The sequence below is a fragment of the Lacrimispora sphenoides genome (assembly GCF_900105215.1).
Classification (GTDB): domain Bacteria; phylum Bacillota; class Clostridia; order Lachnospirales; family Lachnospiraceae; genus Lacrimispora; species Lacrimispora sphenoides_A.
Genome location: NZ_FOIP01000002.1, coordinates 1326446 through 1384116, shown reverse-complemented (window position 1 = coordinate 1384116; position 57671 = coordinate 1326446). Strand labels below are relative to the sequence as shown.

The 57671-nt window shown below is 42.7% G+C and carries 51 protein-coding genes (2 of these 51 running past the window's edge); 8 read left to right on the top strand and 43 right to left on the bottom strand.

The features are described 5' to 3' along the window. The 4 genes from rimO to BMW45_RS23125 all read right to left on the bottom strand — a co-directional run. Positions 1-884 carry the 5' portion of a 30S ribosomal protein S12 methylthiotransferase RimO gene (gene rimO, locus BMW45_RS23140; protein WP_092249514.1) on the bottom strand. It extends 457 nt beyond the left edge of the window, so 884 of the gene's 1341 nt are visible here — the first part of the coding sequence; it begins with the start codon at positions 882-884; the stop codon falls past the left edge of the window. Positions 885-951: 67 nt separating this feature from the next. Then, a complete protein-coding gene (rpoZ, locus tag BMW45_RS23135) occupies positions 952-1206 on the bottom strand; it encodes a DNA-directed RNA polymerase subunit omega (protein WP_025232993.1) in 255 nt (84 codons plus the stop codon). Between the two features lie 26 nt (positions 1207-1232). Next, positions 1233-1853 carry a guanylate kinase gene (gene gmk, locus BMW45_RS23130; RefSeq protein WP_092249511.1) on the bottom strand — a complete coding sequence of 207 codons (621 nt, stop codon included), beginning with the start codon at positions 1851-1853 and terminating at the stop codon, positions 1233-1235. Between the two features lie 16 nt (positions 1854-1869). Continuing rightward, positions 1870-2748: a YicC/YloC family endoribonuclease gene (locus tag BMW45_RS23125; RefSeq protein ID WP_092251164.1), complete on the bottom strand. Its 879-nt coding sequence runs from the start codon at positions 2746-2748 to the stop codon at positions 1870-1872. Positions 2749-2890: 142 nt separating this feature from the next. On the opposite strand from BMW45_RS23125, the gene BMW45_RS23120 reads away from it, so the two are divergent. Next, positions 2891-4633 carry an Rqc2 family fibronectin-binding protein gene (locus tag BMW45_RS23120; protein ID WP_092249508.1) on the top strand — a complete coding sequence of 581 codons (1743 nt, stop codon included), beginning with the start codon at positions 2891-2893 and terminating at the stop codon, positions 4631-4633. A gap of 158 nt (positions 4634-4791) precedes the next feature. Here BMW45_RS23120 and BMW45_RS23115 read toward each other — a convergent pair whose 3' ends face one another. The 3 genes from BMW45_RS23115 to BMW45_RS23105 form a co-directional block, all read right to left on the bottom strand. After that, positions 4792-4977, bottom strand: a complete 186-nt coding sequence (locus tag BMW45_RS23115) for a hypothetical protein (protein WP_025232989.1) — start codon at positions 4975-4977, stop codon at positions 4792-4794. 422 nt (positions 4978-5399) lie between these two features. Beyond that, positions 5400-5546, bottom strand: coding sequence for an exodeoxyribonuclease V subunit alpha (locus BMW45_RS23110; protein ID WP_092249505.1), 147 nt, complete (start codon positions 5544-5546; stop codon positions 5400-5402). A 19-nt stretch (positions 5547-5565) separates the two neighbouring features. Next, entirely contained in the window at positions 5566-6111 is a 546-nt protein-coding gene (locus BMW45_RS23105; protein WP_092249502.1) for an accessory gene regulator B family protein, read from the bottom strand. Between the two features lie 180 nt (positions 6112-6291). Here BMW45_RS23105 and BMW45_RS23100 point away from each other — a divergent pair, with 180 nt between their 5' ends. Then, entirely contained in the window at positions 6292-7602 is a 1311-nt protein-coding gene (locus BMW45_RS23100; protein ID WP_092249499.1) for a sensor histidine kinase, read from the top strand. 92 nt (positions 7603-7694) lie between these two features. Beyond that, positions 7695-8363, top strand: coding sequence for a LytR/AlgR family response regulator transcription factor (locus BMW45_RS23095; protein WP_092249496.1), 669 nt, complete (start codon positions 7695-7697; stop codon positions 8361-8363). 107 nt (positions 8364-8470) lie between these two features. Here BMW45_RS23095 and BMW45_RS23090 read toward each other — a convergent pair whose 3' ends face one another. The 14 genes from BMW45_RS23090 to BMW45_RS23025 all read right to left on the bottom strand — a co-directional run bounded on the left by BMW45_RS23090 (position 8471) and on the right by BMW45_RS23025 (position 25531). Beyond that, positions 8471-9220 (bottom strand): ABC transporter ATP-binding protein, encoded by a 750-nt coding sequence (locus BMW45_RS23090; RefSeq protein ID WP_025232984.1) that lies wholly within the window; start codon positions 9218-9220, stop codon positions 8471-8473. A gap of 11 nt (positions 9221-9231) precedes the next feature. Next, complete coding sequence (locus tag BMW45_RS23085; RefSeq protein ID WP_025232983.1) at positions 9232-10011, bottom strand: ABC transporter ATP-binding protein; 780 nt, start codon at positions 10009-10011, stop codon at positions 9232-9234. Next, positions 9987-10775: an ABC transporter permease gene (locus BMW45_RS23080; protein ID WP_092249494.1), complete on the bottom strand. Its 789-nt coding sequence runs from the start codon at positions 10773-10775 to the stop codon at positions 9987-9989. The genes BMW45_RS23085 and BMW45_RS23080 overlap by 25 nt, the downstream gene beginning before the upstream one ends. A 2-nt stretch (positions 10776-10777) precedes the next feature. Next, positions 10778-11563: an ABC transporter permease gene (locus BMW45_RS23075; protein WP_025232981.1), complete on the bottom strand. Its 786-nt coding sequence runs from the start codon at positions 11561-11563 to the stop codon at positions 10778-10780. 11 nt (positions 11564-11574) lie between these two features. Beyond that, positions 11575-12657, bottom strand: a complete 1083-nt coding sequence (locus BMW45_RS23070; RefSeq protein ID WP_092249491.1) for an ABC transporter substrate-binding protein — start codon at positions 12655-12657, stop codon at positions 11575-11577. 373 nt (positions 12658-13030) lie between these two features. Further along, entirely contained in the window at positions 13031-14524 is a 1494-nt protein-coding gene (locus BMW45_RS23065) for a sulfatase (RefSeq protein ID WP_092249488.1), read from the bottom strand. 8 nt (positions 14525-14532) lie between these two features. After that, a complete protein-coding gene (locus BMW45_RS23060; protein ID WP_092249485.1) occupies positions 14533-16047 on the bottom strand; it encodes a response regulator in 1515 nt (504 codons plus the stop codon). After that, positions 16044-17903 (bottom strand): sensor histidine kinase, encoded by a 1860-nt coding sequence (locus BMW45_RS23055; protein WP_242883311.1) that lies wholly within the window; start codon positions 17901-17903, stop codon positions 16044-16046. The genes BMW45_RS23060 and BMW45_RS23055 overlap by 4 nt, the downstream gene beginning before the upstream one ends. Next, a complete protein-coding gene (locus BMW45_RS23050) occupies positions 17842-19296 on the bottom strand; it encodes a sulfatase-like hydrolase/transferase (RefSeq protein ID WP_092249482.1) in 1455 nt (484 codons plus the stop codon). The genes BMW45_RS23055 and BMW45_RS23050 overlap by 62 nt, the downstream gene beginning before the upstream one ends. 330 nt (positions 19297-19626) lie before the next feature. Continuing rightward, the gene (locus tag BMW45_RS23045) at positions 19627-21015 is read right to left on the bottom strand and encodes a sulfatase family protein (RefSeq protein WP_092249480.1); all 1389 of its coding nucleotides are present in this window, start codon (positions 21013-21015) and stop codon (positions 19627-19629) included. 27 nt (positions 21016-21042) lie between these two features. After that, on the bottom strand, positions 21043-22221 hold the full coding sequence (locus BMW45_RS23040) for a glycoside hydrolase family 88 protein (RefSeq protein ID WP_092249478.1): 1179 nt from the start codon (positions 22219-22221) through the stop codon (positions 21043-21045). A 117-nt stretch (positions 22222-22338) separates the two neighbouring features. Next, complete coding sequence (locus BMW45_RS23035) at positions 22339-23166, bottom strand: carbohydrate ABC transporter permease (RefSeq protein ID WP_092249476.1); 828 nt, start codon at positions 23164-23166, stop codon at positions 22339-22341. Between the two features lie 12 nt (positions 23167-23178). After that, positions 23179-24075: a carbohydrate ABC transporter permease gene (locus BMW45_RS23030; protein ID WP_025232972.1), complete on the bottom strand. Its 897-nt coding sequence runs from the start codon at positions 24073-24075 to the stop codon at positions 23179-23181. Between the two features lie 112 nt (positions 24076-24187). Next, a complete protein-coding gene (locus BMW45_RS23025) occupies positions 24188-25531 on the bottom strand; it encodes an ABC transporter substrate-binding protein (protein WP_092249469.1) in 1344 nt (447 codons plus the stop codon). A gap of 318 nt (positions 25532-25849) precedes the next feature. Here BMW45_RS23025 and BMW45_RS23020 point away from each other — a divergent pair, with 318 nt between their 5' ends. The 5 genes from BMW45_RS23020 (at position 25850) to BMW45_RS23000 (ending at position 32486) form a co-directional block, all read left to right on the top strand. Beyond that, positions 25850-27610: a sensor histidine kinase gene (locus BMW45_RS23020; protein WP_092249466.1), complete on the top strand. Its 1761-nt coding sequence runs from the start codon at positions 25850-25852 to the stop codon at positions 27608-27610. 30 nt (positions 27611-27640) lie between these two features. Further along, the gene (locus BMW45_RS23015; protein ID WP_092249463.1) at positions 27641-29263 is read left to right on the top strand and encodes a response regulator transcription factor; all 1623 of its coding nucleotides are present in this window, start codon (positions 27641-27643) and stop codon (positions 29261-29263) included. A 4-nt stretch (positions 29264-29267) separates the two neighbouring features. Further along, a complete protein-coding gene (locus tag BMW45_RS23010) occupies positions 29268-30383 on the top strand; it encodes an anaerobic sulfatase maturase (RefSeq protein WP_092249460.1) in 1116 nt (371 codons plus the stop codon). A gap of 251 nt (positions 30384-30634) precedes the next feature. After that, complete coding sequence (locus tag BMW45_RS23005) at positions 30635-30967, top strand: PadR family transcriptional regulator (protein ID WP_092249457.1); 333 nt, start codon at positions 30635-30637, stop codon at positions 30965-30967. Next, positions 30960-32486: a permease prefix domain 1-containing protein gene (locus tag BMW45_RS23000; RefSeq protein WP_092249454.1), complete on the top strand. Its 1527-nt coding sequence runs from the start codon at positions 30960-30962 to the stop codon at positions 32484-32486. Before BMW45_RS23005 ends, BMW45_RS23000 begins: the two co-directional genes overlap by 8 nt. Before the next feature lie 154 nt (positions 32487-32640). Here BMW45_RS23000 and BMW45_RS22995 read toward each other — a convergent pair whose 3' ends face one another. From BMW45_RS22995 to BMW45_RS22890, 22 genes are all read right to left on the bottom strand, one after another. Beyond that, entirely contained in the window at positions 32641-33315 is a 675-nt protein-coding gene (locus BMW45_RS22995) for an HAD family hydrolase (RefSeq protein ID WP_092249451.1), read from the bottom strand. A gap of 149 nt (positions 33316-33464) precedes the next feature. Further along, positions 33465-33932, bottom strand: coding sequence for a cupin domain-containing protein (locus BMW45_RS22990; protein WP_092249448.1), 468 nt, complete (start codon positions 33930-33932; stop codon positions 33465-33467). Between the two features lie 202 nt (positions 33933-34134). Then, entirely contained in the window at positions 34135-35358 is a 1224-nt protein-coding gene (gene ilvA, locus BMW45_RS22985) for a threonine ammonia-lyase (protein ID WP_092249445.1), read from the bottom strand. Between the two features lie 3 nt (positions 35359-35361). Next, a complete protein-coding gene (gene ftsY / locus BMW45_RS22980; protein ID WP_092249442.1) occupies positions 35362-36303 on the bottom strand; it encodes a signal recognition particle-docking protein FtsY in 942 nt (313 codons plus the stop codon). Positions 36304-36314: 11 nt separating this feature from the next. After that, on the bottom strand, positions 36315-39875 hold the full coding sequence (gene smc, locus BMW45_RS22975) for a chromosome segregation protein SMC (RefSeq protein ID WP_092249439.1): 3561 nt from the start codon (positions 39873-39875) through the stop codon (positions 36315-36317). A 98-nt stretch (positions 39876-39973) separates the two neighbouring features. Continuing rightward, positions 39974-40705 (bottom strand): ribonuclease III, encoded by a 732-nt coding sequence (gene rnc, locus BMW45_RS22970; protein WP_092249436.1) that lies wholly within the window; start codon positions 40703-40705, stop codon positions 39974-39976. A 72-nt stretch (positions 40706-40777) separates the two neighbouring features. Next, positions 40778-41008 (bottom strand): acyl carrier protein, encoded by a 231-nt coding sequence (acpP, locus tag BMW45_RS22965; protein WP_025232960.1) that lies wholly within the window; start codon positions 41006-41008, stop codon positions 40778-40780. A 19-nt stretch (positions 41009-41027) separates the two neighbouring features. Next, complete coding sequence (plsX, locus tag BMW45_RS22960; RefSeq protein WP_092249433.1) at positions 41028-42041, bottom strand: phosphate acyltransferase PlsX; 1014 nt, start codon at positions 42039-42041, stop codon at positions 41028-41030. Positions 42042-42137: 96 nt separating this feature from the next. Then, positions 42138-43496, bottom strand: coding sequence for an MATE family efflux transporter (locus tag BMW45_RS22955; RefSeq protein ID WP_092249431.1), 1359 nt, complete (start codon positions 43494-43496; stop codon positions 42138-42140). Positions 43497-43601: 105 nt separating this feature from the next. Next, positions 43602-44558, bottom strand: a complete 957-nt coding sequence (locus tag BMW45_RS22950; RefSeq protein ID WP_092249428.1) for an ROK family protein — start codon at positions 44556-44558, stop codon at positions 43602-43604. Positions 44559-44720: 162 nt separating this feature from the next. After that, entirely contained in the window at positions 44721-45728 is a 1008-nt protein-coding gene (locus BMW45_RS22945) for an ABC transporter substrate-binding protein (RefSeq protein ID WP_092249425.1), read from the bottom strand. A 72-nt stretch (positions 45729-45800) separates the two neighbouring features. Then, the gene (locus BMW45_RS22940) at positions 45801-46808 is read right to left on the bottom strand and encodes an ABC transporter permease (RefSeq protein ID WP_025232955.1); all 1008 of its coding nucleotides are present in this window, start codon (positions 46806-46808) and stop codon (positions 45801-45803) included. 22 nt (positions 46809-46830) lie between these two features. Continuing rightward, positions 46831-48333, bottom strand: coding sequence for a sugar ABC transporter ATP-binding protein (locus BMW45_RS22935; RefSeq protein WP_092249422.1), 1503 nt, complete (start codon positions 48331-48333; stop codon positions 46831-46833). A 169-nt stretch (positions 48334-48502) separates the two neighbouring features. Further along, complete coding sequence (locus BMW45_RS22930) at positions 48503-49948, bottom strand: ATP-binding cassette domain-containing protein (protein WP_025232953.1); 1446 nt, start codon at positions 49946-49948, stop codon at positions 48503-48505. Positions 49949-49968: 20 nt separating this feature from the next. After that, positions 49969-50988, bottom strand: a complete 1020-nt coding sequence (locus BMW45_RS22925; protein ID WP_092249419.1) for a sensor histidine kinase — start codon at positions 50986-50988, stop codon at positions 49969-49971. 13 nt (positions 50989-51001) lie between these two features. Further along, on the bottom strand, positions 51002-52609 hold the full coding sequence (locus BMW45_RS22920) for a response regulator transcription factor (protein WP_092249416.1): 1608 nt from the start codon (positions 52607-52609) through the stop codon (positions 51002-51004). A gap of 136 nt (positions 52610-52745) precedes the next feature. Further along, positions 52746-53489 carry an ABC transporter permease gene (locus BMW45_RS22915; protein ID WP_092249413.1) on the bottom strand — a complete coding sequence of 248 codons (744 nt, stop codon included), beginning with the start codon at positions 53487-53489 and terminating at the stop codon, positions 52746-52748. Then, entirely contained in the window at positions 53476-54207 is a 732-nt protein-coding gene (locus tag BMW45_RS22910) for an ABC transporter ATP-binding protein (RefSeq protein ID WP_092249410.1), read from the bottom strand. The genes BMW45_RS22915 and BMW45_RS22910 overlap by 14 nt, the downstream gene beginning before the upstream one ends. 60 nt (positions 54208-54267) lie before the next feature. Continuing rightward, positions 54268-55035: a MerR family transcriptional regulator gene (locus tag BMW45_RS22905; protein WP_092249407.1), complete on the bottom strand. Its 768-nt coding sequence runs from the start codon at positions 55033-55035 to the stop codon at positions 54268-54270. A 216-nt stretch (positions 55036-55251) separates the two neighbouring features. Further along, positions 55252-56139: an RsiV family protein gene (locus BMW45_RS22900; protein ID WP_092249404.1), complete on the bottom strand. Its 888-nt coding sequence runs from the start codon at positions 56137-56139 to the stop codon at positions 55252-55254. Further along, positions 56136-56627, bottom strand: coding sequence for an RNA polymerase sigma factor (locus BMW45_RS22895; RefSeq protein WP_092249401.1), 492 nt, complete (start codon positions 56625-56627; stop codon positions 56136-56138). Before BMW45_RS22895 ends, BMW45_RS22900 begins: the two co-directional genes overlap by 4 nt. A gap of 458 nt (positions 56628-57085) precedes the next feature. Continuing rightward, positions 57086-57671 carry the 3' portion of an AraC family transcriptional regulator gene (locus tag BMW45_RS22890; RefSeq protein ID WP_092249398.1) on the bottom strand. The gene runs 290 nt beyond the window's last position, so 586 of the gene's 876 nt are visible here — the last part of the coding sequence; its start codon lies off the right edge, out of view — the gene reads right to left on this strand; its stop codon occupies positions 57086-57088.

The following is a 57671-nucleotide window of genomic DNA, read 5'->3' as shown; positions in this document are numbered from 1 at the left end:
TCCGGAATTTCTCTCCGAAGTTTTTCTACGATTTCCCGAAGCTGGGCCTTTGTAGTCTTGCGGCCCATACGTTTTAAGATCCGGTCGCTGGCATGCTGAATGGGCAGATCAAGGTATTTACATATCTTCTCTTCTTCCTTTATGGTCTGGATCAGCTCATCCGTGATTTCTTCCGGATAACAGTACTGGATCCGGATCCACTGAATCCCGGATATGCGGCACAGGCTTTTAAGAAGCTTTGGAAGTGACTTCTCACCATATAGATCCACGCCATACAGAGTCGTCTCCTGAGCAACTAAAATAAGCTCTTTCACCCCCCTCTCAGCCAGCCTTTCAGCTTCCTTTACCAGACGTTCCATGGGAACACTGCGGTAATTTCCACGCAGAGACGGAATAATACAGTAAGTACAATGCTTGTCACAGCCTTCCGCAATCTTTAAAAAGGCATAATGACCCCCTGTTGTAAGAATCCGGTCTGTTTCCACTTCCGGAATCTCGTCCAGTTCGTGAAAACGCTGAACGTGTTCTTTTCCGCCCAAAGCTTCCGCCAGAACGTGAGAGATCTCGTCATAGGTGGAAGTACCTAAAATTCCATCCACTTCCGGAATCTCGTCTATGATCTCCTGTTTATACCGCTGGGCCAGGCAGCCGGTTACGATCAAAGCCTTGCATTTGCCGTCAATCTTTCTCTGGGCCAACTCCAGTATGGTATTCACGCTTTCCTCTTTTGCATCACCGATGAAGCAACAAGTATTGATCACAATCACATCCGCCTCATACTCATCATCCGTAAAGGTATATCCGTCTTTATTCAGAAGGCCCAGCATCATCTCTGTATCCACAAGATTCTTGTCACAGCCCAATGAAACACATAATAACTTCATGTTTTAACTCCTGTCTTTCTTTAAAATGGGAAAGGCCATCTCATCCAAAAGGGAGACGGCCTCTTTCCTAATTATCGTCTTCTTCTGTTGCATCCGCTTCGCTTAAAATCTTCACTTTGCCCTCATACAGTTCTTCTACGGCAACAGAAAGCGGTTTCTTACCAGCTCCCAAAACCTCCGGCTCGGAGCCGCCGATAATCTGCCTTGCTCTCTTGGCTGCGGCAATTACGATAGAATAACGGCTCTGTACAACAGGAGCCTCTCCTGGCTCTACCTCGCTGTTTACTACATTAATCAAATCTGAATAAGATGGATGTAACATCTTTCATTCCCCTTTCTCAATCGGCTCTATATATTCTTTAATTCTTCCCGGATATGGGATAAAAATGCCATATTATTGGAAGCACGGTTATGCTGTACCTGAATCATGCGGTGCATCTCTTCCACACAAGTGTCTATCTTATCGTTAATGAGGATATAATCATAGCCCTCCATGCCTTCTGCTTCCTCAGCCGCCCGGCGGAGTCTGGCATTGATCACATCCATGTTTTCCGTACCGCGGCCTATGAGACGGCGTTTTAATTCCTCTGCGTTGGGTGGCATGACAAAAATCAAAATCGCAGCAGGGAAATGTTTCTTTACCTTTAGCGCCCCCTGAATTTCAATTTCCAGGATTACATCCTTCCCCATTTTCATCTGGTTTAAAACGTATTCCTTGGGTGTACCATAGTAATGGTTGACGTACTGGGCATATTCGATCAATTCTTCCTTTTGTATCATATCCTTAAAACGTTCTTCCGTCACAAAGAAATATTCCCTGCCGTCTGCTTCTCCCTCTCTGGGATTTCTGGTGGTAGCGGATATGGACAACGCATAATTATCATACCGTTTCAGAAGCTCTTTCATCAAGGTACCTTTGCCTGCCCCTGAAAATCCGGATACGACTACCAATATGCCATTCTCATTCATGTTATTCGTTACACTCCTACTCAATATTCTGGATCTGTTCCCTAACCTTTTCAATCTCGGTCTTCAGAGCGATAGCCTTATCGGAAATTTCCAGGTCATTAGCTTTGGAAAGTATGGTATTCGCCTCCCGGTTCATCTCCTGAGCGATGAAATCCAGTTTTCTTCCCACACTTCCGCCTGCATTAAGCTCTGCACAAGTATTTTCAATGTGGCTTCTGAGCCGTACGGTTTCTTCATCCACACAGATTTTATCGGCAAATATCGTAACTTCCGCTGCAATTCTTCCCTCATCTACGGAAGCGCTTGCCAGCAATTCCTTCACCTTGTCCTCAAGTTTTGCCCTGTATTCTAATAGAATCCCAGGGGACCGTTCTTCTATAAATTCCACAAGCTCAGTCATAAACTTAAGCTTTCCAAGGAGATCGTTCTTTAGGTTTTCTCCCTCTGTCACTCTGGTTTCCACAAAATGTTTTGCAGCTTCCTCTATGGTTTCTGAAAGAAGCTTCCACATCTGATTCTCATCCTCCGGCACCTCTTCCATGATAAGGACCTCAGGGCACCTGGCCAGGGTCGATACCTTGATGTCGTTCTGAATTCCGAATTGTGCCTCCATCTTTGCGAAATAATCCATATATTCAGCAGCCAGCGCACTGTTATACTTCAAGCACAGTTTATTCTCTGTGTAATCCTCATAGGTGATAAAAACATCAACCTTTCCGCGCTGGATATAATTCTTTAATAGATTCCTGATCCCTGCTTCAAAGAAATTAAACTTTTTCGGCATCTTTATGCTTAAATCCAGATATCTGTGATTTACAGCTTTCATTTCTACGGAAATCTTATATTCATCCGTGACAGTTTCGCATCTGCCAAAACCTGTCATGCTTTTGATCATTCCATATGCCTCTCTTTCGCCATAGATATCATCCATTATAATTCATAATAAAATACAAGTCAATTGGTTTTAAATTTTACAGAAAGTTGATTCTGTGCTATACTATCCTTATTATATAGACCATTTACCGGAGGAACAGACGATGGCATTAGACGGAATTGTTATGGCAAATCTCGCAGCAGAGATGAAAGACCGGCTGGAAGGCGGAAAAATTGCAAAAATTGCCCAGCCGGAAAAGGATGAACTGCTGTTTACTATTAAAAACCAGAAAAACACATGGAGACTCCTGATTTCGGCCAGTGCCAGTCTCCCTCTGATCTATTTTACAGAGGCAAACAAGCAAAGCCCCATGACCGCCCCAAATTTTTGTATGCTTTTAAGAAAGCACATCGGAAACGGGCGAATCATACGGGTGAGCCAGCCGGGACTGGAACGGATCTTATGTATGGAAGTGGAGCACTTTGATGAATTAGGTGATAAAAGAACCAAAAAACTGATCATTGAAATCATGGGAAAGCACAGCAATATCATTTTTTGCAATGAAGAGGATCTGATTTTAGACAGCATAAAGCACATCTCCGCCCAGGTCAGCTCCGTACGAGAGGTTTTGCCGGGAAGAACCTATTTCATCCCACAGACCATGGAGAAAAAAGATCCTCTGACTATCACTGAAGAAGAATTCATTGATGTAATCGGCCAGACAGCCGCACCAATACAAAAAGCGCTGTATATGAAACTGACCGGTCTAAGCCCTATTATGGGCCATGAGCTTTGCAATCTGGCCTCCATTGACGGGGACCGCTCTGCCAATGGAATGACGGAGCTGGAACTGATCCATCTGTATCACATGTTTTCCTTTATCATGGATGATGTAAAACATGGACATTTCACTCCAAACATTATATATAAAAAGGAAGAACCTGTGGAATTCTCCGCCCTTCCCTTAACCTGTTATCAGGGGGAAGGCTATGTTTCCCAATGCTTTGATTCCATCAGCACGCTTTTGGAAAACTATTATGCCTCAAAAAATACCATCACCAGAATCCGGCAAAAATCCGTAGACTTACGAAAAATCGTTCAGATCGCTCTGGAACGAAATTATAAAAAATATGACCTTCAGGCCAAGCAGCTGAAGGATACGGACAAACGGGACAAGTATAAGGTTTACGGAGAGCTTATCAATACCTATGGATATGAATTAACCGGAGGTGAAAAGCAGCTGGTCTGCCTTAATTATTACACCAACGAGGAAATTACCATTCCTATGGATGATCAGTTATCTGCAAAGGAAAATGCTCAGAAATATTTCGATAAATATAATAAATTAAAACGCACCTTCGAAGCTGTAACAGATCAGATTGCGGAAACCAAACAGGAAATCGACCATCTGGAATCTGTTAGTACTGCTTTGGACATCGCCCTAATGGAGGAAGATCTTGTACAGATCAAAGAAGAATTGATGGAGTACGGATACATTAAGCACCGTCGCTCCGGCGATAAAAAGCCTAAGATAACAAGCAGGCCCTTCCACTACCTTTCTTCTGACGGATTCCATATTTATGTGGGGAAGAATAATTACCAGAATGAGGAACTGACTTTTAAAGGAGCGAGCGGCAATGACTGGTGGTTCCATGCTAAAGGAATCCCAGGCTCCCATGTAATCGTAAAATCCGAAGGAAAAGAGCTTCCCGACCGGGCATTTGAAGAAGCCGGAGCTTTAGCTGCCTACTATTCCAAGGGTCGTGAAAACGATAAGGTGGAAGTGGATTATGTGCAGAAAAAGCAGATTAAAAAAGTAGCCGGAGCGGCGCCTGGCTTTGTTATCTACCATACCAATTATTCCATGGTCGCTGAACCAAAGATACTTTTGGAAGAATGTAAGTAAATCCACCTTGGAAGGCTCGTAATCGTGTATTGAGCCGGTGAAGGGAAGGAAAAGATATTTAACAATATTGAATTAAAAATAAGCAGGTATCGCGGAAGAACATTACATTCTTTCACGTTACCTGCTTTTATTCACATTCCGCCAGTCACTTACTCTTGTCAAATATCAATACACTCCATCTCTACCATAACTCTTCTTTCCGGTACGGTCGTTATTACATCTATATAATATTCATCTGGAATAATCTTTCTCTTTCTATGCTTTGACTTGATGTTCTTTTGCACAGAAGCATCTGCTAAATTCTTTTCCAGTTTTAGAATTTTACGAAATAAGTTTTCTCTCATCTGCTTTTCTCCTATCTTTGTCATCCCTTTGCGGAGGAAAGGTCTGGTAATTCGGTTTAAAATAGTTTCCATCCAAATTCATATAATTGACTAACTGCCCTTTGAAATAATTTCAAAGGGCAGTAATTATTTTAGTTTATTCTACTGAGTATCCATAAAACTTCTGAATAAATTCCATATTTTTTATTTAAGCTATTTATAGGAATCTTAATTAATCCAGACAAAAGTTTCCCCCTTGTTACTACAGTAGTCATATACATTCCAACTAATTGGATTTGAAAATCTTACAATAAATTATATGTATTATTTTCATTGGTATAACGTCGCTTTTTCTTTTTATAATGAAAACATTATCATTATATAACTCATACCGGACTATCTGCACTTAAATTTATTAGTAGAATTCTTTTACTCATAAATTCCTACTTAGTATTCTCGTTGCGCATCTTTAAAACTGCTTCTGGAATTTTTCTTTCATAAATTCCAGCTGGAATACTCTTTCCCACAGAATTGAGGGATACCTTTACCAACATTTTCTGTAATTCCTCTACTGCCATCTTTCTCATCATATGTTCTCTCCTTTAACAATTATTTATTTTTAGGAAGTAGTGTTAAAACTTCCAAAGTAACCGGAAATACAAGTAAAGCCCTAAGTGGCGGATTAAAAAACGCAATCGCCATAATGAAGGTCAAAACAACAATGGAATATAATTTCTTTTTTAATTTATCTTGCGAACTAAAGTGCTCAATATTTATTGTCCGTGGAGCACAGCAAAGAATAATAAAAACTGAAATAGTATAAATATACGGTAAAAAAGAGGTTTTTATATCAAAGAAGATATCTCCTAAAATAGATATTGCCCAGACCAACAACATACTAAATCCGCAACCCAGACCAGTTTTAGCATGAATGCCTCCAGCCTGTAATCTTAAGCCACAAAATGTAGACAATACCACAAGGGTCTCAAGCCCCTTTCCTAAGACAATTCCAATAAGCAAAATGACTATAAGCTTAATAATATTGTCCAGCAACAATTCCATTCCATATTGAATTACTTTATTCTCTTCTTGACTTTTGGGACTTATTTTGTTCAGCAAGTCACAAAAACCAACAGCAATTCTAGAAATACTCATTTTATCACCACCGTTTGACCATATATTACCATATCCTTAAGCCAATAAAATATTTTTGCAATTTCCGCGGCATTTTTCTTCCTAAGCGTAAAATGCACCTGCTTTTCATACAATTTCCTTTACTTTCCATTTACAACAATGTAAAATATATACATACATCTACTTGCGAGGAGATACATCATGACTTATTTTATTTATACACTTACAGGAGCCTTATGTAATTACTTTTTTTGTGTACATTTGCTTCCTAATAAATTGACAATTCTAAAACGATTTATTATATTTTTATATGCCTTTAGTACCTTCTACTTTTTTAACCGAATCTATGGACAGGCCAGTACATTTATAACGTTTATGGGAATCATACTATTAATCTATTTTTTTACTAATAATCACTATTTGAGTCTATCCTGTTATTTATTTGGATATCTTTATACAATTACATTTAACTACCTGTTTATGTGGATAGCAGGATTTATTTTCAAGATGGATATGGAAGCCTTGATAACCCACCATTTACTGCTTATCGCTTTTTCTTGTATTTACTGCATATTCTGTGGAACTACAACAAAACTAATTGGCTATTATTTTCATAAAAAATTAGTTATTACTAAATATTTAATTAACGATCATCTGCTGAAAGCCATTTTTATTGATCTTTTTCTACTGGTGTTCTTTTACATTTTTAACTTTTCCTATGGGGAACGCCTAGGTTATAATTACGGTGTCATTGCATTAAACGGAATTATCTTCCTATTATTATTCGTAATCACGGTCTTTCTGATGTATTCCGTTTATAAAGTCACCATGGGAGAACAAGCTTATAAGCACCGCATGGCACAGTTTGAAAATCTTCGTATCTACACGGAGCGCTTGGAAAATTCTTATGGAATTATGCGTAAATTCAAGCATGACTACATGAACATACTTGTTACTATGTCAGGATATCTGAAAGAAGATGATATGGATGGACTAAAGGAATATTACGGAGAAAGAATCCTCCCCATCAGCCGTGCATTTACAGAATCGGATACCAAACTGGGAGCTCTATCAAATATTAAAAACACCGCAATTAAAAGCCTTCTCTCCTCCAAATTTGTCTATATGATGGAGATAGGCATCAAAGCGGAAATAGAACTGACAGAACCTATTAATGATCTAAATATGGATTGCCTGGATCTTTCCCGGGTCCTGGGTATATTTTTAGACAATGCCATGGAAGCTGCTATGGAAACAGAAGAAAAGGAAGTGCATTTTTGCATTTTTTATAAAGAAAAAAATCTCCATCTCATCATCCAAAACACCGCCCTTCCTCCGTCCCATGCCATATCAGAGCTTCGTAGCCACGAAATTTCAACAAAAGGTGAAAATAGAGGTATCGGACTTTTTAACGTAGATTTAATTTTAAAAAATTATGAAAATACTATCTGGAATACAACATATGAAGAACCTTATTTTACACAAGAACTAATCCTAATGCATAATGATTAATAAGGAGTACAAAAATGATCCACATATACCTTTGTGAAGATGATAACAGGCAATTAAGCCGCTGGTAACACATTATAGAAAAATATCTAATAATGAACCCAACAGAATCCAAGCTTTATTGTGCAACCTCAAACCCGGAAGAACTGCTTTCCATGCGAAGGCGCTCCAACATTACCGGACTTTATTTTCTGGACATTGATTTGCAGTCAAATAAAAATGGAATTGAACTGGCTCAGGAAATACGCAAATATGATCCAAGGGGATATGTTGTCTTTGTAACTACTCACAGTGAAATGGCTATTCTTACCTTCCGCTATAAGGTGGAAGCAATGGACTTCATTACAAAAGATGAAACAGAAACCTTACCAGATCAGATCTGCTCCTGCATACAAAATGCGGAAACAAATTATAAGACTCAGCTGGACTCCTCCAATCGTCTTTTATCCATAAAGCTGGATAAAGATTCGCTGGTTCTGGATCAAAATGACATTGTAGCAATTACGACCAGCGACGATTCCCACAAGATCATCGTTCATACAAAAACCGGAATACGTCAGGTTTCAGGCTCATTAAAAGAATTCCATTCAACCTTGAATTCCGGTTTCTGCCAGTGCAACCGTTCCACCATCATAAATATGAAACACGTATTAAAGTATTCCAGGGAAAATGCTTTACTACATATGAATAATAAAGAAACCTATTCCGTATCGATTCGTATGATGGGAAAAGTGCAGAAAGCTTTAAATAACATTCATATTTAATAGATGCACTGGATAATTGCAGCACAGTTAAAAACAGCAGCCCTTGTCATTCCTTTATGGAATGCTAATGGAGCTGCTGCTTTTAATGTATGATGGTTAAACAAATCCTACCACCATTTAATTAAATCCGTCACTTTATTTCGTAATTCCACAAAGTCCTTAGAAGCAATATCCCTAGGCCTTGGCAGATCATTTTTTATCTCTGTTTTTATCGTTGTAGGCTTATTGGTAAGAACAAGAATCCTTTCCCCTAAATAGACTGCCTCTTCGATATTGTGGGTAATAAAAATAACAGTTGTCCCGTTTCGTTTCCATAGGCTTAACAGCTCATCCTCCAGCTTAAACCGCAGTTCAATATCCAGCTGCCCATAGGGTTCATCCATTAACAATAACTCCGGCTCTGTAGCAAATGCTCTGGCGATGACTACCCGCTGGAGCATACTTGCCGAAAGCTGATCAGGATAGTATTTACGGTATTTCGTCAGTCCTACCACCTCTAAATACTCCTCCACCTTCTGATCCGCCAACTCTTTTGAAGTATGTTTAATATCCAGACCAAAACGGATATTTTCTTCTACCGTCAGCCATGGCATCGTTGAATATTCCTGAAAAATATATGCAATGCTGTGCTTTTTTAAATCCACTGGCTCATTGTTAATTAATATCTCCCCTTTTGTGGGCTGATAAAGCTTGGTAAGGCTGTTTAAAAATGTTGTCTTACCACAGCCTGTAGGCCCTACGATACAAAGGAATTCTCCTTTTTTCACATCAAAGGATATGTCATCCAGAACAAGAAGCTGGTCGAACTGTTTTGTCAGATTCATTACCTTTACTTTTGTTTCTCTTTTATCTTCCATAAACTCCTCCTTTACAGCGATTTGTCCATATTTTCAGTTATCTCCTGCCGTAAACGTAGGAATTCAGAGTCAACATAGCTTCTGGGATGTGGCAGATCGATCTTATATTCTTTTTTAATGGCAGAAGGACAGTTGGTCATCAGAATGATCCGGTCTGCAAGAAATAACGCTTCCTCAATGTTATTGGTTACGAAGATTACCGTTCTCTTTTCTTTCTGCCAGATTCTCTGAAGTTCTTCCTCCATCATATATCTTGTTTGAGCATCTAAATGGCCGAAAGGTTCATCCATCAGCATAATATCAGGATTATTGCTGTAAGCTCTGGCAATTCCGACTCTTTGTCTCATTCCGCCTGATAACTGGGAGGGATAACTTTTTTCAAACCCTTTTAAACCTACCAGTTCAATATAATGATCTGCAATCTTTTTTATCTCCTCTTTCTTAAATCCACGGACCTTCGGCCCAAATTCCACATTTCCCATGACTGTGAGCCATGGAAATAATGCTGTCTTCTGATAAACAACTCCTCGTTTTGGAGCAGGAGCAGTCACCTTTTTCCCATGATCCATCACTTCCCCGGAGGTGGCCGGCTCTAAACCTGCCAAAATGTTAAGCAAAGTGGTCTTTCCGCACTGTCCCGGTCCAAACAACACCAAAAATTCATTTTCCTTAACAGTAAAATCAATGTCCTTTAATACCAGGTTCTTGCCGGTTCCGTCAAAGCTGTCAAACTCCTTGGAGACGTGGCTGCACTGAAGTACTCCTGTTAAAGTCCCTGCTGTTGGTTCCATATGCATAACCTCCCTTCCAGCTTTGCCATGGCTGTAGCCAGAATATATCCAACAAGGCCGATTGCCAGCATTCCAACCATAATCTGAACGGTATTTCCATTGGTCATTCCCATAACGATTAGCCAGCCGACACCTTCATCGGACCGTACCATTTCAGCTCCAACCACCGCAGACCAGCCTGCTGTAATCGCAATCTGAAGGCCTGCGAAAATGTACGGAATCGAGGAAGGAAGAACAACTCGAAAGAACACCTGACGCTCTGATGCGCCTAACATTCTGGCAGCTCCCAGTAAAACAGGATCTACGTTTTTCGTACCATCGTATGTATTCACTGTAATAAAACAAAAGCACCCCAGAAAAATAATAAAGAACTTACTCTTATCTCCAAGCCCAAACCACAGAATCGACATAGGAATCCAGGCCAAAGGCGGTATCGGACGAATAAATTCAAATATGGGCTTTACAATTGCTTCTACAGTCTTGGAATACCCCATGGAAACTCCCAAAGTAATCCCGGTAAGAGTTGCGAAAAAGAAGGCAACACCCACTCTGTACAGACTGACACCAATGTGTACCATCATCGTATGCCTGCCAATAGGGACAGTAAAGCTTTCGAAGAATTTAATGATTATCTCTGAGGCAGGAGGGAGAAACATCCTGGCATTTGTAAACCTGGCTACCAGTTCCCACAAAAGCAGCAGAGATCCAAAGGCAATCACAGTCATAAAAACTGCAACGTTTTTTCTGAACAATCTGGCTGCCATGGCTATTTCCCTCCCTTTACGAACTTATTCTGCAATTTCTCCAGTATATAGGATAATAAAAAACCAATCACTCCTATTGTGATCATTCCTACTAAAATTACATCTGGCCGTCCCAGCATTCTTGCCACCTGAATCATATAACCCAGACCTCTTGTTGCTGCCAGAAGCTCTGCTGCCACCAGTGCAACCCAGGAGGACCCAAGCGCAAGTCTTAATCCTGTAAATATCATTGGAAGGGCAGTTGGAATCGCCACTTTAAATAACATCTGCTTATTAGAGGCACCAAAGGTACTTGCAACCCACAAGTGAACCCGGCTGGTTCTCTTGATCCCTGCATAGGCGTTGATGGTAGCACTGATAAAAGCTGCAAAAAATATAATTCCAACCTTTGACCAGTAACCAATTCCCAGCCACAGAATCATCAGAGGAATCCAGGCAAGTGCGGGAATCGGGCGTATTACGTCAAACAATGGCTTGGCAAACAGCTCAAATCTCCTGCTCCATGCCATAGCAATCCCCAGAGGCACCCCAATGACTACTCCAACGGTATAACCTCCCAGTGCAATCTTCATACTGGCTCCTATATGCTGGAGAAGGGTCGCTCCATCTGGATTGACCCCTCCTGTTAGTTTATATAGAAATGTATTCAGTACCTTTGCCGGACTGGGAAGCATCATGGGAGAGATCAGGTGCAAAATATCGGTTACCAGCTCCCAGATAAAGAGCACAGTAAGAACAGAGCATACTGACATCAGCCAGTATTTATATTTTGCTTTCTCCTTCTTCATTTCCATTCCTCCTAATTGTTTTTAACGAATTCCGGATCAATATTTTTGTCAAACTTATCTATGAGCTCAGGCTCCAGCTGGCCAAGGCTTATATAGAATTCGCCAAGCTCCCTGGCAAAACTTCCCAGTTCACGATTGCTCCAGTCTTCCGATGTGATAAACTGAACTCTGCCTAAATCACTGACACAGCTTTCTCTTGTAGTCTCTGCACCTGCTTCTTTTAAAAATTCTACCATCAGATCTGCAGCCATATCAGTATCTTCATTCAGAGCCTTACAGGCCTCCATAATACAGTTCATGTATTTCTGAACCAGTTCCGGTTTTCCTTCCACTGCTTTTCTGTTAGCAACTACCATATCTACATATCTGGTTCCAAGATCAGCCAGATTGCCTACCTGAACCATACCGTCATCCACTGCTTCAAAAAATGTGGGAACGTTAAGGGCTACCGCATCACACTGATTTGCCTGTAATGCCTGATAAGCCTGGGCGGTATCCATATTAACAATATTTACATCTGTAATTCCAAGCCCCAGCTTCTCCAGCCATTTTAATGTAGTAAAATGCTGTGCTGTTCCTATTGGCAGGAGAATTGTAGCTCCCTTTACAGTCTCAGGACTGCCAAGTACATTGGGGTAAGAAGGGTTGTAGCCTTTAGCACCTGCTATAGCAGAATCAGGCTTTACAAATACTCCCAAACCATCTGTAGACTCCAGAACTTCTCCTATAATCATCATGTCATAATTAGCGACACCTGTCACCGCTGCTGCGCCCATTGCTCCAACATCCCATAAATCTGCTGCCAATGCTTCATTCATCGGTGCACCTGTTGCAAACATAACTGTTTCCATTTTAAAACCAGCTTTTTCATCCAGTTTATTCTTCTTAATATACTCTGTGGGAAGACTGGTGATAAACGGCATCATGGCAACTCTTAAAACAGGCAAATCTCCTGCTGCCTCTGTATTGGAATTAGCTCCGCTTTCTTTTGACGGAACAGAAGCATTTCCGCCTCCCTTTCCACAAGCTGACAGTACCATGGTCAGAGCCATAACCGCTGCTGCGATCTTCATTACTTTTTTGCTTTTTCTCATATTACATCCTCCTCGTATAATAGTTTGTAGCTTTTCCCCTATCCTTTTTACAAATGGAAATACGAATTCATCCGACTTGCCGCATCCAACTCTTTTTTCTTTCGTATTTCCTTCTTGTATAATGATTATATAATAGTCATAGTACCTCTGTTTTTTTATTATTTTATTTTTCTTTTGCTTTTCGGATGGATTTTGTTAAAATGAATTTGTTGACTTTTCTAATTTTGACATTTGTTTTGTTATTATGACAGAATTCTGATGCTGCATATTCTCCTCCTGCGGTGGCTGCACCCCTTCATTCATTTTTTTAATTTCTATAAAAAGATGACCGCTCAGTTAACAGCTGGCGGTCATACAATATTATCCCCTTTTCTTAGAATCCGTATCGTTCCAGCATCTCCAAAGGACACTGGTTTTCTTTCATACGTTTTCTCATTAAATGGATCATTCTTTTTTCTGCTGCTTCATCCTCAATGGGCGACTCCTGATTCGGATCTTTTTCTAAATCAAATAACATCGTAGGATATATATTTTGCCCGGCTTCTCTGCCATAGGGAATCTGCATGACAGGCAGTTCCTTTGTAAATGAAAATCCCTCTGACAAAGTCATCTGCTTTAACTCTTCCTCTTTTATAAAAGCCCTGCGTCCTCCATGGCGAGTCGGCATCAGAGTATACTGATAAATCTTCGTTTCATAATTTACAGGACTTCTCATATAAACATAGCGTCCGTCTGTACAGTTTATCTGGCCTCCATAGATACCGAAAAGAGCAGCTTCCCGTATAGCTTTATCTTCCTGAAGCACAGACTGAAGGGGAATTCCCTCCATATCTTTTGGAAGTCCCACCCCAAATTGTTTCAATATGGTTGCAGGCAGATCAATGGTCTGCACCAGACTTTTTACCCTCTTTCCTCTTATTCCGGTTACCGGGTCCCATAGGAACAAAGGAATCCTGGCCACTTCATTATAAAACGGACAGTGGCATTTGGCCCATTGCCCATGTTCAGACAGAAGAAACCCATGATCAGTATTAACAATGAGCATAGTATCTTTCCACATATGATACTCATCCATCAGATCCAGGATCTCACCCAGCTTTTCATCACACATCGACAACAGGGCTCCATATTCTGACCTCAAATGAAGAATTTCCTCTGGTGTATCACACTCATTCAGTTTTCTGTAATCCGGCCAGTCATAAACAGCGCCATTGTAAGTATGGGGAAACAACTTTTTAAACTTATCATGAGTAAAAAACGGCTCATGGGGATCAAAGGTTTCTATCTGCAAAAACCACTGGTCTGTATTGTGGTTGGTCCTGATAAATTCTTTACCGGCTTCAAACGTTTTGCTCTGGGGCAGCTTCTCTTCTGTATCTAAATAGGATCTGTTAATAAAATCCTGGGGAACCCAGTTGTGCTCCCAGCTGTCAGCAATTCCATCACACCGGTTTTTATATTCCTTTGGAGATCTGTTCTCTCCTACAACACCTTTCCATGCATCTCCCTCCTGTCCACGGAATCCTTCCCATGTTCTGTATCTGGTATGATAGGTTGCCCCGCCATCTTCAAAATAATGGTAATGATCTGTAGCAATATGGGTATGAACGCCATTGTGATTTAACAGCTCAGGCATGGAATCATCAAAAGGCTCTAAAGGTCCCCAGCTTCGATGGAGAAAATTATATCTCCCAGTGTGCAGTTCCCGCCGCGCAGGCATACAGGGAAGGCTGCCGGCATAACAATTGTCAAAAGTTACCGAATGTTCTGCCAGTCTGTTAAAATTAGGAGTCTTTGCAAATCTTCCTCCATAGGACTCCAGCATATTTCTATTTAATGAATCAAACATGACCATCAATACTCTCATGATTTCTTTTACTCCCCTCTTCGGTATTCATAGGGATTGACCCCATAACGTTTTTTAAAGGTTGTGGAAAAATAACTTACATTAGGATATCCTACCGATTCCCCGATTTTCTGAACACGTTCCGTTGTGTGGGACAGCAAATAAGCAGCTTTCTTAAGCCTTATCTCAGAGACAAAGGCACTATAGGTACAGCCCACCTCTTCCTTAAAGATTCTGGATAAATACTCAGGGTTTAAATGGACCTTCTGGGAAAGCATTTCCAGGCTGATGGCTTCGCTGTAATGCTTTCTTACATAATCAACGGCTGCGGCTACTCCTTTGGACAATCGTCTTTCATCTACATCCTGATATGCCAACACATTTCTGATAAACTCCAAAACCCTGCACCTGGCTTCTGCATAGTCTGTGGTACTATAGACCCGGCTTTTTTCTTCTAAAAGCATATGGTGCATCAGCTGTGCATCCTCTTCTGCAAACCGCATATATGCCATTTCCATTGCATCGCAGCAAAAGGCAGTGAAACCACTGATAGGAACCCCTGTATCTTTCCTGGCTTCTTCCATGGTTTCTTCCGTTCTTCCATAAAATTTGTCACTTTGCACATCATATAATTCCCGTCTTTTCTTCCGGAAAACAGACTCCCACTTTAATTCCTTTTTTCTGATTTCACTTCCATTGCCCTGAGCCTGCCAAACCTTTATTTTTCCTTCATAATATCCCAGACCAAGACCATAAACCGCCTGAACAATGACATCGGGCACACTGCTTAAGCGTTCCGTTATGGTACTGACTCCTGCCATGCAGCCGTTATTTAATACAATTGCAGATGCGTACTCATACAAAATCTGATTCTTCTTAAGTTCTGTTAAATCCCTTGCCAGATTACCAATAATCACATAGGTATATCTGTCATACTCAAAGCTGGCCACATGATGGACACAGGTGTTCTGAGGCAGGACAAAATCTTTCATTAAATCCTGTTTCCAGACAGCAATGGAAAACAGTCCTCCATCCCTCCATCTGATATTACACTCTCTCAGCTGCCTGATATCATCCTCTTCCAATGGGCCGTCTTTTCTTAAAATGTCACTGATTATGGAGTGCTGTTGTCCTGTACTCTCCGTTTCTCCGCGAACTTCTTTCGTACCTGTTCTTTTTATTTGCAGTTCCAGCTTAGAAAGCATCTCCTGAAAGGACTGTTGATTCATCTCTGTTTTCAGCAGATAATCGTCACCCCCCTGGCGAATGGCTTCCCGAACCAAATCAAAATCTGCAAAAGCAGTCAGCAATATGACGATCGTTCTGGGATTCAGCTTTTTAATCTCCTTTAAAAGCTCTAAACCTCCCATGAGAGGCATTTTTATATCTGTAAATACGATATCAGCCTCATTCTCTTTAAAAATTGACAGAGCCTGCTCTCCGTTATGCGCACAGCCTGCCAGCTCACAGCCCGGATAGCTCTGAATACAAAACTGCAGCCATTCACAAATCATTCTTTCATCATCAACAATCAGTATTTTCATGCTAAATCCTCTTCATTGAAATGCTCTTTCCTTATAACCGGAAGCTTTAAAGTGACCGTTGTCCCGATTCCTGATTCGCTTTCTACAAGAAGCCCATAAGAATCTCCAAAATTGATTCTGATTCGATTTAACACATTTAAGATGCCAATGGAGCCTCCGGTATGATACTCTCTGTCCTCCAGCTGATTTCTCAGCTGCATAAGTTCCTCTTCACTTTGACCGACTCCATCGTCGGAAATAGTAATCAGAAGGCAATCACTGTATATGGCTGATTCGACCACAATCAGCCCCGGCTCCTCCTTTGCATTAAGTCCATGAAATATAGCATTTTCCACAATTGGCTGAATAATAAGAGAAGGTACAAGGCACCCCTTTGTCTTTTCTTCTATTTCACATTCAAAATGCACTTTATCGCCATAGCGGATCTGCTGAAGTACCAGGTATTTTTTCGTATTCTCAAACTCTTCTTCCAACAAAATGAAATCCGTATCTACTGACAAGGTCCTCTTTAGCAGGTCTATAAATGCTGACATCATTAAAACCGCCTGTTTGTTATTCCCCAGTTCAATCATGCACTGAATAGAAAACAGAGTATTATAAAGAAAATGGGGATTGATCTGGGCCCTGAGAAAATCCAGCTCTGATTTCCGCTTTTTTATTTCTTTTTGCTTTACACTTTCCATCAGTATTTTAATCTCTTTAGCCATCTCATTAAAGCTGTCTTTCAATTGATTGACTTCTTCATAGCCTTTAATGTCACTGATCACATCAAAATCACCCTGCCGTACTTGATCCATCAGACTGCACAGCTTCTGGATCGGCTTTGATATTCTGCCAGATAAGTAATAAGCAGCTCCTGCTCCGGCAAAAATACAGAAGCTTAAAAGCAGGAGCAGAATGGCAATTGCCTGATGGAGAGGCTTAAAAATCACAGAACAAGGCATCTCTTCTACAATTGTCCAGCCTGTCTCAGGATCATAGTAATTGGACAGCAGATAATCCTGCCCCAGTTTCCTGATCATATTGTACTGATTTACCCCATAAAACTGTCTGAAGTTTTTAACCCCAATGAAATTTTTACCAAGCAAATTTTTATCTCTGCTGGATACAATATTTCCTTTTTTATCAAAAATATAAAAATTGCTGTTTTCCTCTACAGAACTATATAAACCCTCCAGATACTTTTCATCGATATTAACCAGAATCGTACCAAGTATATTGCCCTCCTGATCCATGACCTGACGAAATGCACCGAATACATAAGGATTTTCTATGCCTGTGCTGTCAAACTTCTCCTGGAAACTGCTGATAAACACCATATCATCCTCAGAATCATAGCTTTGCCTGTACCATAACTGGCTTTCTAATCCTTGAAAGTCATAATCCCCTTTTCCCCTTGAGGAGTACTGAAAACCATTATTGCCCAAAATGACCACATCATAATTCAGACCTATATCATGAAAAACCTGGTCATAGGTCTCCTTTAACCCATCAAGATAATTGATGGCCTCCTGCCTGCTTTCCAGGAACTGATCCTTTTCTTCAGACAGATAGCTTCTCATATGCTCATCATAGCGGTAAAGATTGGATATAGTAATCGTATTGCTTTTTATGGTATTGGATCGTTCTGAGATCTGTTTTAATACATCCAGTCTGCTCTGTCCGATCTGATCCAGCATAAGGCTTTTGATCCCTAAGAATAAAAACATAACAAAAAGAAGGGAGATCAAGGCAAACGTAAGCCCATATCCCAGGCGCAGCTGCGCCTTAAGGGTTCTAAATCCCTTTTTCATTTTATTCCATTCCTTTTTCGTCTTTACAATGGGTTTTCTGCAGTTTTTCTTTAATATATTCATCACAGCTATGAGACTCTTTCCCCTTACTCCAAACTCCCGCCAGATTGATCTGCCCGGAACCGTATACAGCTTCTTTTGCACCATCAATCTCCGGATTTACATATTTTAAAAACCACTGCTCTAGTTCATAATTCAGTTCATTTTTTATTTTTGCAGCTTCCCCGTCTTCAGATATAAGAAGATTGTTCTTCTCTCCCGGGTCTTTCTCTAAATCATAAAGTTCATTGGGTCCGTAAGGGTAACGTTTGATAAACTTATATCTGGTTCCCCGTATCATTCGGTTCGGCCCGTATTCATCCAATACAACAATGGATTCTGACTGAACAAACGGCTGTCCCATCATAGCCGGAAGAAAGCTTCTGCCTGGAAGATGATCTGTGAAGCTGTCCTCTGCTCCGACATATTCCAGCAGAGTAGGCATTAAATCATAAGCAGAAACAAGAGAAGTGTTTACCTTTCCCTGAGGAATGCTGCCCGGCTTGCTGGCAATAAAAGGAACCTTAACTGAGGATTCATACATATTGATCGGAAAAGTACCATTGCCTTTTCCCCAGAAACCATGATGTCCGCAGCTGAATCCATTATCACTGGAAAACAGTATCAGCGTCTCTTCCCTGATACCCAGACGTTCAAGCTCATCAAGAATACGGCCGATATTCTGATCCATTGCAGTGACTGCCGCATAATATCCTATCTGATTAGCCTTTAAATCCTTCATTACCTCTTCTGTTAAATAAATATGATCCGGATGCTTTTCCTCCATAGGGCATGACAAGAAGGAACAGTCTTCGTAAATTTTTGTGTATTCTTTTGGATGGTTGTTAACCCATGGGGAATGAGGTGCCGTATAGCCCACATGAAGATAAAAAGATTGCTTGCCTGCATATTCTTTGATAAAAGATATGGCATCATCGGTTATTACATCAGTAACATAACCGGATTCATAGATTAGTTGTCCTTCTTTATAAAAAGGAGTATTATAATACGGGCCTCCGCCAGATTTGTGCGCAAACCAGTGTGTAAAACTCTTTTGAGAAACAGAACTCCTGCCAACGTGCCATTTACCGGACAGACCACATACATAACCTTCCCGAGCCAACACATCGGTATAAGCGGTCTGACCCGCCAGATATTCTATATCCTCCTGTTCTTTATTATCATCGCGAAGCCAGTCATGCACCCCATGCTGTGACGGAATTCTTCCGGTTAAAAGAGAAGCCCTTGCTGGGGAACAAACAGGGGAAGCACAGAAGAAGTTGTCAAAGCGGACACCCTCTGCTGCCAGCCTGTCCAAGTTGGGCGTAAGTATCTCTTTATTCCCGGCACAGCCCATAGCCCAGGCACCCTGATCATCCGATAATATAAAAATGATATTAGGTTTATTTTTACTCATTTTTGTTCTCCTTACTATTATGTTATAATAGCTGCGGCAAGTCGAACATTTATCTTTAGTATATATGATATATAATCAATTGTAAAGACGCATTTTATGTCGCATTTTATACAAAAGCATCTCCTGACCATAGTCAAGACCACCGGCTATGCCGCTTAGCGGGTTGCTTAGATATCTGCACTTTGCATGCTCTATTAGGTCAAGGCACATAAAAAGCGCCGGAAGAAGTCCGACGCTAATAGTATGTGCCTAATTGATTCTTTCTATTTCATGGTAAGTTAGGCAGGAATTTAACTTTTGGTTAAAGATCAATACCTGATTCATTTAATTTTACCTGTCCCACAAAAACGGATCTTCTGTCTTACACAGGTAATTTTTAAGTTTTTCCCGGTATGCCAAAATTTCTGCTCTCTGGCACTCCGGCTCCAACAGTTCCGGATTTATCTGGTAAGGATCTTCTATATTATCATAAAGGTATTCCTTTTGTTCCTCTCCAGGAGCATAGCCGTTAAAAATGACATAGGTATAACGTTTGTCCTTGATGCCTCTCCAGCCATAAGCCTTATGGGTAAGCCCCTTGTCGGAAAACGCCTTTACCGCATCCGCACCACCCGGATAGGAACAGATCAACATATCCTGCGGTTCGTTCTCATCTTCTCCGAACATACCTTTCACATGACTGTAACCCTCGCACGTTTCAGGTATGGACAGCTCCAGAAGATCCAAAATGGTCGGCATATGGTCCGGACTTGCAAAGATTCCGTCATTGTCTGCGGTCTTAATTCTTCCCTTCTGACGGATCATAAGAGGAATATGGATGGACTCCTCATACCAGACATTTTTGCTCATCAGTCCATGGGAACCAAGCATTTCCCCATGGTCAGCAGATAAGATGACAATGGTATTTTCCTCCATACTATGATCCTTTAAATATTGAAGGATTCTACCAAACTGTTCATCGATTCCATGGACTGCAGCATAATATTGCCTGGTCTGGGTTTCCAGAAGTCCGCCTTTTTCCCGCATCTCTTCCGGTACGTTTTCCCTGTAGTGAACTTCTAAATCATTAAATTTCTCATAATACCGGTCCGGTACCAGTTCATAGGGAAGATGGGGTGGATTATAGGATAAGTACAGCGCAAAAGGCTGCTCCTCTTCTTTCCTGGCTTCCATATACTCGATGGCCTTATCTGTCTCAAATTCCGCAGACCACTTTCCGGGTTTTATTTGCTTTTCATCATCCTGCCAGTAATGAGGATCCAAATGGTCATCCCAGGCTCCATAAGACAGCCAGTAGTCAAATCCATGTCTTCTCTCCCCTGGCGGCGTATAGGCATCCCAGTCTTTTGCGCCCGATTTAGGACTTAATGAAAAGTTAAGCTCTGAAGCATCCAGATGCCATTTGCCGATATATCCTGTGTGATAACCCTCGGTTTTCAGTACATCTCCGATGCAGAGCTCCTGAGGCCGTAGCATGACCTTTTCTTCCAGTCCTATCTTGCAATTGGTCCACATCCCCACACGGAATGGGTATTTCCCTGTCATCAGGGAAGCTCTGTGAGGAGAACATAAGGGGTACGTACTGTAAGCATTGGTAAACCTCATGCTCTCCTGTGCAAAGGAGTCAATATTAGGAGTCACCACCTGATCCATGTTCATAAATCCCATGGCGTGAGCCCGCCACTGGTCGGCAAAAACATACAGCAGATTCGTTTTCATTTTTTTCTCCTTATTCTTCCACAGTTCTTACCAGTACAGCTCCCAGTCCTTTGAAAGCCTGGTAAGAGCCTCCATGTAAAAATAGTCACCCCAGGTATTGCACTCGTCCACGCCCCGGTTCGTACAGGTATTTTCCTTAGAATCCCTGGCGTAGGTGCCATGAAGCAGCAGTCCGTTGGACTTTTTGTAATCCTTATTGGCGCACTGATCTGCCAACGCCCTAAGCATACGATCAGCCGCATCTAAATATACCATGGCTTTATCTTCATCCAAATATTTTGCCATTTCCAGGATTCCGCAGACAGCAATGGCAGAAGCGGAAGAATCTCTTGGCTCCGTGCTTCCTGTGTCAAAGTCAAAATCCCAGTAAGGAACAAGATCATCCGGCAGGTGTTCGATAAAATAATCCGTTACGCTGCAAAACAGATCCATGTATTCTGTATTTTTTAAATACCGGTAGCTTAAGGCGATTCCGTATATGCCCCAAGCCTGGCCTCTGGCCCATGCGGAGCCATTGCGGTTTCCCTGATGGGTCACGCCATAGGTCGGCTCCCCGGTCTCCACATCAAAGAAATGAGTGTGGTAAGTGGAATGATCCGGACGAAGAATGCATTTCATTGCAGTTCTTATATGATTTTCCGCTTTTTCTTCATAAGAAGGATCTCCCGTTACTTCTGTTGCCCAGTAAAGCAGGGGAAGGTTTAACAGACAGTCAATGATTAGCCTGTATTCCTTCGGTTCTCCTGGATTACCCCAGGCCTGAAGAAACCTTCCTTTATCCCGGTAACGTTCCGCCAGATGGTCCGCTGCCAATAAAGCAGCCTTTTTTGCGTGTTCATTGCCGGTCAGCTTATAGGCTGCCACACAGGATAAGCTGAATAAAAATCCCATATCATGATGGTTTACATCAATTTTATTTTCAATTCTGTCAAGAAAGCTTTCCACCTGCACTTCTGCCGCTTTCCGAAACGCTTCATCGCCGGTATGCTCATAAGCTAACCAGATCACTCCTGTCCAGAATCCTGTTGTCCATTCTACATTTTCTGTTGCTTCATAAAATCCGTCAAAGCTGTTGGAAGATTGGAATTTATCCGTAAATACCGATAGATTTTCTTTGACGATCTTTACAGCATCATCAAGAGCTTTTTGAACCATACCCTCTTCCATTCCAGGATAGGTTTTTATTTGTTCCAATGTCTGTGCCATATGATTCTCCTTTCCTCCTACTGTCCATCTATTTGGACATAAAGGTATACCCGCAGGGTGTTTCCTCCTATTGTCCATCTATTTGGACATAATGGTATATCCGCAGGGCGCTTTCGCTTAGCCCTTGATTCCGCTGGCTGCAACGCCCTCAACAAAGAACTTCTGGCAGCTTAAGAATACAATGATGACCGGGATCAAAGAGCATACAGAGGCTGCCATGATCCATGCATAATCCGCTCCGAACTGGGATATAAACATCCGGATACCAAGCTGAATGGTCTTTAATTCTTTTGTCTTTAAATAGATCAATGGTCCCATGAAATCATTCCATACATTCGTAAAGGTAAAGATAGTCAGGGTTGCCATTGCCGGCTTGCCAAGTGGGAATACGATTTTTGCAAATATACCGTACTCGTTTAATCCATCAATCCTGGCTGCCTCACACAATTCGTCAGGAATGCTGATATAAAACTGTCGGATTAAAAATACGCCGAATGCGGAAAAGGCCTGCATCAGGATTAATCCTAAGTGTGTATTGTTAAGTCCAAGCTTGGAAACCAGAATAAACTGGGGGACCATGTAAACCTGCCATGGAACGGCTATGGTCGTAACATACATAAGGAATATTAAATCTCTGCCTTTAAAACGTGTCTTCGTAAAACCGTAAGCAGCAAAGCAGCTGGTGAACAGCTGGATCACGGTCGTAATGACCGTCAGCTTGGCGGTATTGAAAAAGAAGGTCACAAGTGGCAGCTTCTTCCAGATGATTTTGTAGTTCTCCCAATGCAACGTATCCGGCCACCACGTCATAGGTATGGAAAATACGTCTTTATTAAGCTTTAAAGAAGAAATCACCATCCAATAAAAGGGTACCAGCATAAAAAGGGATAAAGCAATCAATCCCAGATACAGAAATATGTTGAAATACTTTGATTTTGTTCTCATCGCTTTCCCTCCTTACATCATATCTTTAGACCACTTCTTTTCACCAGCAAACTGAATCAAGGTGACAACAAGGACTACTGAAAACAGAACAAGTGCGCCAGCGCTTGCCGGTCCAAACTCCCAGCTGGTAAACGCCTTTTCATATATATAATTGACCAGAGTCTTAGTGGCATTACCAGGACCTCCACCTGTCATTACATATACGAGGTCAAATACCTTAAAGCATTGGATCGTCAGCATGATCAGCACGAAGAATGTGGTTGGAGTCAGCATGGGAATGGTAATATAACGAAGCTTCTGGAAGCCGTTGGCTCCGTCAATTCCTGCCGCTTCATAAAGAGAACCTGAGATTCCCTGAAGGGCTGCCAGATATACGATCATATAGTATCCCATGTATTTCCATACGCTTACGATAGAAATAGCCACCATGGCCCATTTCACATCCACAACCCATCTGGGGGGCTTGGAAATGCCGATGAATCTTAAAAATTCATTGATTGGTCCAAAATCCGGCTGGAACAGCATATTCCACACCGCACCGACTGCTACGATGGAAGCAATATAAGGGAAATATAATGCTGTACGGAAAACTGCGATTCCCTTTAACTTATGGTTCAACAGAACTGCCAGTAAAAGTGCCAGCACTAAGGTTGGTAATACAGTAAGCAGTGCGTATTGAATCGTGTGAATAAAGGATTGAACAAAAATCCTATCATTAAAAATCTGAACGAAATTGCTTAATCCCACGAATTCCATGGGGGTACGGGACCCATCCCATTTCATAACACTTAAAACAAAAGAAAAGATAACGGGAATGAATACGAAAATTGCATATCCGATTAAATTGGGTAGAATAAAGGAATAACCAATCAGGTTACTTCGGATTGCCTTCATTTGATGAGACTTCATTGTCTTTTTTACTTCTTTCATACAGGGTTAACCTCCTTTTCACCTGCTTTTTGCCACAAAAAGAGCGCCTTGCCATAATGTTTAGAAAAGGCGCTCTCCGGGCAATTAATTTTTACCAGCCCTTGATCTCCGCAACACGCTTGTTCAGCTCTTCGATTCCCTGATCAACGGTATATTGCTTAATCATGATCATTTCATGAACTTCTTCGAGCACAGTTTTGATTTCAGTAATCTTTGGATCTAAAGGACGGTCAAATATATAGTGAGTATAAGTCAGTGCTTCAACATTTGACTCTCCCTCTGGGAAGAACTGTGCAGAAGCAATGGTCTTTAATGACTGCTCTGTTTGGATACCGGTAAATACGCCCTGTTCAGCTAAAATATTAGCTGCTTCTTCGCTGGTTGCAAACTTCACAAAATCCCAGGATAAGTCAGGTTCATCGGTATAAGCACTGATTCCAACAGGAGTAAGAGCTCCTACCGTGTAACCGGCTTCTGTATCAGCAGGATGAGGAATCCTTGCAATGCCCCAGTTAAAGGAAGTTTCATCTGATGCCTGAGACTGGATCATAGTTGCAATAAACCAGGAACCCATAGGCATCATAGCACACTGCTGATTTTTGAATACAGATGAATAATGGATATTTGCTGTCTTTAAAGTAGAGAAATCCTGAATATAACCATTATCCTGTAAAGCAACAGCTTGCTCATACCATGGCTTTAAGAAGGAATAATCCTTTTCAACAACTGTGTGTTTGCCATCCTGAACAGCCCAGTTTGATACAAGTGCCTGCCAGGTGTGGTTATGTCCGCCATAAACCTTTGAGCTGCCTTCACCAGAGGTCATCTTAGCTGCAAGATCGTAATACTCATCCCAGGTCATATCATTAGATGGATAAGGAACGCCTGCCGCATCAAAAAGGTCCTTGTTGTAGTATAAGATATACCAATCGGAACGGTATGGAAGTCCATAGGTAGCTTCGTTATACTGAAGCTGCTCTGCTGCACCATTGTAAATTGATAAATCAAAATTATCTTTCTTCATAAAATCATCCAAAGGAAGAAGCTGTTTTTTATCAGCCATCTGGAGCATGGAACCCATGTCCTTTACCCAGATTACATCTGGATCCGGCTGAGCTGCAGATAAACTGATTCCCAGGGAATTGTTGTATTCATCGGCTGATGTATCAATAACTTTAATTTCAACATCTGGATGTTTTGCCATGTAGGCATCGACTACAGTCTGAAATGTCGGTGATGTATCATAGTCCCATGTTGTAACGGAAAGTACTTTCTTTTCTCCTGTGCTTGCTTTTTCATCTGATTTTGTTGTTTCTGTCTTTTCAGTTGAACCTGCAGCACTGCTCTCGGATGTTTTGCTGCCACCACAAGCAGTTAAAGATGTGCATACCATTCCGGCTGCTAACATCATAGCTAAAACTCGTTTTAATTTCATTAGATTGAAACCTCCCTTTTTTTAGAACTACGCGCGTATGTGTTCTTTGTGGTATAAGAATAACAGATTTAAGGCAATATCGAAATAAACGATTTGCATAATTCTATTATTTTTTTTACTCATAACCGTTTTTCATGATCCTAAACATATATTTTATTTAGATTCTTATACTTTTTTAAGATTAATTTTTATATTCGTTGAATTTCTGCGTAATAAAGGATATGATATTATTAAATTTATTCTCGTGAAGGCAACGAGTCAAGGTCAAGCTTGTTAAACTTTGACGACTGCTCACGGGGTTTAGAAAGGATCTCTGTCATGCCCCGCACATTCCAGTATAAGCTTCTTCTATATAATCTTCTGGTAGTTATAAGTATCGCCTGTGCCGTAAGTTTTTATAACTATCATTCCTATTATAAGGATGCTATTCAAAATGAAACGGAAAATTCTGTTAACCGCATACAGATTCTGTCCGACCGGATGGAAGTTGCTTACGAGGAAATGGTCAACATCATTGTGACCTGTTCAGAAAGAAAGTCTTTATTTTACACACCTTCCCTAAAACAGTCAGAATACGGAGATGCTGCTTATATTAAGCTGTACGCTTCCAATGTACTGAGGGACTTCTGCGCAATTTCAGGTTACAGCAAATATATCTATAAGATCACTCTTTATAGCAACGGAGAAATCCTGCAAGCAGGGAGCGCCTACGGCTCCTCTTTCGATTTTAGAGACATCCAAAATGCGCCCTGGTTCCACGATATGCTTTCCAGAGAGAATACCCAGTATCTTCTCTCCCTGGAGGACAACCCTTTTTCTCCAATGAATTACACCCCTAAGCTGCTCCCTCTTCTTAGACCATTAAAATATTCCTCAAGCAGCAATCCGGAGGATGCCTGGATATTTCTGGCTATTTCTCCCCGCCTGTTTTCTGATACACTGGAAAGCATGGGAGATGGACAGATCATCTTTGCATCCACTTTAGATGGAAGTATCATTTCTTCTGTGAATGGAAAGGATTATGATGTCTCTGATCTGCTGGTCACTCTTAGAAACTTAAAAGATCCCCAGGGCAATTTCAGCACTTTGCTGAATGGAAAGGATTGTATCATCTCCTATCAGAGGCAATTAATCAGCGGTCTGATCTTCTTTCAGATCCTTCCAATTTCAGACCTTAACCTTGACCATGGCATGATTGGGGGTACCATTGCTCTCATATTCTTTTTCTGCTGTACCATCGGCTTAACCTTGTCCTGGTTTATATCCCGCCAGCTAAGCGCTCCCATCAGCCGTTTGAAAAAACGTCTGGAATTCATCTCCATGGGAAATTTCGAACCGGACCGCTCCATTGAAACAGATGACGAAATCGGAAGCATAGGAAAGCAAATCAACCAAATGTCTGACCGGATCTCCGATCTTTTGGAAACCAGAGTTCAAAGCGAAAAAGAAAAAAAGGATTTGGAAATTAAAATGCTTCAGGCCCAGATCAATCCTCATTTCCTCTACAATACACTGGATTCCATCAAATGGATCGCAACCATGCAGAAAAACAGCGGGATCGTTCAGGTGGTCACCGCCCTGTCCTCCCTGCTAAAGAACATGGCAAAGGGATTCAACGAAAAGGTAACCCTTCGTCAGGAATTGGATTTTTTGCAGAATTATGTTATTATAGAGAAAATCCGATATATTGAACTTTTTGATGTAACCACAGAGGTTGATCAGGAAGTTTTATACGATGCCAAAATCGTGAAGCTGACCCTTCAGCCCATTGTGGAGAACGCCATCTTTAACGGAATCGAGCCAAGCGGAAGAAACGGGCTGATACAAATACACGTTTTTGCTGAAAACAGTGTTCTTTATATTACGATAAGAGACAACGGCATCGGCATTTCTCCGGAAGGCATTGAAACGCTGTTAACAGATACTTCCCGCATCACGAGAAGTAATATGAGCGGAATCGGGCTTCCAAACGTAGACCGGAGATTAAAGCTGGTTTACGGAGAAGAATACGGAATAAAGCTGGAAAGCGAATTAGACCAATACACATTAATTACCATTGCCCTTCCTTTGGAATTTTAAGAAGGGCTGACAAAGGGGTATAAAGACAGCATGTATCGAATTATTATTATAGACGATGAGCCACTCATCCTGGCTGGCATCGCTTCCCTGATCATATGGGAAAACTATGAGTGCACGATTATAGGAAAGGCAACCAACGGCCCTTCCGCCTATGAGATGATCATGGATCTTCATCCGGATATCGTTATAACAGATATCCGGATGCCCGTGTTAAGCGGGCTTGATCTGGTGGAAAAATGTAAAGAAAACGGCTGTGACTTTTCTTTTATTGTATTAACAAACTTAGAGGAATTCCATCTGGTGAAAAAGGCCCTTTCCCTGGGTGCCTCCGACTATCTGGTGAAAATTGATCTGAATGAAGAAGCTCTTGTGAACGCTTTGGAACGGGCCAAGGAGGCCTGCGACCTGCTGGTCAATAAGCAGAACCGCCTCCTTGACAGCCAGCTTAAGAATAACCAGGAGGATCTGGCAAAGACAGAGTTCCGCCGCCTTTTTCTTTCCCAGGAGGCATTATCTGATATTCCCGAAGAACTGGAGGAGCAGTATCCGGCTCCTTTTGTTATCCTGTTTTCCTTAAGCCCTATCCACATAGACTTTGAAGCAGGCGGGGGAAGCTATGATCTGCATTCCGTCAGCAGGCAGCTTATGGATATACTGGGCGGGATTGCAGCAAGGTTTTTCTTTCATTACACAATTCTCGAATACCGGCAGGATACGTTTCTCCTTACAGCCTCCTTTAAAGAAGAAGCCTTTTCCCAAAACGTTATAAGGGAATTCTGCCAGAAGTTCAGCGTTGCTTTAAAAACTTACTTTGAGCTTTCTGCCGTTTACGGCGTCAGCAGGACGAAAGAAAAGATCTCGGAGCTTCCCCAGGCATTCTCAGAAGCCTCGACAGCACTGGAGTATTACTACTTCGACTCTTCATCCCAAGTGGTTTTTTATGATGGACAGAACTCCCATTTCAGCCAGGCAAAAAAATTCAATATCAATGTATTTAAAAAAGATCTGGCCGCTTATATAAGCCAGAACGACAGTGAGAAGCTGGCTTCTATTTTTGAAGAAATCATTACCTTGTTCCGGGAGAACAGGCCCCGCAAGGAACAGGCCACCAGCGCCTGCATCAATATCTACACCTATCTCTATTCATTTTTCGAAACAGGGGATGACAGCTATCAGGAGATCTTTCCTTATACCATTAACATTGCCGAGCAGCTGAATCATTTTAACAGCCTGGAGGACATCCTGGAATGGCTGAGAAGTTTCTGTCTGAAGCTATGCCGCCTTTTGGAGGACCGGAAATCCACTCGTTCCGACAAGCTGGTGGATCTGGCCAGAAGCTACATCAAGGAACACTACATGGAAAAACTGACCCTGGCCGATGTTGCCGAAGCTTTAAACATTAGCTCCGGACATTTAAGCAATACTTTTAAAAAACTTACAGGAACTACCCTGTCAGATTATATTGCCCAGGTTAAGATTCAGCATGCCATGGAGCTTATAGATACCCACCAGTACCTGATGTATGAAATCTCAGATAAACTGGGCTTTGATAATCCCTATTATTTCAGTAAGGTATTTAAAAAGGTTACGGGTATATCGCCTAGAGAACACGAAAACCGGGTCACCTATCCATTTACAGACGAAGGGAGTTAAATCCATGCCCCCAGTTAATCTTTTGATCAAACCGGCCTCCGGTATGTGCAACATGCAATGTCAGTATTGCTTTTATCATGATATTATAGAAAAGCGAACACAAGGTTCTTATGGCTTCATGTCGGAGGATACTTTAAAGAATGTCTTAAAAAAAGCTCTGGGCTACGCAGACACTGCCTGCACCATTGCTTTTCAGGGAGGAGAACCCACTCTGGCCGGCCTTCCATTTTTTGAACAGGCCGTAAGGCTTTCAAAGGAATATAATAAGAAAAATTTAGAAATACATTTTGCCCTTCAGACCAATGGCTATGACCTGGGTCCGGAATGGGCGGAATTTTTCGCCAAAGAACACTTTCTGGTGGGAATCTCCGTAGACGGAACCATACATACCCATGATGCTTACCGGAAAAGCGGAAACGGCAGTGCCACATTTCTAAACATCATGAAAACAGTAGATAGCTTCAACAGGTATGGAGTGGAATATAATATCCTCACAGTGGTGAACAAAAGGACTGCGTCCTCTATCAGAAAAATATATCAATACTATAAGAAAATGGGCTTTTCTTATCTCCAATTCATTCCCTGTCTGGACCCTCTGGAAGCTGCCCCTGGTACCATGGAATATTCTCTTACACCGGAATTATACGGACAATTCCTCTGCGACCTGTTTGACTTATGGTATGAGGATTTAAACGCCGGAAAGGAAATCTACATCCGCCAGTTTTATAATTACCTCTCTCTTCTATTGACCGGAAATGCAGAATCTTGTGATATGAACGGTTTTTGCAGCATCCAAAACGTCATCGAAGCCGACGGCGAAGTATATCCCTGTGACTTCTTTGTTCTGGATGAATTTAAGTTGGGGAATTTAAACAATACCGGTTTTGATGAAATACACAAAAAAAGAATGGAAATCGGTTTTCTCTCTTCCCAGAAAGCACCTGACAGCCAGTGCCAGGCCTGTTCTTACTTTTCTCTGTGCAGGGGAGGCTGCTATCGGCACCGTATCATGTCCATGGAAGAAACCTGCCGCAATTACTTCTGCAAATCCTATCAGATGTTTTTTGACCATTGTCTTCCAAGGCTTATGCAGACAGCAGGAAAATTTAATCATTCATGAAAAACATATTAATGTCAAAGACACCATTATGGGGAAAGATCGTTTTCTGGTCTTTCCCCTTTTCTGTATTCTAATGCATGTTCCGGTCATATCTGGATGAACAACCTTCTGATCGCTTTAACTCCAATTCCGGTTTTATTTGGTTTTGATGACTTGACATACTTAGATTGTCTAGGTATAATAATTGCTATACATAGATCATCTAGGTATAGTGTCAGGATAATGACAAATACTGAGAAAGGGGAAATCCTATGGACAAACGGTATATGGCTCTCGGCACTTCTATGCTGGTGCTGAAGCTTCTGAAAGAGCAAAGCATGTACGGATATCAAATAATACGTATACTGGAACAGCAAAGCCAGAATGTATTTCAGCTTCAGGAAGGCACTCTCTACCCAATTCTGCACACCCTGGAACAACAGGGAGCAGTCACCAGTTATCATCAGACTGCAGACAACGGCCGCAGCCGTAAATATTATGCAATTACCTCTCATGGGCAGAAAATGCTGGAAGAAAAAGCAAAAGAGTGGGAGGTCTACCAGACTGCCGTCAATCAGGTGATGGGAGGTGTTCTATTTGAATAAAAAAATCTCTGATTCTGAAGTCTCCCATTTCCTGGAAGAGGTAACAGAACAGATTTCTTATAAACCGTTACGTCCCTCCATCCATCAGGAGCTGGAATCACATATTAATGACCGGATTGAGGATTATGAATCACAGGGACTTTCTCATGATGATGCGGAACACAAGGCTCTTCGTGGCATGGGGGATGCAATTGCCATCGGTACCGAGCTGAATGAGGCCCACAAGATTCAAAAATCTCCTAGACTTGCCTTCATTACCGCTTTGCTGCTACTAGTAGGCTTTGTTCTCTCCTGCTTTTTTCAATGGACACCGGAGCAGATGTCAAATGGCTTTCTTTACTATATTCCAGGAGGGATTCTGCTTGTGTTTACAGCATTAAAGGGGTATCCCTTTTTAATCCGGCACAGAAAGATACTGGCATCATTAATATGCCTGTTGTATTTGGCTCAAATCGTGATATTTTTCCTGACAGAAGTCAGCGGTAGACGGATCGGGATTGTCAGTACTTCCTATTTTGCAACATTACTGTTAGTTCCAGTGATTACAGTGCTGCTGTATTGTTCCCGCCATAACAGAAAGAAATTCCTGACAGCTGCTCTAGGGTGTTCAGGTGTATGGATGCTTCTCATGTATACATTTGGCCCGTATCATTTCAGCGATACTTCAGGAGCCATTTTTCTACTGAGTATACTTGGAACTGTGTGTTTTATGATTCACCGCGGGATTTTTTCCGGTAAGAAAAAATTTCTTTATTCCGGTACACTGGCATTTCTCGTTCTTCTCGGAAGTCCACTTTTTTTAACACCATCCGGCCGAGAAAAAACAGTAGCTTTTCTATCACCACAGTCCGCGATTCGCACCACCTGGGATGATACATACAATGGGATATTGATTCAGGAATTGCTTTCAAGAACACCTCTTACCCGTGGTCTTGAACTCTCCACGGAGGAAATGATGGATTACGGTACTGGCGCATGGTATTTTGCTTCCCGTGATCCATGGCAAATTGGCATAGACACTACATGGATTTATACCGACAAACAAGAGCAGGAATTTCAGGATATGGTAAAGGCAATTCGTAATCAAGGAGGCCGTCCCCGATATATCCATTACCAGGCAGATAATGTGACACTCTGGGATATTCTTCCTCAGCACTATCATAATAATTACTTGATTGCTGTATGTATCTTCCTGTTTGGATGGCTTCCTGGATTGGCTCTGATAGGGGCTATCGGCCTGTTTTACTGGATTCTTTTTACATACATTAGACGGATCCATGGGAATCTGGCTTCATCTCTTGCTTTTAGCTGTGGCCAATGCCTGCTTTGGCAGGGAGTATTTTACCTCTTGGGAAACTTTGGTTATCAATATGCACTTTTCCCCAATCTACCCCTGATTTCGGAGGGGCAGTTAAGTATACTCCTCAATATGTTACTTCTTGGGCTTGTTTTTTCAGCATACCGTTATGACCAAGTAATAGAAGAACCCGTTAATTACAGGCCAATCACATCGGGCTGAGCAACCGGGTCATTAGTTGTAACACATGATATAATAATATAAGAAATTCAACAGTACCGGAAAGAGGTTTTCCGGTACTGATTTTGGATCTGTCTAAATATGTCATCTTATTTCCTGATTACTACACCATCTTAATTGGTGGGCCTGCACCTTATTAATCTATGTATTTCAATATATCATCAAAACTCTTAATATGATAATCTGAATAATTAATAATCATTTCTTTTTGAATATTTGATTTACAATCTAAATATTCGCTAAAAATTGTTTTCATACCCGCTCTTCGAGCCCCAAACAATTCATTTGATCCACCATCGCCAATAAAAATACTTTCCTCTGGCTTGACATTTAATCTTTTCATAGCCGATTGGTAAATTTCTGTTTCAGGCTTCAATATTCCAACATCACATGAAAATATGACCGAATCGAAAAATGCAGACAGTGGAGAATCATTCCAATATTTTATATCAATTATATCAGCATTACTTATAAGGCCTATCTTGATACCTTTTTCACGAACTCTGCCAAGAACTTCAAGTACTTTATTATCAACTGATAATAGTGCACGTTTCATTCGTTCTTCACGTTTCAGTAATATCTTTCGTTTTTGTTCCTCAGTCACGTTATATGGCATAATATTAACAATTCTATCAATTATTTCACGTTCGTTCCTTATCTTTCCCTTTGCCCTTTCATCATATAGTATATTATTTTCAGCATAACTTTCCCATTCAGATGATGATATACCTATGACATCATATTCATTTTCAATTAAATAACAGGAATATATTAATGTAAAAAACAAATCAAAAAAAACTGCCTTAATCATCTCTAAACTCCCCCGTAAAATTCATCTTTTTATTTTATAATACAAGATGCTGTATCAACGATCAATATTAAGTTATTCTCATTCTGGCAATTAAAAAACTACCAACTTTCTATTGATAGTTTTAATATTAATAACTACATTATAAAATCTTACTCTTTAGGATTCGGCTCTGGGAGCCATGAAGTATTTAAATCTGATCCTTTAAAAATCCGTCTCAATTCATAAGATTTTTGCATATACATATCATCATCAGGATAATAGCAAGTATCTTCACTTTGATTCGTTCCAATGTCCAAAATTGCCAAAACCTCGTCACTGGAATTATAGAATGTGTGGGCGATATTTTTCCCTGCCGGTTTAGCTATAAAATCACCCTGTTTTACGGTTTTCTCCTCTTCGTTTAAGCGTAAAGTTCCCGTTCCGGAAAGGATCATGAAAAACTCTTCCTGCTGTGAATGACTGTGATATCTCGTACTGTATGCTTTAGGTGGAACATAATCAATATTCACATAAATCTTCTGACTTCCGGCTGCCTCCCCCAACAGCTTTGTTACCAAACCTATCTCGTCATCCCAAATAAACTGTTCGGGTAATTTATCCACGTTAAAGATATCCAATTAAAATTCTCCCTTCGCTATTAAAATCATTCTTTACGAGTAGAATATCACACGTCCTGCCAACTATCAATATTTGTTTTCCAATTTATGGTAATCCGTTAATTTAATAAAAGCACGGTAAAATCCCGTGCTTTTATTTGCATATCGATCTTATTTTGTAAATTAGGCAATGGAAAAAATCATTCACCGAAAATATGGAATCTTAATCCGCATAAGTCCCTTTTGATTTAACCAGCTTAGGCCGGTAACCCTGGGCTGTAAGTGCTGCCATAATGGTATTCTTATGTTCCGTTCCAAATGCTTCCATGGTTATGCGAAGTTCCACTGCAGCATTACGGTTAATGCTGATAAACTGGTTGTGATCCAGACGGATGACATTTCCCTGTTCTTTTGCAAGAAGTGCAGATATCTTTGCAAGCTCTCCTGGTTTATCCGGAAGCAGAACAGACACCGTAAAGATACGGTCTCTCTGCATCAGGCCCAGTTGAACAATGGAAGCCATAGTGATCACATCCATGTTTCCTCCGCTTAAGATAGAAACAATTTTTTTATTGTCCACGTTCATGTGCTTTAATGCCGCAACAGTCAGAAGCCCTGAGTTCTCCACGATCATCTTATGATTTTCAACCATGTCAAGGAATGACACGATCAGTTCAGAATCCTCTATGGTGATGACTTCATCTACGTTTTCCTCGATGTAGGGGAATAGTTTTTCTCCCGGGCATTTTACAGCTGTTCCGTCAGCAATCGTATTGACACCTGGAAGGGAAACCACCTTCCCCTGTCGTAAGGATTCCTGCATACAGTTGGCACCTGCCGGTTCCACGCCGATGATCTTGATCTTGGGATTTAACATCTTGGCCAGTGTAGAAACTCCTGTGCAAAGGCCGCCTCCTCCGATGGGAACCAGGATATAATCAACCGTAGGAAGTTCCTTGATGATCTCCATGGCAATGGTTCCCTGCCCGGCTGCTACATCCAGGTCGTCAAAAGCATGAATAAAGGTAAGCCCCCGTTCTTCTGAAAGCTTGTAGGCATAATTGCAAGCCTCATCAAAAACGTCGCCTTCTAAAATGACCTCCGCTCCATAGCCCTTGGTACGGTTTACTTTCATCAGGGGTGCCGTGGTGGGCATAACGATGGTTGCAGGAATGCCGGCCAGTTTCGCCGCATAGGCAACGCCCTGGGCGTGATTACCTGCAGAGGCAGCAATAAGACCTTTGGATTTTTCTTCTTCAGTCAGGGTGCTGATTTTATAATAAGCCCCTCTCACCTTATAAGCACCGGTATACTGCATATTTTCCGGCTTGAAATATACCTTATTGCCGGTCTGAGCGGAGAAATACTCACTGTATACCAGCTTTGTTTCCAGGATAACTTTGCTAACGGCTTCCGATGCTTCTTCAAATTTTTCCAATGTCAACATACTTTACGCCTCTTCTTTCTCTTCAACGTGAAACAATGCGCTTACAAATTCTTTTGCATTGAATTTCTGCAGGTCATCAAGTTTCTCTCCTACCCCAATATATTTTACAGGAATTCCCAACTCTGACTGGATAGCGACCGCAATGCCTCCTTTTGCAGTTCCGTCAAGCTTTGTTAGGATAATTCCGGTAATATCAGCAACCTCCATAAATTGCTTCGCCTGGACAAGAGCATTCTGTCCCGTGGTCCCATCAAGCACTACCAGGGTTTCCCGGTAGGCCTCAGGGTATTCCTTGTCAATGATCCGGTTGATCTTTTTAAGCTCTTCCATCAGGTTTTTCTTGTTATGCAGACGGCCTGCAGTATCACAGATCAAAAGATCCGCATGTCTGGATTTTGCCGCTGCTACCGCATCATAAACAACTGCCGCAGGGTCGGAGCCTTCCTGCTGGGCGATGATGTCCACTCCGGCCCTCTTAGCCCATTCACTAAGCTGCTCTATGGCTGCCGCACGGAAGGTATCCGCCGCAGCAACGATCACCTTTTTTCCGTCATCCTTCATCTGCCCGGCCAGCTTGCCCACTGATGTGGTTTTTCCCACTCCATTTACGCCGATGATCAAAAGAACGGAACTCCGTTTTTCAAATTCATAGGCATTTTCTCCCAGATCCATCTGTTCCATGATGCTGTCCATGAGAAGCTGTTTGCACTCCATGGGATCCTTGATGTTTTGTTCTTTTACTTTCTTTCTCAAATCCTCCATAATGGACATGGTGGTCTGGATACCCAGATCCCCCATAATCAGGATCTCCTCAATTTCTTCATAAAACTCATCATCAATGGCTGAAAAACCACTGAATATGGAATCTACGCCTGCGACGATGTTATCCCTTGTCTTCTGCAGCCCGGCAACCAGCTTGCCAAAGAATCCCATTTTCTCACCCATAGTCGGCCTCCTTAACTTTCTAAATCTTCTTCAATCAGGTTTACAGATACTAGCGTTGAAACGCCCTTTTCCTGCATGGTAATACCATATAGACGGTCTGCAGATAACATGGTACCACGCCTGTGTGTAATAACAATAAACTGAGTATATTTCGTCAGTTTATGCAGGTATTTTGCAAAACGGTCCACGTTGGAATCATCAAGGGCTGCTTCGATCTCGTCAAGTAGGCAGAATGGAGAGGGCTTTAAGTTCTGGATGGCAAACAGCAGCGCAATAGCCGTCAATGCCTTTTCCCCACCGGAAAGCTGCATCATATTCTGAAGCTTCTTGCCAGGCGGCTGGGATATGATCTGAATTCCTGCTTCTAGGATATCCTCATCCTCCACCAGCTCTAATGTTCCTCGTCCACCTCCGAAAAGTTCCTTAAACACTTTATCAAACTCCTGCCGTATTTCCCGGAACTTTTCCTCGAATTGTTTTCTCATTCCCGTATCCAGTTCATCGATGATCTTTAATAAGGTGCCCTCTGCGGCTACCAGATCATCGTGCTGGGTCTTCATGAATTCATAGCGCTCTGATACCTCTTTGTAATCCTCAATGGCATTGACATTGACATTGCCAAGCTTCCGGATTTCCTCTTTTAAGGACTGGATCATACGTTTGATTTCAGGAAGTGACGTCCATTCCTGGTTCTTTAAATCCTTTGCAGTGGAAAAAGTCAGCTCATATTCATTCCACATGTAATTGATATGGCCCTCCATCCACTCATCAAGCTTTTCCTTCTGGCTTTGCAAACGGAACAGTTCTTTATCCAAAAGGCTGATCCTTCCCGTAAGCTCTTCTCGTTTTCGGAACAGTTCCTTCTGCTCCCTGGAACTGGACTCTTTTTTCGTGGACTTCTCATTTATGATGCCTTCCAGTTCTTCTGAGTATACCTTTTCTTCCGCAATCCTGCCCTTTAATACCTCAATTTCTTTCTGTTTCTCTTCGATAATGGAGTTAGAACCATGAGTTCCGTTTGAAAGTCCGGCAAGTTCTTCCTCCAGACGATGGCTTTCTTCCTTTACACGCCGAATATTTTCCAGTTCAAAATCATCCTTTTGCTTTAAACTTGAGGTTTTCAGCTGGACAGATGATAAGTCCCTGGAATACTGCTCCCGGTCTGCCCTGGCCGTTTCAAGCCCGCCGTTTAAGCGTTCCAGCTCTCCGACCGTTTCCTGATTCTGCCTCTCCAGCTTATCAATGGCTGAAAGAAGTTCCTGCTGGCTGGTACTGATTTCACGAATCTGTACTTCAAGCTGGCCATTTTCACGCTCTAAGTCTCCGTAAGATTCCTTGATTTCTTCTTTTTTATCTTCAATCCTGCGTATATTTATTTTAACCGTATTTTGCTTTAAATAAAGCTGCTGTTTTTCCGCCCGGATCTTTTCAAGTTCTTCCCTGCTTTCCCCAAGGAGTCCCTCGCTTAACACCAGTTCTTTTTCCAGCCGTTCCACATCGGTAAGAGCCTTGGAGCAGATCTCTTCCAGTTCCTCCATCTCACGCTTACGCCCTAAAAGATTGCTGGAATTTTTAAAGGCACCGCCCGTCATGGATCCGCCTACGCTGAGAAGCTCTCCTTCCAGCGTTACGATCCTGAAAGAATACTGGAACTTTTTTGCAAGTGCAATGGCGTGTTCAATGGTATCCACCACAACCACACGGCCCAGCAGATAATTTAAAAGGCCTTTATACCGGTCTTCCGCTTCCACCAGGGTATTAGCAAGTCCCAATACTCCCGGCTCCGTAAGGGCCCTGTCCTGGCGGAAGGAATCCCTGTTGCTGACGCTGGTTAATGGTAGGAAGGTGGCTCTTCCATACCGGTTTTTCTTTAGGTATTCAATAAGCTGCTTGGCAGTTTCTTCGGAATCAGTAACAATATTCTGAATACTTCCGCCAAGAGCGGTCTCAATGGCAATTTCATATTTTTTCGGCACCTTGACCAGATCCGCTACAACCCCGTGAATTCCATGGATCCTGTCCCTTACCTCCATGATACGGCGAATGCTGCCGCCATAGCCTTCATACCGCTCAGCTATGTTTCTTAAAGACTCCAGCTTTGTATAACTGGTATGATATTCCTGCTGTTTGTCATTTAAGTTCTTATTAAGCCTTTTGACCTCGCCTTCCAGCTCCTCTGCACGGTTCTCACTGAACGCCTGGGCTTCCTGGCTTTCCGAGATCTTGGTTTCTATCTCATCTGCTTCTTTTTGAAGAGCTTCCAGACGTTCATCCTGCTCCGACTCATCACTTTTAAACTTTAAAAGCTTCTGGCAAACCTCAGAACGACGTACATTCACCTGTTCCAGCATAGTTTCATACCGCTGTTGTTTTGCGGTTAAGGAAGCTTTTTCATTGAGGATATCAATGATGCCGCTCTTTCCTTCCTCAATCTGCTGTTCAAAAAGATGGATTTTCTCTTCTTCTGAATTCAGGACCTCTTCCGCATCTTTCAGTTCATTTGCTGCGGATTTTACCTGGTCGGCAATCAGGGAACGTTCTTCCTCATAAGAAGCAGCCTGAGCCATTTTCATCTGGATTTCAGCATGAATAGCCCTCATGCGCCCTGCAATGTGCTCTGCATTCATCTGCTCCGTATTGATCTGTTCCTTAAGTACATTGATCCGGCCTTCCAGGTTTCCCATTTCCATGTTGGTTTTATTTTTCTCATTGCCAGCCTTGCTGATAGCCTCCTCAAGCTCCGCTAAATATGTATCCAGAACATCATATTCTTCCCTTATGCCCTCTGATGTCTGCTTTGCATCCTCCAGATCATGAGCTACAATGGTTTCCTTTTCCTGGTTTTCCTTCATCTGTACCTGGATTCCCTCAGTCTCCATCAGGAACTGGTTAACATCATACTTTTTTAAATCTTCTTTTAAGCGAAGATATTCCTTGGCCGACTCAGATTGCCTTGCCAGGGGGCCGACCTGCTTTTCAAGCTCTGTGAGAATGTCATTGACACGGATAAGGTTTTGTTTTTCATCTTCAAGCTTCTTCTGGGCGATAAGCTTGCGCCGTTTAAATTTAACAATGCCGGCGGCCTCATCAAATAATTCTCTTCGCTCCTCCGGCTTTCCGCTTAATATCTTATCAATCTGTCCCTGTCCGATAATGGAATAGCCTTCCTTACCGATACCGGTATCATAGAACAATTCATAAATATCCTTTAAACGGCAGGCACTGCCATTGATCATGTACTCACTTTCGCCGGAGCGGTAAACCCTTCTTGATACCGTTACCTGGTCATAATCAATAGCCAGATGGTGATCGGAATTATCAAGGGTAATGGCAACATAGGCAAAGCCCTGAGGTTTTCTCATTTCAGTTCCAGAGAAAATCACATCCTGCATGTTGGAGCTTCGAAGCTGCTTTACCTTTTGTTCACCAAGCACCCAGCGCACGGCATCGGCGACATTGCTCTTACCGCTGCCGTTAGGGCCTACGATGCCGGTGATCCCATTATGAAATTCAAAGACGATCTTATTGGCAAAAGATTTAAAACCTTGGATTTCAATACTTTTTAAATACATAGTTCACGCCGACAGGCTCTACTGGGCCTGCCCTTTCTTTTCCTTATTATTGTCCACGCTATTTGGACATAGAGGTATGCCCGAAGGGTGTTTCCTTATTATTGTCCATGCTTTCTGGACATAGAGGTATGCCCGCAGGTCGTATCCATATTCTTAAGGCGGAGAATCCCATGATAGGCAGCCACCTGCTCCGCCGCCTTTTTTGTCCGTCCGGTCCCCTTACCGATTATCTCCTGGCCTATCATAACCTGAGACTCAAATACCTTGTTATGATCCGGTCCCTCTTCCCGTAAAAGCTCATAGCTTAAGGGCTCGTCCGTCTTACTCTGTACGATCTCCTGCAAGATAGTCTTGCTATCATAAAAGAGCTGCTTATGTTCCAGATCATTCATGATGAATCGAAGGATAAACTCTTTTGCATTAGCAAAACCACCGTCCAGATAAATGGCCCCAATCAGCGCTTCCATAGCATCAGATACGATCGATGCACGCCCTCTGCCTCCGGTGGCTTCTTCCCCCTTGCCCAAAAGCAAGTATTCTCCAAGACTTATATCCTCTGCACAATAGGCAAGAGTCGGTTCACAGACGATGCTGGCACGTATCTTTGTCAAATCCCCCTCCGGCCTTTCCGGATACTTGTGATACAGACAGTCACTGGAAACCACTTCCAGCACAGAGTCTCCTAAAAATTCCAGGCGTTCGTTGCATTCCAGCTTATTTAACCGGTGTTCATTGGCATAGGAGCTGTGTGTCATGGCCTGTGTCATGAGATGGCTGTCCGAAAAACGGTAGCCGATACGCTCCTCCAGTTCTTTTAAATTCCTGCTCATCATACTCCTCTTCTCATTATGAAAGAAGGTGCTGCGGACAGACTAAGAAGTCCCCGGCAGCACCCACATCTATTAATTTAAAGCATTCTTGATCTGTTCTACTGCATCATTGACACTTACGATGTTTTCTGCCACTTCTGTTGGAATCTCAATATCAAATTCCTCCTCAATGCCCATAATGATCTGGAACACATCAAGGGAGTCAGCGCCTAGGTCATCCACAAATGTGGAGTTCATGGACACCTCATCCGGCTCAATATTTAACACCTCTGCAATTATGTTCTGTAACTTCTCAAATTCCATCTCTTTTCCTTCCTCTCTCCTATTCTTGATTTTCATCATTCTTTTTAAGACTTTCTCTTATCTTATCATTAATTCCCTGTTCTTTGAAGGTCACGCACTGAAGTATGGAGTTCTTCACTTCTGTTGCCTTTGAATTCCCATGGGTTTTTACAACCAAGCCATTCAGTCCCAGAAGCGGTGCTCCGCCGTGCTGAGATGCATCAAATGATTTTAGGCTTTCCTTCAAAGCAGGTTTTACAAGCAGAGCTCCGATTTTGCTCCTTAAACTTCCCATCATACCGCGTTTTACCTTATCGATTAAGGTTGCTCCTACTCCTTCATAAAGCTTCAGAATTACATTGCCTACAAAAGCCTCACAAACAATGACATCTGCACCGCCATGTGGAATCTCCCTGGCTTCAATGCTTCCGGTAAAATGGATATCCTTGCACTCCTTTAACAGTGGAAAGGTTTCTTTTACAAGCGCATTTCCCTTTTCCTCTTCTGCGCCGATATTAACGATAGCCACTCTTGGATTCTTTATTCCCACTACATGTTCCATGTAAAGGGATCCCATTCTGGCAAACTGTACCAAATGGGACGGTCTGGCATCCACATTGGCTCCGCAGTCAATCAGCAGGGAAACGCCTTTTTCCGTTGGGATAAGCGGTGCAAGCGGTGGTCGTTCCACCCCTCTTATCCGTCCGACAATCACCTGTCCGCCAACCAGTATAGCGCCCGAACTGCCAGCCGATACAAATGCATCCGCTTCCTTTTGTTTTACCAGATTCATTCCCACAACGATGGAAGAATCTTTCTTCTTTCGTATGGCGTTAACCGGAGGTTCATCCGTCTCGATTACCTCTGACGCATTCACAATCTGTATCTGATCCTTTTGATACGTATGCTTCTTCAGCTCTTCCGATACAATATGCTCCTGCCCTACTAAGAGAACCTGGACTTCTTTATTCGCGTTTACCGCCTCTACGGCTCCGGCAACCATCTCCACCGGTGCATAGTCGCCGCCCATGGCGTCAACAGCTACTTTTATCATCATGATTCTCCTTTCACATATCGCCTAAGATAATCTATTACATAATATACTAAATATTATACTATAAATCAATAATAAATTAAGAAAATTAAAAGATCAGACAAGACCTTTGTTTTCCCTGCTTTTTTCCACCCTCTTCATGATATAGATATATGAGATTGTAGTGAACAGACCAGCGCTTAACCAGGCTGCCGGATCGCAGGCGCAGGCCAAGGGGAAGCTTAAAAGCCGGATCGCCAATCCAGCAGTTATCAGTCTTGCCACAAGCTCTACAACTCCTCCAATCATGGGAAGAAGGCCGTAGCCACACCCCTGCATGGTATTTCTAAATATAAAAATCATTCCTAGGGGAATATAAAAAACAGCACATAAATAAATATAGGTTTTCGCCCATGGCAGCATTTCCGCTATATCCACATCACCTGAGAAAAACAGCCTTAATGCATATGGGAGGACTAAACAGACGATGACAGAAGAAAGCGCTGAATAGACGACCTCTGTCCAAAGTACAAGTCTGACGCCTTGGCGGATTCTTCCTATGTCTCCCTTTCCGTAATTCTGACCCGAATACGTAGCCATTGTCTGACCCATGGCGACCATTCCCTGCAGAACCAACCCCTGAAACTTGTTGGCGGCCGTATAAGCTGCTACTGCGGCTGAACCGAATAAATTAACGGCAGACTGCATGATGATGGTTCCTGATGCAGTGATTCCAAATTGAAGAGCCATGGGAATTCCCACGGAAAGCTGGCGCTTTGTATCCGTCACATTCAGTTTCCAGTGATGCCTCTTTGGAGTTAAAACCGGAACTTTTTTATAAATATAGAAGATGCACAAAAGCGCGGATATCCCCTGCGAGAGATTCGTTGCCCAGGCGGCTCCAGCCACTCCCATTTTGAAATTAATAATAAAAACAAGATCCAGCACTACGTTCAGAGAGGCAGAAAACATCAGGAACAAAAGGGGGATCCGGCTGTTCCCAACGGAACGGAGATAAGAGGAAAACAGATTGTAAAATACATTTGCAACAATTCCCATGCAGATGATGGAAATGTAGGTATAAGCATCCTCGAAAATATTGCCGGGCGTGTTCATGACCTTTAATAGTGTTCTCATAAAAGAGAGGCTTAAGACTGTCATAAGCACAATAACGAAAGATGACAGAATGATCCCATTGGCCACGGAGCGCTTCGCGCCGTTTTCATCTCCTGCTCCAAACCGCTGGCTGGTAAGGACCGTAAACCCGGTGCTCATGCCCTGGGAAAATCCAATGACCAGGAACATGATCGTACCGGTGGACCCCACCGCTGCCAGTGCATCCGGTCCAACAAAACGGCCTACGATAATGGTATCTGCCATGTTATAAAGCTGCTGAAAGATATTACCCATCAGAAGCGGAAGTGTGAATTTTAAAATGATCGGAAGCGGATTGCCTCTTGTCATATCAGTTTCCATTTTTTTCCATCCTCTGTTTAAAATTTTGCACCCTTTATGATGCGCAAGGGTTATTTTATCACGTTCCTCTTCTGTTGTCACTCCTTTTCAAAAAATCCGGCATTTCTATTCATAAACCGCAGCCATGACAGCTCCATAATCCCCGATCTTCTCCCCTAACTGGGCAGGCACGATCCTGCATGCAGCTGCGGAAGAGGTGAGAGCCTCCCTGCGGATTTCCTCCCACATGGATGGTTCCATGAATTCGTGGGTTCTGGCATATATACTGCCGGCAACTATTACCTCCGGATTCAGGATATCAATGAGCATGGACAATCCTCTTCCGAAATACGTTCCCGACTCTTTCAGTAATTCTGTGGCATCTTTATGACCTGCCCTAGCAGCCTCAGCCACATCCTTTGCATTAATTTCCTCCTTTTCTCCAGTCTGGAAGGAGGCCTTTTTCCCCTCTTTTTCCATCTGTTTTGCTTTATCTATTGCCATTTGCCGAATTCCGCCGCCGCTGCAAAATCCTTCCAGGCTCCCCGCCTTTCCGTATCCGACCGGCCCGTCCTCTTTCAGGCGGACATGGCCAACTTCTCCTGCCATGCCGCAGGCACCTGTATATAAACGCCCATTCAAAATCAGCCCTGCGCCAAGGCCGGTACCAAAGGTGAGGAATATCATATGAAGAGATCCTTTACCTGCCCCGTATTTCCATTCGGCAAGGGCACAGGCATCGGCATCGTTTAACATTCTGGCGGGCATTTGGAGTTTTTCCGAAAGATAGGAAACAATGGGAACTGAAACCCATCCCGGCAGGTTAGGAGGAGAACAGATGACCATGCGGTCAAGGCTCAAAGGTCCTCCGCAGGATATTCCAATACGGCAATCGGGCCGGGAAACCCCATGAGTCTCCAGTATACTTTCCCCATAAACGCTCAACATATCCAACACTGCTCTCCAGTCTGATGTAGTCTGTATTTCCTTCCGGTCGTTCCATATAATCGTATCACCCTCCAGCCGGCAAAGAAACACCGCACACTTTGTTCCTCCAATATCAAATCCCATGATATGCATCATAACACCTCAGTCCTTCTATTATTATAAGTAAGTTCGATTCACCTGGCTGTTTGCCGAACGGACAATTGGCCTTTACTAAGTAAAATATGCCAACAGAGCAGGAACCGGCGAACCGGCCCTGCTCTTTCCCTGTTATAAAATGTATCTGTGTTTAAATCGCACTTATTTTGATGTATCTTTTGTAAGAACGGAAACGCCAGTATCTACGTTCTTGTCTCCTGTATCCTTGCCTTCCAGAGCATTAACAGCTGTCTTTATTCCTTCATATCCCATAACATCTGGGTTCTGAGCCATGGTTGCAAGGAGATAGCCATCTTTAATCAGCTGAAGGATCATATCGGATTTATCAAAGCCTACGCCGATTACAGTCTCGCCTGCTTCCTGAATGGCATTGCCTGTTCCTACTGTAGAGCCTTCATTGGCTCCGAAAATGCCTACGCAGCCCTGGGTAATATAGTTTGCTGCAATATCCTTGGATTTTGCCGCATCGCCTTCGCCGTACTGAGTTTCCAGGATCTCAAACTTTGTTCCCTCAAATGCAGAACGGAAGCCTTCTTCTCTGGCCACTGTGGATGCGGTTGCAGCATTCACGTTTACGATGCCGATCTTGCCTGATTCGATTCCTTTTTCCTTTAAGGCTTTGATCATTTCATCACCTGCAGTTTTTCCAGCAGCTTTGTTATCTGTTGCAAGAGTCTGGATCGCTGGCAGAGATGCTGCGGAGTCTACGTATACCACTTTTACTCCTGCATCAATGGCTTCCTGTAAGGATGCAGTAACTGCATCAGGACCGTTAGCTGCAAGTAAAATGGCCTGTGCGCCTCCTGCTACGGCATTGTTAATACATTCGATCTGTTTTGCGTCATCCTTTACATCAGGAGCCAGCCATTTGTAATCTACATTTCCAAGCTCCTTTACAGCCTTCTGGGCACCTGCATCCACGTTTACCCAGTGCTGGTCCATTTGATCCATGGTGATTAAATAAACCTTGTGTGAGCCGCCGCTGGAAGCCGCCTCTTTTGCTGTTTCTGCAGCTGTGGTTGCAGCTTCTGTTGCAGCTGCTGTTGTTGCCCCGGTCGTAGCTGCAGCCTCCTTCTGCCCGCTGCTGCAGCCTGCCATAGACGCAATCACTCCCATAGAAAGAATAGCCGCCAATACTTTCCGCTTCATAAACCTTTTCCTCCTTAAAATTGGATATTTTAAAATCTGCCTATATCAAAGCCTCAGGCTCCAATACCATCATTATGGTTCTATCTTATTTTTCTTTCCCAGCTTTCCGCTTCGTACAATCACATCAATCAATACGGAGATCACTACAATGGCGCCGATGACAATATTTCGGATTGCAACCGGGGCGCCTGCAAACTGAAGTCCATTCTGGAGCACGCCCCAGATGGAGGCTCCGATTACCGTACCAATTAGAATTCCCTGGCCTCCTAGTGTAGAAACTCCTCCGATTACGGAAGCCGCCACAGCATACATTTCATAGGCATTGCCCGCATCCATGGTACCCATGCCGCTTGTTGCGCAGATCACAAGTCCTACGACGCAGGAGCAAAAAGAGCTGACCAGATAAGCCTTAGTAGTGGTGGCTACAATATTTACCCCGGATAGCTTGGAGGCCTCTATGTTGCTTCCGATTGCATAAATGTGCCGCCCGGTTCTTGTTTTGCTTAATAGGAAATTAAATACCAGCCATAAAACAATGGATATGATCACTGTATTATACACTCCCGCGACCTTTCCATAATAAAAGAAATCCCGAAATCCCCTTGCCCCGTCTCCAATAGCATCGGTATTGTAGTTATTATTGACAATCTGAGCAACGCCCCTGGCAATTGTCATGGTACCTAAGGTTGCAATAAAGGGCGGAAGCTTGCACTTGGCTACCAGTAAGCCGTTGACAACGCCTACGATCAGACAGCACAACAGGGTAAGAATTACCGCAACCCATGGATTCATGCCCTTTGTCATCATGGTCGCAGATATCATGCAGCTCATGCCGACAACAGAACCAATGGACAAATCAATATTGCCAGTGATCAATACATAGGACTGTCCGATGCCGATTAGCAGGATCGGCGCAATCTGACGCAAAAGATTCGCAACATTTTTCCCGGAAAAGAATGTAGGGTTTATGATGCCAAAAACAACGCACATAACGATAAGTCCTAAACTTACGGTGACTACCTGCCCCATCCCGCGAACGGCGAACAGCCTTTTATACCAACTCTGCCTTTTACTATTCATGTTACCTCTCCTTGCCCTTTTCTTAACTGATCTTGCTTTCAAACTGAGTCGCATATTTGAGGATCAGATCCTGTGTCGCCTCAGCTGTCATCACTTCCCCTGTAATTTTCCCGTCACACATGACAATAATCCGGTCGCTGATGCCAAGGACTTCCGGCATTTCCGATGAAACGAACAAAACGCCAATCCCCTTTTGTTTTAATTCGTTCATCAGGTTATAGATCTCTACCTTAGCCGCCACGTCGATACCCCTGGTGGGCTCATCGAAAATCACGACCCGTGAATTCCTTGCAAGCCATTTACCCACCACCACCTTTTGCTGGTTACCGCCAGATAAGCTTCCGGCATCTACCTCTGCGTTCGGCAGCTTGATTTTTAAGGAAACCACTGTTTTATCCGTCATTTCCCTCTCTTTTTTCCTGTTGACGATTCCCAGCTTTCCACATAGCATATCCAGATTGGGAAGAGCGATGTTATCCCGTATGCTGAGTTTGGTACAGAGGCCGTCCTTTTTCCTGTCTTCCGGAGCCAGTACGATGCCTGCTTTTATGGAATCTTCTACATTATGTATAATGACCTCTTTTCCATCCAGGAAAATCTGCCCGGATTCCTTTGGATCCGCTCCAAATATGGCTCTGGTGGTCTCTGTCCTACCCGCCCCCATTAACCCGGCTATTCCCACGATCTCGCCTTCATGCAGCTCCAGATTGATGTCGCGGACCATCCGTCCGGCATTCAAATTGCGGATCTCCAGAATCTTCTTCCCTTTTGGACAGGAGACCCGTGGGAATTTCTGTTTTATTTCACGGCCGACCATGTGAGAAATGATCTCATCCATCCGCTTCTGATCAAAATCCATGGATGTGATAAATCTTCCGTCTCTCATGATGGTGACCCGATCCACGATATGTTTCAGTTCTTCCAGTCGGTGGGATATGTATACGATTCCGCAGCCTTCTGTCTTTAACTTTTTAATAATAGTGAACAGATCTGCGATTTCCTTTGAGGTCAGGGCTGACGTAGGCTCATCCATAATCAGGACCCTGGCATTCATGGAAAGCGCCTTGGCGATCTCAACCATCTGCTGCTTGGATACTGCCAGATTGCCCACCAGTTCCTCTGGATCTAATTCTATATTCATTCGGCTTAAGATCTCGGCTGCCGCCTTGTTCATTTCTTTTTCAGAAAGGATCATTCCCTTTGTCCGTTCCCGTCCCAGAAAAATGTTTTCCGCTACGGTCAAATGCTGGCACATGTTCAGTTCCTGATGGATGATCGCTATCCCAAGATCCTTTGCCTTCTGTGTGGTCATATCCCGGATATTGTCGCCGAAAACTTCGATGGTTCCTCCATCCCTTGGATAGACGCCGCTTAATATTTTAACAAGTGTCGATTTTCCTGCACCATTTTCGCCCAGCAAAGCCATAACTTCTCCTGATTTTAAGTAAAACGAAACATCGTCAAGCGCTTTTACACCAGGGAATGTCTTTATAATATTCTGCATCCGCACAATATCTTCCTGCATACCTATCACCCTCATATTTCTCTCAAATTCTAGCTTCTGTAAACAGTATATCATCGGAAATCCATGGATAGTAGGGGAGATTCTTCCGTTTAAGGGGGGTATTCTTTGGCAATCAAATCCTTTGCAGAAATGAAAAACAGGCAGCCAGACCGCCTGTTAATCCTATTCATTACCAGCCTACTTTATAAAATTCCTCTTTCGCGTATTCTGCTGCCACCTTTCCATCCTGCAGAATTATCATCCGGTCTGATACATCCATGTTGTCGGCAAGGTTGCTGGTGAGAATGAGTACCGAAATCCCACTGTTTTTCAGCTCCTGGATCAGATCCAGCACATAACGCCTTAAGTACATGTCCCCCTTTGCCAGCGGCTGTACGCACACAGCGACCTTAGGGTGAAGGAGATGGATCCGGTAATAGGCAAGGCCGTATCTTTCCCGCAGGCTTAAACGGTCAATCTTTCCAGCATCAATACAGGGCCCCACCTTTTTCATATATTCTTTCCGCACACTGCGAAGATGGCTGCGCTTTAAATTCCCGAACAACACCTTCCGGTCCAGAAGAAACGTCAGGTTTTCCATATAGCTCATATCCCTAAACAGGAAGGTTTCTGCCGGGTCATCAGGAATAACAGCTACCCCCTCCTTAAAAAAGTCCGTGGGCTCCTCTCCTGCAAAGGCCCTTTCTCCCAGGTAAATCCTGCCGGCCCGGATTCCCCTGCTGCCGGAGAGAACCTCCACCAGAGGCTCCCAGGTCTGGTTATCCGTATCCAGGATCATCAGACATTCCCCTTTTCGCAGAGAAAAACCCACTGGCTCTTTTCCATTCAAATGTACGCCATCTAATTTAAGAACAGCCTCCTCCTTAGGTTCCCGGATCTGGCTGCCGGATAAGTCAAACGATATGGTGTAAGGCTGAAGGGCCGTTTCCACCATTTCTTCTTTTTCAAATACCTTCCATATGATTCCCTGATGAAATAGAGCCGCCCGGTCCGCAATCTGGAACACCTCCTGATGATGGTTTCCCATATAAAGGAATGCGGTCCCCCGCTTTGCCTGTTCTCTGATAATGTCCTGAAACTGTTTTAGTTCCATCTGGCTTAAGAAATTGCTGATCCTATCCAGGATAATGAACCGGCACCCAGCCAGAATGGCTTTTAAAAGCTCAGTCACACAGCGCTCAAAGGCGCTTAAGGTTGAAACCCGGCGTTTGGGATCAATGGACAGCCCCAGCTCCGCCATCAAAAGCTCCACCTGATGATCCAGCACCCTGCTGTTAATAATATACTTTTTAAATCCCTTCCGCATAACAAACAGGTTATCAGATATGGTCAGGCTGTCTATAAGCCGTCCCCTCTCCTCAATGACATAAACCCGGTTGTCAGTAAAGTCCGCGTGGGAATAATGATTTACCCGGTCTCCTTCATAGTACACTCCGCCAAAGCTTATGGGAATGTTATGACAGATGAGGCGGATCAATTGGGAACAGCCCTTTGCGTCGGATATGATGAGCCCCATAATTTCTCCCTGGAGAATATAAAAATCCAGATTATCCAGATAACGCTCTCCATTTTCCTCCAGGGTAACATGATTCAGCCGGAGAATTTCCTTTCTCATCTCATCACCTCTCTGTCCTGTTAATCCTTTACCAGAGGAAGGGATATCTCCACATCCGTCCCTGCCTCCACCTGGCTGTAGACGTGGATGCCATATTCCTCTCCAAAGAGCAGCTTAATTCTGTTATTGACATTCTGGATTGCTATGCCGCCTTTCCGGTCTATATCAGGGTTCACGTCGTCTAAGGATAAGCTTTTAAGCTTTTCATTTAACATCTTCACCCTTTCGGCCTCCATCCCAAGTCCGTCATCTGATATCTTGATGATCAACCGGGAATCCGTCACCGAAATTTTAATGATCAGATGCCCTTCTCCTATTTTCCGCTCAATCCCGTGATAAATGGAATTTTCAACAACCGGCTGCAAAGTCAGCTTTGGCAGACGGTATTGCAGAATCTCCATTTCATCCAGCTCTTCTGAACATGCATACTGGATATTCAGCTGTAATTTTTTACCGAAGCGGAACTGTTGGATATAATAGTAGTTTTCAATATTTGCAAGCTCATCCTCTAAGTTTACCAGATGGTCTACATTGGAAATAGTATAGCGGAAAAAGGTAGCAAGGGCCTCCGTCATCTCCGCTATGCTGTCCACGCCTAGGCTCAGCGCCTCACTCCGTATTCCTTCCAGAGTATTGTACAAAAAATGAGGGTTGATCTGGTTTTGCAGGGCAAGATATTCCGCCTGCTTTTTTGAAACATTAATCAGTTCCCTGGTTCCAAGCATTTCAAAAAACCTTTGATTTACTTTCTCGGATTCCGGGCAGTAGGGATAGCGTATTTTTAATAAGTCATTTAATACACTGCCAGAGGCAAACTGCCGTTCCACCCGTTTGGTCTCCTGCATGGGCTTATAAATTCCATAATATCCGTTGTAAAAAAACAGGACCAAGAGAACAGAAGCCGCCATTATAAGCCAAATTTGCTCCGGCTGACCCCTGGTTAAGTACAGGGCATAGCAAAGCAAAAGCATGAATCCGGTCAAAATACCTGCCAATAGAAGAATCACTCTGACGGACAGAAACCGTAATTTTTCCTTCATGATATGCCTCCCATCAGGAATAAAGCTTCCGATACTCGTTTGGCTTTAAACCGGAATATTTAGTAAAGTTCTTTGTAAAATACTTTACATCGCTGTAGCCCACTTCCTCACATATGGAAGCAACACTTAAATTTGTTTCTTTTAGAAGGCCTTTCGCCTGTTCCATACGCACCTCGGATAAAAACTCCAAAAAGTTCTTTCCTGTCTCTTTCTTAAACAGGGAACTGAAATATGTAGGATTGAATCCGGCGACTTCACTGACTGTTTCTAAGGTAATGGCTTCCCTATAATGGTCTCTGATGTATTTTTTAGCGATTCGGATGGGTCGGTTATTCTCCTGCATCTTTCCGGCCACGGCCTTATCATAGGAAGCGGAAATCTCTTTTATGAGATAACGAAGGACCTCTCTTGCAGAAGAACAAAATTCCACACCCTGATTAAACCGTTCCATAAAATTCTGTTCAATGGCGATCTTATGATTTTTCATAAAAAACAAATATAGATTGCAGACCTCTCTGCACATTTGCAGAATTTCATGCCCGGTCATATCCGGCTGCTCCAAAAGCCCGTCTTTCAGTTTCATCAGGCAATCCCCCACCTGCTGCCTGTCCAGACTTTCCAAAGCCGTGTTCATGTTCTGGTTAAACTGAGTGAACCACTGGCTTGAAGCCAGATGGAAAGAGCTGCGCAGCTCCCCCTCCAGGAGTTTGCCGTTTCCGGCCACCAGGCGCTGCTCCACTAAGTACCTGGCGGATTTGAGAGAACTCCTTAGCTGGGCGATATTCCATACAGTTGTTCCGAACCCAATGGTCACTCGAAGCCCTTCCAGAATAGATTCCAGCACAGCAAGCTCATTTAATATATTTTTGCATTGCCGGCGGATGAGTTTCCTGTTTTCCTCACCATAATTCAGGAATAGATAAATATGGCTGTTTTCCACATACAATTCCCAGTCATATACATGGCCTTTCAGCATCTGCTCTGCAATCTGAGTTGTCTTTTCTGTCAGAAATTCCAGGTTTTTCTCGTCAGGCATGGAAATTCCATCAAATTTGACACAAACGATCTGAAAGCACCCCTGTTTTAACTGATAATAATACTGCTTATTGATTTCTTCCAGGCTGGAGCAGTCCTGTTCGCTTCGGTCCCGGTACAAGACATTGGAAAACCAGGTGGTCCGCAGCCTCTCCGCGTCACTCTTCCTTGCCAGCCTGACCCGCTCCTCGTAGGTCAGCTGCTCGCTTTTTTCATTATACCTTACTCTTATTTTTTCCAGAGTTTCTGTTAGTTCCTGTTTTTTGATTGGTTTTAACAAATAATCGCTGACCCCATATTTGATCGCTGTCTGGGCATATTCAAAATGGCGGTATCCGCTGATGATCACAAATTCCACGCCTACATTCAGTTCCCGGGTCTTTTTCACCAGATCCAGGCCGTCATATCCCGGCATCCGGATATCTGTAATCACTACATCAGGAGAAAGGGCTTCTATCTTTTCAAGCGCCTCGATCCCATTATTTGCCACACCGCTGAGCTTCATATCCAGTGCTTGCCAATCGATCAGCTTCTCGATCAGCTGGCAGATCTTTTCTTCATCATCTGCTATCAATACTTTTAACATGATTAACCCCCTGCTTTGCCCCGATTCTTTTGTCATTATATCATGTTCGTCCGGGTGAAGGAAGTAGTGTGAAAAATAAAAAGCGGCCATAAATTATAGACGCGGTAAGCTCTGTCAGGCCGATTAATCCAATCTCTCATTCCCACTTGAAAAAGCGTAAGGAAATACTGATACATATCACCGCAATGGCGATCATCACCATAACCGGAATGAAAACCCTATCCATTGGCAGCCCCAGTGAGGCCGCCTTAAGAAGTTTAATTCCCTGAGTCAGCGGAAGGAGGTCTGCAGCTTTTTGAAATGCAGCAGGCATCACCTCGTAAGGCAGAGTGGCACCTGAAAAAATAAGCATTGGAAAGTACAACAGGCTGGCGGCGGCACCGGCTATTTTCGTGTTCGGTGCAATTCCGCCCACCAGCATCCCAATGCTGAACATGGACAACATGACCAACAAGTATGCCCCTAGAAATGGAAGCCACGAGCCTTTTAATTGAAATCCAAAAAATAGCGCTCCAGTTGTATATATCAGGATAAGGGATGCAAACGAATAAAGTGCGTAAATAGCAACCTGCACCGCCAGGATAAGAGCAGGATCAGCGGGCGTTACCTTAAACCGCTTTAAAATCTTTCTGCTTCGATAATCAGATACAACCAGGGGAAGCCCCATCACGCCTCCGGCACATATGGCAATGGCTGATACCGCACCAAAGGATTGTTCCAGGAACGTATATTCTGCACCATCAAAAGCGGGTTTGTCTCCAAAAACTGCTCCTAAGATTACAACCACGACAACCGGCATACAAATAGCAAAAATAAACATGTCCAGCCCACGAAGAGATAATTTTCCTTCTGTTTTAAGTAACGTTTTAAATGTTTTCATATTCACCCTCCCCGTCTGTGTACCAAAGATATGCATCCTCAAGCTTTTCATAAGGACTTGCTGTGACCGCTTCTTTTATGGAACCGTAAAATATGCTCTTCCCGTTCTTCAAAATCATAATCCTGTCACAAAGGGCTTCCACCTCATCCATAAAATGAGAGGTCAGCAAAATGGTGATACCTCTTTCTTTTAACTGGGAAAGGCTCTTCCACACTTCCCGCCGTGCCCTGGCATCCAATCCTGTTGTAAGCTCGTCTAAAAACACGACTTCTGGATCTGGAATCAGCGCAAGCACGATAAAAAGCCGTTGCTTCTGACCTCCTGAAAGTTCACTGACCAGATTATTTGACTTTTCCGAAAGCCCGAACTGCTCCAGTAGAACACCATAATCCAGGGTGCTTTTGTAAAGCGAAGCAGTAACTTCACAAAGCTCATCTACCTTGATTTTGTCCTGATAATTGGCTTCCTGAAATTGAACACCGACCCTCTCAAAAAGTTTTTTCCTGTCTTTTTGCGGATTCAATTCCAAAATGGATACCGTTCCGCTATCCTGTTTTTTCGTTCCCAGGATACATTCAATTGTGGTGCTTTTACCTGCACCGTTTGCTCCAAGCAAGCCAAATACTTCCCCACGGCAAATTGAGATATTAATATTCTCTATCGCTTTCACTTGGGCGTAAGACTTGCACAGTCCTTTTACTTCTATGGTTGTTTCCATGTGATAAAATCCCTCCTTTTTCTTTTCACAAAAAGAATAACACCAGAGCAAAGTCTGGTGTCAAAGTGTAGGGTTTATTTCAAATTGTTCTTTCATCTTCTCAAGGTGCGCCAGCATAACTTTCGCATTTTCCTCCGCAAATTGCAAAGAAGTGAGAAGCTTATCACATACGGAAATGATATCATCGTTTTCATCCGGTGTATCAATCACCTGCCGGATATCTGCTTTTGGATTTTGGGATAATGTATTCAGCATTCGTAAAATTGCCGAAAGGGAGTAATTCCCACAACGCAGGGAACGAATGATTTTGAGCCGCCGAATATCCTCATCCGTATAAACCCGGTAGCCGTTTTGTTTTCGTTTTATAGTGAGCAGGCCATTCATTTCCCAATTTCTTAAAGCCTCCATTGAAATTTGTAAATAATCGGCCGTTTCTTTTCTGGTTAAAACCATTGCACCAGATTCTTGATCCTGGCTGCTGCCTGATAACAGCTTTTGAGTGATCTCTATGGCTTCCTCCGCATTACTTTGCTCATTTTTTATCTGCTGCAAATAATGTTCCGTCAAATTAATCGCCTTGTCAAAACTTCCGGTAGCAGAGGTCTTAATAATGGTAATTGCCTGTTTTCTCAATCCATTTTGTAAAACCTCAACCTTTAGTGCTATTCTTACGAACTTAATCTGCTCCATATGAAAATCTGTAAAAATGCGATAACCGTTTGCCCTCCGCTCTGGTTTGGGTATAAGCTCAAGTTCTTCATAAAGACGTACCGTATTGGGATGGATTCCTATACTATGCGCAATTTCGGATGTCATGTAAGTTTTCATTCAATCTATCACCACCATTCTATTCCACCATAATAGCATCATTTAAAAGTCTGGTGTTATAGTGGAGAGTTCAATTGTAACTAATAAGAATAAAAAGTGCAAGGTGGAGATGATACCGGCCTGCCTGCAAAAGGAAACAAGCATATCGTCCATCGTAAACGATACGCTTGTTTTACAGTCAGCCAGCTTTACAGAGCTATGAACACGATTCGCTCTTTACCTTACTATTTCAAATTCGACTGACCCGGCAGCTCCTGGTGCTATCTCATATTTGTCAAAAACTATAACCGGATTTCCATTATCCTTCATATAAAATTTTGTCTCATCAGTAATGCTTTCGAAACCGCCCTCCTCAGGAGTAAAAAATGGAATACCAATTTCCTTTGATTTTTCCTCCATCTGGCTATTAATGCTCTCGTTTGCTTTATTGATGTAATCCTCTCCAAGAACATCTCCTAGTGATAATAGCTTTCCTGATTTTAGATCTATGTTATAGTACTTTTCCTGACTGTAGGCAGAGGTCCAGCTCTCTGTTCCCCTCACCACAAAAGAAAGATAGTCATCGCTTTGAGCCTTGATCTCATACCACACCTTAATCTCGATCTTATGTTCCGCCCATTCTGCCTCTGTTCCTCCTGTATCTAAAAACGCCTGTTTATATTCCTGTGCACGCTCCAATGATTCATCCGCATATTTGCTGCAGATTTCCTGGATTTCTTCATTTATTTGCTTGGAAAGTCCATGAGTGTCGTTTTGGATAAATTCCACTCCCGGCACTTCTACCGAAATTTTTTCATCCCCAACAGTCTTTTTATAGGAGCTTACGGTCAGGACCCGGGCGATGGCACCTACAACCGGAATCTGGTGTACCTCCTCTGCAAAAGCTGTGTTTATATTCAGCGCCGCAGTAAATGTAATAAGGAAAGCTGCCGCTGTTCCCACTCCCCATTTATAGTACCGTCTCTTTCCATTCCCATTATGATTCGTGGTGCTAGTTGCTTTTCTTCCTTCAAACTGCTCGATGGCACCCTGTATGCGTCCGCTTAATTCCTCGGGAATGGGAGTCTCATCGTATCTTTTTTTTGCATCATCCAACTGGTTCATAAGTTTACCTCCTGAATATTCTGCTTTAACAATTTTAAGCCTCGGTACAATCTAGCCTTTACCGTGTTTAAATTGGCACCGGTGATCTCTGCAATCTCTTTCAGCGACATTTCTTCAAAAAAACGAAGCTTAATGATGTTTTGTACTTCTATATCCAACCGGTTGATCTCGTGATAAAGGTCATCCGATGGTTCAAAGCCCTGTTCATAATAGGGGATCTCCAGACCCAGGTCTTCTCCTGAGGCGATCTCTTTTTTATTTTTCTTGAGGAAATAAATGCTCTCGTTTACAAGAATCCTGTAAAACCATGTTTTAATGGCATCTGTATTTTTTAAAGATTCATAATGATCCAGCGCTTTTAATACCGCATTCTGAACAATATCCAGTGCATCCTCCTGGTTTTGGGCGTAGCTGAATGCGAGCCGGTAAAACTTTTTCTGGTTTTCAATGATGTAGCCTGTCATCTTATCATAGTTCTCTTGTCTCATTTGTTACCCTTTCTGTCTTTTAACAGACATTTTTGCCGTTCTGTTATATAGATGATTTCAGATGCAAAAAAGTTGCAGAAAATGAAAAACAAGGCTCTGAAAATTCAGAAGCCCTGTTTTTATATGCTTTGCACTATTACCATTTAATCCATTATTATTATTTCACCTTTGAGCTTGAATTTATTCTATTAACGTAATTGTAACCAAACAGCATGTGACGCAATTCGGTATCCTATGTTTTTTCATAATTTCCATACCTCTATCATTACATAACTGAGTCAAAATATCAAGCAGGGCTTCGTCTTCCCCTCTTTATACTCTAAGTAAAGCGGCGGCTTTGAATCGATTCGATTACAAAACCGCCGCTTAATTATACATTTTTCAATTGGTATAACATATTGCCTGCCAAATGACGGCTTTTTATATGCCGTCCGGCAGTTTAAAATGTCTTCGAGAATTTAACCGTTAATTTTGCGGACAGGGATCCATATCTCACTTTTATAATCTGCCCTGCTCGTATCAGGGGTTTCATTCCACAATAACTCCGGTCCCCCGGTCAATTCATATCCCGATGCCGGGAACCATTCCCCATAAATCTTAGCCCATGTGTCCTGTATCGCCTCTGGAAATGGACCAACCGCTTTAAATACCGCCCAAGTAGATGCCGCGACATGAAGGATATCATAGCCGTCAGAAGCCGTTTTGGAAGTAGCAACTCCGATATACTGGTCAAGCTGTGAGCCTTCCGTGGTACGCTCATGAAAATTCGCAGAAACACTGAGCATTCCTTTTGGTTCCATGTCGCATAATCCTTTTAGCTCATCAATAATTTGAGGAGTTAATTTTTGTACCAATGAGTCCATCTGTGGATTGATCCCTTTAAATTGCACTGTAATTCTTTTTTTAAATCCAACAACATAAAATTCGTCTTTTTCGACAACCCGATAATTCATTTCTATTCCTCCTTTGATTGTTAATTGAAAGGTCATTGGAGGCAGGACTTTAAGTTCAGTGTTTGTTTTTTTGGCTTGCGAAGGGGTTACT

Excerpts from the sequence above, each read along its gene's own strand:
- rpoZ (WP_025232993.1), bottom strand. The coding sequence starts at position 1,206 with ATGTTACATCCATCTTATTCAGATTTGATTAATGTAGTAAACAGCGAG.
- BMW45_RS23070 (WP_092249491.1), bottom strand. The coding sequence starts at position 12,657 with ATGAGAAAAAGCAAAAAAGTAATGAAGATCGCAGCAGCGGTTATGGCT.
- BMW45_RS23080 (WP_092249494.1), bottom strand. The coding sequence starts at position 10,775 with ATGGCAGCCAGATTGTTCAGAAAAAACGTTGCAGTTTTTATGACTGTG.
- rnc (WP_092249436.1), bottom strand. The coding sequence starts at position 40,705 with ATGAGCAGGAATTTAAAAGAACTGGAGGAGCGTATCGGCTACCGTTTT.
- ilvA (WP_092249445.1), bottom strand. The coding sequence starts at position 35,358 with ATGTTGACATTGGAAAAATTTGAAGAAGCATCGGAAGCCGTTAGCAAA.
- BMW45_RS23125 (WP_092251164.1), bottom strand. The coding sequence starts at position 2,748 with ATGATCAAAAGCATGACAGGTTTTGGCAGATGCGAAACTGTCACGGAT.
- BMW45_RS22905 (WP_092249407.1), bottom strand. The coding sequence starts at position 55,035 with ATGAAAACTTACATGACATCCGAAATTGCGCATAGTATAGGAATCCAT.
- BMW45_RS23105 (WP_092249502.1), bottom strand. The coding sequence starts at position 6,111 with ATGAGTATTTCTAGAATTGCTGTTGGTTTTTGTGACTTGCTGAACAAA.
- BMW45_RS23020 (WP_092249466.1), top strand. The coding sequence starts at position 25,850 with ATGCCCCGCACATTCCAGTATAAGCTTCTTCTATATAATCTTCTGGTA.
- BMW45_RS22920 (WP_092249416.1), bottom strand. The coding sequence starts at position 52,609 with ATGTTAAAAGTATTGATAGCAGATGATGAAGAAAAGATCTGCCAGCTG.
- BMW45_RS22945 (WP_092249425.1), bottom strand. The coding sequence starts at position 45,728 with ATGAAGCGGAAAGTATTGGCGGCTATTCTTTCTATGGGAGTGATTGCG.
- BMW45_RS22955 (WP_092249431.1), bottom strand. The coding sequence starts at position 43,496 with ATGGAAACTGATATGACAAGAGGCAATCCGCTTCCGATCATTTTAAAA.
- ftsY (WP_092249442.1), bottom strand. The coding sequence starts at position 36,303 with ATGGGTGAGAAAATGGGATTCTTTGGCAAGCTGGTTGCCGGGCTGCAG.
- BMW45_RS23075 (WP_025232981.1), bottom strand. The coding sequence starts at position 11,563 with ATGAAGAAGGAGAAAGCAAAATATAAATACTGGCTGATGTCAGTATGC.
- BMW45_RS23025 (WP_092249469.1), bottom strand. The coding sequence starts at position 25,531 with ATGAAATTAAAACGAGTTTTAGCTATGATGTTAGCAGCCGGAATGGTA.
- BMW45_RS22900 (WP_092249404.1), bottom strand. The coding sequence starts at position 56,139 with ATGAACCAGTTGGATGATGCAAAAAAAAGATACGATGAGACTCCCATT.
- BMW45_RS23030 (WP_025232972.1), bottom strand. The coding sequence starts at position 24,075 with ATGAAGTCTCATCAAATGAAGGCAATCCGAAGTAACCTGATTGGTTAT.
- BMW45_RS23090 (WP_025232984.1), bottom strand. The coding sequence starts at position 9,220 with ATGGAAGATAAAAGAGAAACAAAAGTAAAGGTAATGAATCTGACAAAA.
- gmk (WP_092249511.1), bottom strand. The coding sequence starts at position 1,853 with ATGAATGAGAATGGCATATTGGTAGTCGTATCCGGATTTTCAGGGGCA.
- BMW45_RS22995 (WP_092249451.1), bottom strand. The coding sequence starts at position 33,315 with ATGATTAAGGCAGTTTTTTTTGATTTGTTTTTTACATTAATATATTCC.
- BMW45_RS23060 (WP_092249485.1), bottom strand. The coding sequence starts at position 16,047 with ATGAAAATACTGATTGTTGATGATGAAAGAATGATTTGTGAATGGCTG.
- BMW45_RS22895 (WP_092249401.1), bottom strand. The coding sequence starts at position 56,627 with ATGAGACAAGAGAACTATGATAAGATGACAGGCTACATCATTGAAAAC.
- BMW45_RS23035 (WP_092249476.1), bottom strand. The coding sequence starts at position 23,166 with ATGAGAACAAAATCAAAGTATTTCAACATATTTCTGTATCTGGGATTG.
- BMW45_RS22910 (WP_092249410.1), bottom strand. The coding sequence starts at position 54,207 with ATGGAAACAACCATAGAAGTAAAAGGACTGTGCAAGTCTTACGCCCAA.
- BMW45_RS23055 (WP_242883311.1), bottom strand. The coding sequence starts at position 17,903 with ATGAATATATTAAAGAAAAACTGCAGAAAACCCATTGTAAAGACGAAA.
- BMW45_RS23110 (WP_092249505.1), bottom strand. The coding sequence starts at position 5,546 with ATGATGAGAAAGATGGCAGTAGAGGAATTACAGAAAATGTTGGTAAAG.
- BMW45_RS23045 (WP_092249480.1), bottom strand. The coding sequence starts at position 21,015 with ATGAAAACGAATCTGCTGTATGTTTTTGCCGACCAGTGGCGGGCTCAC.
- BMW45_RS22935 (WP_092249422.1), bottom strand. The coding sequence starts at position 48,333 with ATGCAGGAAGATATTGTGCGGATGCAGAATATTATAAAGACATTCCCT.
- BMW45_RS23050 (WP_092249482.1), bottom strand. The coding sequence starts at position 19,296 with ATGAGTAAAAATAAACCTAATATCATTTTTATATTATCGGATGATCAG.
- BMW45_RS23005 (WP_092249457.1), top strand. The coding sequence starts at position 30,635 with ATGGACAAACGGTATATGGCTCTCGGCACTTCTATGCTGGTGCTGAAG.
- BMW45_RS23040 (WP_092249478.1), bottom strand. The coding sequence starts at position 22,221 with ATGGCACAGACATTGGAACAAATAAAAACCTATCCTGGAATGGAAGAG.
- acpP (WP_025232960.1), bottom strand. The coding sequence starts at position 41,008 with ATGGAATTTGAGAAGTTACAGAACATAATTGCAGAGGTGTTAAATATT.
- BMW45_RS23100 (WP_092249499.1), top strand. The coding sequence starts at position 6,292 with ATGACTTATTTTATTTATACACTTACAGGAGCCTTATGTAATTACTTT.
- BMW45_RS23065 (WP_092249488.1), bottom strand. The coding sequence starts at position 14,524 with ATGAGAGTATTGATGGTCATGTTTGATTCATTAAATAGAAATATGCTG.
- BMW45_RS22950 (WP_092249428.1), bottom strand. The coding sequence starts at position 44,558 with ATGATGCATATCATGGGATTTGATATTGGAGGAACAAAGTGTGCGGTG.
- BMW45_RS22915 (WP_092249413.1), bottom strand. The coding sequence starts at position 53,489 with ATGAAAACATTTAAAACGTTACTTAAAACAGAAGGAAAATTATCTCTT.
- BMW45_RS23010 (WP_092249460.1), top strand. The coding sequence starts at position 29,268 with ATGCCCCCAGTTAATCTTTTGATCAAACCGGCCTCCGGTATGTGCAAC.
- BMW45_RS23095 (WP_092249496.1), top strand. The coding sequence starts at position 7,695 with ATGAACCCAACAGAATCCAAGCTTTATTGTGCAACCTCAAACCCGGAA.
- BMW45_RS23085 (WP_025232983.1), bottom strand. The coding sequence starts at position 10,011 with ATGGAACCAACAGCAGGGACTTTAACAGGAGTACTTCAGTGCAGCCAC.
- BMW45_RS23015 (WP_092249463.1), top strand. The coding sequence starts at position 27,641 with ATGTATCGAATTATTATTATAGACGATGAGCCACTCATCCTGGCTGGC.
- smc (WP_092249439.1), bottom strand. The coding sequence starts at position 39,875 with ATGTATTTAAAAAGTATTGAAATCCAAGGTTTTAAATCTTTTGCCAAT.
- plsX (WP_092249433.1), bottom strand. The coding sequence starts at position 42,041 with ATGATAAAAGTAGCTGTTGACGCCATGGGCGGCGACTATGCACCGGTG.
- BMW45_RS22930 (WP_025232953.1), bottom strand. The coding sequence starts at position 49,948 with ATGAGAAAGGAAATTCTCCGGCTGAATCATGTTACCCTGGAGGAAAAT.
- BMW45_RS22925 (WP_092249419.1), bottom strand. The coding sequence starts at position 50,988 with ATGAAGGAAAAATTACGGTTTCTGTCCGTCAGAGTGATTCTTCTATTG.
- BMW45_RS22940 (WP_025232955.1), bottom strand. The coding sequence starts at position 46,808 with ATGAATAGTAAAAGGCAGAGTTGGTATAAAAGGCTGTTCGCCGTTCGC.
- BMW45_RS23115 (WP_025232989.1), bottom strand. The coding sequence starts at position 4,977 with ATGAGAGAAAACTTATTTCGTAAAATTCTAAAACTGGAAAAGAATTTA.
- BMW45_RS23120 (WP_092249508.1), top strand. The coding sequence starts at position 2,891 with ATGGCATTAGACGGAATTGTTATGGCAAATCTCGCAGCAGAGATGAAA.